The following is a 56,467-nucleotide window of genomic DNA, read 5'->3' on the forward strand; positions in this document are numbered from 1 at the left end:
CCAGCGGCGAGTTCGGTTTCGTGGCGCTGCCGGCGCAGTACACCACCGGTAGCTCGATCATGCCCAACAAGCGCAACCCGGATGTGATCGAACTGATGCGCGCCACCCACGCCAGCGTGGCCGCCGCGCGCACCGAGATCGAACAATTGCTGTCGCTGCCGTCGGGCTATCACCGCGACCTGCAGAGCAGCAAGGGCGCGATCTTCCACGGCTTCGGCCGCGGCCTGGCCGCGCTGGAGCTGCTGCCGGCGCTGCTGGCCAACCTGGAGTGGCGCGAGGACAGGCTGCGCGCGGCGATCGATTCGGGCATGTACGCCACCGACGTGGCGGTGGAAGCCGCGGTGGCCGGCGTGCCGTTCCGCGAGGCCTACCAGGCCGCCGCCGCGTCGGCCGACAGCGCGGGGCAGGGGCGTACGCCGGAAGGCAGCCTGGCGGCGCGGGTGTCGCCCGGTGCAGCCGCCGATCTGCAGTTGCAGGCGCTGCGCGCGCGCTGGGACACGCTGGGATGAGCCTGCTTGGCCATCCCACAGGCTGGCGCACGGCGATCGCATCGCCCGCGTGGCCGGGCAGGGCGGGCGGCCTGCGGACCATCGCCTTGGCGCTGCTCGCCGCGGGGCTGCTGGCGCTGCCCGCGGCCCCGGCCAGCGCGGCGGTCGGTGCGGCGCCGAAGGTGGCGGTCTACCGCGGTGCGGCCGGCTGCCGCGGCTGCTCTGAAATGGTGGTGGATGCGTTGCGCGCGACCGGGCTGCCGCTGACGATCGTCTACGTCGGCGAGCGCGAACCGCTGCACGTGACCCCCGCCACGCTGCGCGACGTCGATCTGTACATCCAGCCCGGCGGCGGCCAGGACATCCCGGCCGCGTACGCCGCCCTCGGCGACGATGGCGCCGATGCCCTGCGCGACTTCGTCAGCAGCGGCAAGGGTTTCCTGGGCCTGTGCATGGGGGCGTACCTGGCCGACCGCGACGGCATCGGCCTGGTCGATGTGGCGCTGCAGTCGGAAGTCGGGCGTCCGCGCTCGGGCATCGACGACGAAGGCGACCACACCATCGCCATCCGCTGGGACGGAACCTGGCAGCGCGTCTACTATCAGGACGGCCCGTTCCTCACCGGCAGCGCGGCGGACGGCTTCGTGCCGATCGCCCAGTACGGCAACGGCGACGTGGCGATCGCGCGTTATCGCCATGGCCGCGGCACGGTGGTGCTGGCCGGGCCGCATCCGGAGGCGGACGAGCGCTGGATGGACGAGGCCGGCGATGTCGCCCCGCAGGACAACCTGCGACGGCTGCTGCGGCTGTTTCCCGGCCTCGGCGCCCGTGCGGAGGCAGGGCCGGCGCTGCGCTGACGTAGCGCGCGGTCGTCGAACTTTTACCGGAGGCGCATGCCATGCCGCGCCTCGCATGCAGGAGAAGGCAATGACGTTGTACCTGGTGATGGCGATGCGCAAACCGGCGTTTCCGGAGTCGGTGATCCAGCCGCATCGCGACTTCCTGGCCGCGCTGCGCGAGCGCGGGCTGCTGGAGCGCAGCGGTGGCTTCGGCGACGGCAGCGGCGGTGCCTATGTGCTCAAGAACGTGGACAGCCTGGCGCAGGCGCAGGCCATCGTCGCCGAGGATCCGCTGGCGCTCCAGGCTGCGTCCGAGCTGACCGTGTACGCCTGGAACGCGCACTGAGCCGAGCGAGCGCCCGATGACCGCCCCGACCGCCACCGCCGCCACGCCCTTCGTCGAGCAAGCGCTGCCGCCCTGGCGGCGCGCGGTGCTCAAGGTCGGCAGCAGCCTGCTGGCCGCCGACGGCGGCGGCCTCACGCCACGCTTTGCACTGGGCCTGGCGCAGTTCGTCTCGGCCAACCTGGCGGCCGGGCGTGAACTGGTGATCGTGTCCTCCGGCGCGGTCGCCGCCGGCCGCGCCATCGTGCCCAAGGCCGCCGAAGCCGGCGCGGCGCTGGCTGCGCGGCAGGCGCTGGCCGCGCTCGGCCAGGCGCAGCTGATCGCGCTGTGGCAGCGCTTCTTCGAACGGCCGGTGGCGCAGGTGCTGCTGACCCACGACGACCTGCGCAACCGCCGCCGCTACCTCAACGCACGCGCCACCCTGGGCGAACTGTTGCGGCTGGGCGCACTGCCGGTAGTCAACGAGAACGACACCGTCTCGGTGGACGAACTCAAGCTCGGCGACAACGACAACCTGGCCGCGATCGTCGCCGCCCTGGTCGACGCCGATGCGCTGTTCATCGCCACCGACATCGACGGCCTGTACACCGCCGACCCGCGCCGTGACTCGCAGGCGCAGCCGCTGCACGAGGTGCAGGAACTGAGCGCGGCGGTGCTGGCGATGGCGGGCGGCAGCGGCAGCGGCGTGGGCACCGGCGGCATGCGCACCAAGCTGGAGGCCGCGGCCAAGGCCGGCGCCGCCGGCATCGAGACCTATCTGTTCAACGGCCGCAGCGCCGAGGTGGTGCGCGGCCTGGCCCAGGACCGCCTGCGCGGCACCCGCATCCATGCCGCGCGCACCCGCATCGCCGCGCGCAAGTACTGGCTGCGCCACGTGCCGGTGGAACCGGGCGCGATCCTGGTCGATGCCGGCGCCGCGGCCGCGCTGCTCGACAAGGGCGCCTCGCTGCTGCCGGGTGGCGTGGCCGGCGCCGTGGGCGAGTTCCGCCGCGGCGACATGGTCGAGGTGCGGCTGCGCGACGCGGCCGGCGAGCGCTGCCTGGCGCGCGGCGTCAGCCAGTACGCGGCGGTGGACATCCGCCGCATCGCTGGCCGCCACTCGCGCGACATCGAGGCGATCCTGGGCTACAACTACGGCGAGAACGTGATTCATCGCGACGATCTGGTGGTGGTGCGGGAATCGGGAGTCGGGAATGGGGAATCGGCGTAAGCGCGCCCGCCCCACGGTGGCCGCGACGGCGCCGCCGATCCCGCTGCAATGCGCGCGCATGCGATGTTGCGCCTCGCGCTCGCCGCCTTTCATCCGCCGGCGCAGCGCGTAGCCTTTCCGAATCCCGAGTCCCGAATCCCGAATCCTAGCCACCGGAGCCCCCAATGACCTCCATCCGCACCCAGGCCCTGCAATGCCGCGATGCCGCGCAAGCGCTGGCGCAGTTGTCCTCGTCGGCCAAGCAGGCCTTGCTGGAGGCGATGGCGGCGGCGCTGCAGGCCGATGCGGAGGCGATCCTCGTCGCCAATGCACGGGACCTGGAGGCGGCGCGGGCCAAGGACGTCGGCAGCGCGATGCTCGATCGGCTGGCGCTGGACCGCAAGCGCCTGGACGGCATCGCCGCGGCGTTGCGCGAGGTCGCGGCCTTGCCCGATCCGGTGGGGCAGGTCACCCGCGACGACGTGCGCCCCAACGGCATCCGCGTGCAGAAGATCCGCGTGCCGCTGGGTGTGGTGGCGATGATCTACGAGGCGCGCCCCAACGTCACCGCCGACGCCGCGGCGCTGTGCATCAAGGCCGGCAACGGGGTGATCCTGCGCGGCGGTTCCGAGGCGATCCACTCCAACACCGCCATCGCCGCGGCGCTGCGTCGTGCGCTGCGCGAGGCCGGCATCGGCGAGGCCGCGCTGACCCTGGTCGAAGACCTGCGCCGCGAGACCATGCTGGAACTGCTGCAGCTCAACGACATCGTCGACCTGGCGATTCCGCGCGGCGGCGAGGGCCTGATCCGCTTCGTCGCCGAACATGCGCGGGTGCCGGTGATCAAGCACTACAAGGGCGTGTGCCATCTGTTCGTGGATGCGTCGGCGAACCTGGAGCTGGCGGTGAAGCTGCTGGTCGACGGCAAGACCACGCGGCCGGCCGCCTGCAATTCCCTGGAGACGCTGCTGGTGCATGCCGACGTGGCCGCACGCTTCCTGCCGCTGGCGGCGCAGGCGCTACGCCAGCGCGGTGTCGCCCTGCGCGGTGATGCCGCCACCCGCGCACTGCTGCCGGACATCGACAGCGCCAGCGACGACGACTACGCCGCCGAATACCTGGACCTGATCCTGGCGATCGCGGTGGTGCCGGACCTGGACGCGGCGATCTCGCACATCCGCCGCTACGGCTCGGACCACACCGAGGTCATCGCCACCGAGGACGCGGCCAACGCCGAAGCCTTCGTGCAGGCGTTGCGCGCGGCCGTGGTGATGGTCAACGCCTCCTCGCGCTTCTCCGACGGCGGCGAACTCGGTCTGGGCGCGGAGATCGGCATTTCCACCACGCGCCTGCACGCCTACGGCCCGATGGGCCTGGAAGCGCTGACCGTGGAGCGCTTCGTGGTGCGCGGCGAGGGGCAGGTTCGGCACTGAGGCGCCGCCGCACATTGGTTGGGCGGGCGCCTGAGCTGCCTGGCATGTGAGGGATCGGCGTCCTGCTGGTGGCGGTGAAGCAGAGTGGCAACCTGTGCTGATCGGGATAGCGTGCCTGTGCGCTCGCACACCGCCATATCAGCGGCGAGGATCGGCGACCCAGCCTTTGTCACTTGCCGATGGCGGCGCCGTCGCCTAGCGTCGCGGATTCGCCTCCTTTCGGGATCCAACGCCCATGCGCCGCCTCGCTCCCTGCCTGCTCGCCGCTGCCGTCGCCTTCGCCACCGCCGGCGCCGCAGTCGCCCAGACCGCGCCGATGACGCCGGACATCACCGGCAAGCCGTTCGTCGCACCGACCGCGGCCAACGACTACGTCAAGCGCGAGGTGATGATCCCGATGCGCGACGGGGTCAAGCTGCACACGGTGATCGTGCTGCCCAAGGACGCGCACGGCGCGCCGATCCTGCTGACCCGCACGCCGTACGATGCCAGCGGCCGCGCCAGCCGGCTGGCCTCGCCGCACATGCGCGATCTGTTGCCGCAGGGCGACGAAGTGTTCGTCGACGGCGGCTACATCCGCGTGTTCCAGGACATCCGCGGCAAGTACGGCTCGGAGGGCGACTACGTGGTGACCCGGCCGTTGCGCGGGCCGCTCAACCCGACCAAGGTCGACCACGCCACCGACGCCTGGGACACCATCGACTGGCTGGTCAAGCACGTGCCCGAATCCAACGGCAAGGTCGGCATGATCGGCTCGTCCTACGAGGGCTTCACCGTGGTGATGGCGTTGGCCGATCCGCATCCGGCGCTGAAGGTGGCCGCGCCGGAAAGCCCGATGATCGACGGCTGGATGGGCGACGACTGGCTCAACTACGGCGCCTTCCGCCAGGTCAACCTGGACTACTTCACCGGCCAGATGACCAAGCGCGGCAAGGGCGAGGGCATCCCGCGCCACGGCTACGACGACTACAGCAACTTCCTGCGCGCCGGCTCGGCCGGCGACTACGCCAAGGCCGCCGGGCTGGAGCAGTTGCCGTGGTGGCGCAAGCTCACCGAGCACCCGGCCTACGATGCGTTCTGGCAGGAGCAGGCGCTGGACAAGGTGATGGCGCGCACCCCGCTGAAGGTGCCGACGATGTGGCTGCAGGGGCTGTGGGACCAGGAAGACATGTGGGGCGCGATCCACAGCTACGAGGCGATGGAGCCGCGCGACACCGGCAACGACAGGAACTACCTGGTGATGGGGCCGTGGCGGCATAGCCAGGTCAACTACGAGGGCGCCTCGTTGGGCGCGCTGCAGTTCGACGGCGACACCGCGCTGCAGTTCCGCCGCGACGTGCTCAAGCCGTTCTTCGACCAGTACCTGGTCGACGGCGCGCCCAAGGCCGACACGCCGCCGGTGCTGATCTACGACACCGGCGCCAATCACTGGGACCGCCTGCAGCGCTGGCCGCTGAGCTGCGCGCAGGGCTGCCCGGCGCAGAGCAAGCCGCTGTACCTGGAGGCCGGCGGCCGCGTTTCGTTCGAGGCGCCCAAGGCCGGGCAGGGAGACTACACCGAGTACGTCTCCGACCCGGCCAAGCCGGTGCCGTTCGTGCCGCGCCCGGTGGTGTTCGGCGACCGCGACATGTGGACCACCTGGCTGGTGCACGACCAGCGCTTCGTCGACGGCCGCCCGGACGTGCTGACCTTCGTCAGCGAACCGCTGCAGGCGCCGCTGCGCATCGCCGGCGCGCCGCAGGTGCACCTGCAGGCCTCCACCAGCGGCAGCGACAGCGACTGGGTGGTGAAGCTGATCGACGTGTATCCCGACCAGATGGCGTCCGAGCCGAAGCTGGGCGGCTACGAGCTGCCGGTGTCGCTGGCGATCTTCCGCGGCCGCTACCGCGAGAGCTTCGAGCATCCCGCGCCGCTGACCCCGAACCAGCCGCTGGCCTACCGCTTCGGCCTGCCCACCGCCAACCACACCTTCGAGCGCGGCCACCGGATCATGGTGCAGGTGCAGTCCACGCTGTTCCCGCTGTACGACCGCAACCCGCAGACCTACGTGCCCAACATCTACTTCGCCAAGCCGGGCGATTACCAGAAGGCGACGCAGCGGATCTGGCACACGCCGCAGCAGGCCAGCTACATCGAGCTGCCGGTGCGCTGAGCGCCGCTACCGAACGTGCGTGCGGCCACGCCGGACACGGCGCGCCACGCGCGCTGCACTCGCTGGCCGGCGCGGTTGCCGCGGCCGCGCGGCGCACTCAAAGGCGCAGTGCGTCGAGCACCAGCGAGAACGCCGGCGAGTGCTGGCGGCGGCTGGGGTAGTAGAGATGGTAGCCGGAGAATGGCGGGCACCAGTCCTCCAGCACCCGCACCAGGCGACCTTCCTCGAGATGGGGCGCGAATTCCTGCTCGGGCAGGAACGCGATGCCGAGTCCGTCGAGTGCGGCGCGCACGATCGGCGGCGAGGTGCTGAACGTCACCTGGCCTTCGACCCGCACGTTCACCTGCCGGTTGCGCCGCTCGAACTCCCACACGTAGAGGCCGCCATGGGTGGGGAAGCGGATGTTGATGCAGCGGTGTTGGGTCAGGTCGCCCGGCACCTTGGGCAGCGGGCGCTGCTGGAAGTAGGCCGGCGCCGCCGCCGCGGCCATGCGCAGCGGCGGGCCGATCGGCATCGCGATCATGTCCTTGTCCACGCTCTCGCCCAGGCGCACGCCGGCATCGAAACGGTCGGCGACAATGTCGCGGAAACCGTAGCTGACGTCGAACTCGATCTGCACGTCCGGATAGCGCTGCAGCACCGGGGTCAGCTTGGGCAGCAGGGTGGTGTGCAGGATGTGGTCGCCGCTGGTGATGCGGACCACGCCGGCGGGCTTGTCGCGCAGCGCGGTCAGCGCGTCCAGTTCCGACTCGATCTCGTCGAAGCGGTTGCCGATGGCCTGCAACAGACGCTGGCCCGCCGCGGTGGGCGAAACGCTGCGCGTTGTGCGGGTGAGCAGGCGGATCTGCAGCCGCGTTTCCAGCGCCTTGATCGCCTGGCTGAGCGCCGACTGGGTGACCCCCAACGCGGCGCCGGCGCGGGTGAAGCTGCCTTCGCGGGCGACGGTGACGAAGGCCAGCAAGTCGTTGAGATTGCGTCGTGCCATGGCCCAGTCTGACAGGTCGATTAATTAGCTAGGCTAATAGGGAAGGAAAGGATTCATCATCTTATCAGGCGGATCAGCGATGCCGACAATGGCCATCCTCCCCTCCACCGGAATCCCGCCATGTTCGTCAACGCCTATGGCGCCCAAGCCGGCGACCAGCCCCTCGAACCCATGCGGATCGTGCGCCGCACGCTCGGTCCGGACGACGTGCGCATCGACATCGCCTACTGCGGCATCTGCCATTCCGACCTGCACCAGGCCCGCGGCGAATGGGCCGGTACGCGCTTCCCGTGCGTGCCGGGACACGAGATCGTGGGCCGCGTCGCGGCGGTCGGTGCACATGTCGCCGGCATGCGTCCGGGTGACCTGGTCGGCGTCGGCTGCATCGTGGACAGCTGCAGGCACTGCGCGGAGTGCGAAGGCGGACTGGAGAACTACTGCGACGGCATGGTCGGCACCTACAACTTCCCGAGCGCCGATGCGCCCGGCCACACCCTCGGCGGCTATTCGCAGCAGATCGTGGTCCACCAGCGCTACGTGCTGAGAATCAGCCACCCGGCAGGGCAACTGGCGGCGGTGGCGCCGCTGCTGTGCGCGGGCATCACCACTTATTCGCCGCTGCGCCACTGGGGCGCCGGTCCCGGCAAGACGGTGGGCGTCGTCGGCATCGGCGGGCTCGGCCACGTCGGCGTGAAACTGGCCCATGCGATGGGCGCGCGCGTCGTCGCGTTCACCACCGCCGAGGCCAAGCGCGAGGCTGCCTTGGCACTGGGCGCCGACGCGGTGGTGGTGTCGCGCAACGCGCAGGAAATGGCGGCGCATGCCGGGAGCATCGACCTGATCGTGGACACGGTCGCCGCGCCGCACGACCTGGACGCGTTCCTGGGCCTGCTCAAGCGCGACGGCGCAATGGTGCTGGTCGGTGCGCCGGCCAGCCCGCACCCGTCGCCGGCGGTGTTCAGCCTGATCATGCGGCGTCGCACCCTGGCCGGCTCGATGATCGGCGGCATTGCCGAGACCCAGGAGATGCTGGATTTCTGCGCCGAGCACGGCATCGTCGCCGACATCGAGTTGATCCGCGCCGAGCAGATCAACGCCGCCTACGAACGGATGCTGCAAGGCGACGTGAAATACCGATTCGTCATCGACAACGCCACCTTGGCCGCCTGACCGGGAGAAGACCGATGCAACGACTGCTGCTGATCCTGGCCCTGGCGGCCGGCACCTCACCTGCGATGGGACAGGACATGGCCAATGGCGCGAACAACTTCTACAAGAGCGACGCCGTCGCCACGGAAAAGGTTTCCTTCCGCAACCAGTACCGAATGACGATCGTGGGCAACCTGTTCCTGCCCAGGCAGCGCAAGGCCGGTGTCCGCTATCCGGCCATCGTGGTCGGGCACCCGATGGGCGCGGTGAAGGAGCAGAGCTCTAACCTGTATGCGCAGAAGCTGGCCGAACAGGGCTTCGTCACCCTGGCGATCGACCAGTCGTTCTGGGGCGAGAGCGAGGGCCAGCCGCGCAATGCGGTGGCGCCGGATCTGTATGCCGAGGCGTTCAGCGCGGCGGTGGACTACCTGGGCAGCCGGGCGTTCGTGGACCGCGAGCGCATCGGCGTGCTCGGCATCTGCGGCAGCGGCAGCTTCGTCATCAGTGCGGCCAAGATCGACCCGCGCATGAAGGCCATCGCCACCGTGAGCATGTACGACATGGGGGCGGCCAACCGCGATGGGCTCAACCACGCGCAGACCGTCGAGCAGCGCAAACAGATCATCGCGGCCGCGGCGCGGCAGCGCGACGTGGAATTCGGCGGCGGCAAGACCGAGTACACCGGCGGCACGGTGCACGTGCTCGATGCGCAGACCCCGCCCATCCAGCGCGAGTTCTACGACTTCTACCGCACCGCGCGCGGCCAGTTCACCCCGGCCGGTTCCTCGCCCGCGCTCACCACGCACCCGACCTTGAGCAGCAACGTCAAGTTCATGAACTTCTATCCGTTCAACGACATCGCGACCATCGCGCCGCGGCCGATGCTGTTCATCGCCGGCGACCAGGCGCACTCGAAGGAGTTCAGCGAAGAGGCCTTCCGCCTGGCGGGCCAGCCGAAGGAGTTGTACTGGGTGAAGGGCGCGGGCCACGTGGACCTGTACGACCGGACCGACCTGATCCCATTCGACAAGCTGGCCTCGTTCTTCCGGCAAACCCTGGGGGCGCCATGAGCGTGCGCATGGGCAGGCGCGGGTGCCATCGCACGCGGCCGATCGCACACGAACACCTTGCGCGCTGCGGTCGCCACGGAGCGGGGCGGTGAGCGCGGCGCTGCCGGCGGAAGCGGGACGCGGGCAGGCCGCCGCCGCCCCACAGCGCGCCCATTGGGGCGGCGTGTACGCGATGACGCTGTGCGTGTTCGCGCTGATCGCGTCGGAGTTCATGCCGGTCAGCCTGCTGACCCCGATGGCCGCCGACCTGCACGTCAGCCAGGGGTTGGTCGGCTACGGCATCGCCATCTCCGGTGCGCTCGCGGTGCTCACCAGTGTGTCCATTCCCGCCCTGGCCGGGGCCATGGACCGCAAGCGCCTGTTGCTGGCGCTGACCGGGCTGATGGCGGTGTCCGGCGCGGTGGTCGCGTTGGCCCCGAACTATGCGGCCTACATGGCCGGGCGCGCGCTCATCGGCGTGGTGATCGGCGGCTTCTGGTCGTTGTCGGCCGCGACCGCGATGCGCCTGGTGCCGCCGGCCCAGGTGCCCCGCGCCCTGGCCATCTTCAATGGCGGTAACGCCCTGGCCACGGTGATCGCCGCGCCGCTCGGCAGCTACCTGGGCGGGGTGATCGGCTGGCGCGGCGCGTTCCTGTGCCTGGTGCCGGTGGCCGTGCTGGCGTTCGCCTGGCAGTGGGCCAGCCTGCCGGCCATGAGCGCAGCGCGCGCGGCAGGGGCCGGCAACGTGTTCGGCCTGCTCCGGCGGCGCGCGGTCGCGTTGGGCATGGCGGCCTGCGCCGCCTTCTTCATGGGCCAGTTCGCGTTGTTCACCTACGTGCGCCCGTTCCTGGAAACGGTGACGCTGGCCAAGGTGCCGGTGTTGTCGTGGCTCCTGCTGGGGATCGGCGTGGCCGGTCTGCTCGGCACTTTGCTGGTCGGCGCTGCGCTGCAGCGCAGCCTGTATCGCACCCTGATCGCGATTCCGCTGCTGATGGCGGCGGTCGCCCTGGCCTTGATTCCGTTCGGTACGCGTGTCGCCGCCGTGGCGGTCTTGCTGGCACTGTGGGGATTGCTGGCGACCGCCGCGCCGGTGGGTTGGTGGAGTTGGATCGCGCGCGCGATGCCCGGGAGCGCCGAGGCCGGTGGCGGCCTGATGGTGGCGGTGATCCAATTGGCCATCGCGCTGGGCTCGACCGTCGGCGGCATGCTGTTCGATCGCCACGGCTATGCGGCGACCTTCGTGGCGAGCGCGGCGCTGCTGCTGTTCGCGGCGGCGTTGACCGGGCTGGCATCGCGTGCGTCCGCCGCTCGACCGGCGCCATCGGCGTAGCGCTCGAGCATGCCGATGACGCCGCGACTGGACACCGGCCGCGCCATGCGCGTATCGCTGCCGTCCGCCCGCCGTGGTGGCCGCCGCCCGTGGCAGCGGTTCTTGCGCTGGCTGGTCCTGCTGGCCGGCTTGCCGATTGCCGCCGCCGGCGCGGCCGACTTGCATGCCGCGGTGGCGCCGCGCGCCGCCGCGGCGCCATCCATCGTTCCGGAGTACGCACGCATGTGGATGACCGTCGGCGATCGTCGTTTCCTCATCACCCTGGCCGACAACGCCGCCGCCCGCGCGTTCGCCGCGCAGCTGCCGCTCGCGCTGGACATGGACGAACTCAATGGCAACGAGAAGCACGCCGAGCTGCCGCAGCCGCTGCCGGCGGCGCCGCATCGGCCGGGCACGATCCGGCCCGGCGATCTGATGCTCTACCGCACGCAGACCCTGGTCGTGTTCTATGCGCGCTTCGCGTCCGCCTATTCCTACACCCGGCTCGGGTGGGTGGACGACCCGGCCGGGCTGGCCCAGGCACTGGGCGGGCGTCGGGTCCGGGTCGCGTTCTCCAGGGACTAGGGCGTGTCCGCCATCCCGAGCAAGCCGCGCCGTGATCGCGCGTGCCTGTGACGAGGAAGAGGGGGGAAGTGGACATCGCGTCCACGCCCGAGCGATGACGCGGCCACGGGCGCGCGTCTGCCAGACCCAATGCGGCGCACGCGGGAATGGATGACACGCCCTGGCGGCGCGTGCTGCCACTGGGACGCGCGCATTGCGTGGCGACTGGCGTTCGCCCGCGCTGAAGCACGATGCGGCTGCGCGCGTACGGCAAGGCGGTCCGATGGCCCTGCGCGCGCGTTCTCTGCGTCGAAAGCAGGATCGGTATGCGCAGTGGACGACGTACCCGACAGGGAGATGCTGGTGGTCGGCATGCCTCCACCCGCGTCACACCGGGCAGCGGGCGTGCACGCAACGTGCGCGGTCTGCCGGACGCCGGGCCGCGGACACAAAAAAACCCGGAAAACTGTGGTTTTCCAGGCTTCTTGTGACCTTGAAACTGGTCGGGGAGACAGGATTCGAACCTGCGACCTCTACGTCCCGAACGTAGCGCTCTACCAGACTGAGCTACACCCCGAAGGAGCCGCACATGATACGGAGGTCTTCCGCATTCGGCAAGCGCCTTTGCAAAAAAATTTCAGTCCGTCGCGTCGGCGGCATCCGCCGCGTTGCGCTCGCGCGCCTCGAACCACATGCCGTTGAGGATGGCGGCGGTGGAGGCCAGGCCGACACCGAGAATCCAGGCGAAATACCACATGATCGTTTCTCCTTGCAGCGGGGCGCGTCAGTACGCGTTGGGGTTGTCGTCCAGGGAGGCGGCGGTGACCTTGCCCTTCAGCACGCGGTACACCCAGGTGGTGTAGCCGAGGATGATCGGCAGGAACACCACGGTGGCCAGCAGCATGATCCACAGGGTCAGGTGGCTGCTGGAGGCGTCCCACACGGTCAGGCTGGAGCCCGGCTGGCTGGAGGACGGCAGCAGGAACGGGAAGAGCGCAAAGCCCACGGTCAGGATGATGCCGGCGATGGCCGCGCCGGAGGCGATGAAGGCCAGGCCGCCGCGGCGCTTGCGCAGCAGCACCGCGCTGAGCAGCAGGCCGAGCAGGCCGGCGGCCGGGGCCAGGGCGGTCAGCGGCATGCGCTGGTAGTTGTGCATCCAGCCGCCGACCTCGCCGAGCACGGCGGTTTTCAGTAGCGGGTTGGTGGCGCCGTCGGTGACCACCTGCGAGGTGACCGCGTAGCCGGGCAGGCCGGTGGCCACCCACACTCCGGCGCCGGCGAACAGCGCACAGGCCACCAGTGCGGCGACGCTGCCGTAGCGCGCCGCGCGCTCGGCCACCGGGCCGTCGGTCTTCAGCACCAGCATCGCCGCGCCGTGCGCCACCAGCATGCTCACGCTGAGCAGGCCGGCCAGCAGGGCGAACGGCATCAGCAGCCCGAAGAAGCTGCCGGTGTAGAACACCCGCAGGGTGTCGTCGAAGTGGAACGGCACGCCGAGCACGACGTTGCCCACCGCCACGCCCATGATCAGCGCCGGGATGAAGCCGCCGACGAACAGCGCCCAGTCCCAACTGTTGCGCCAGCGCTGGCTGGGCAGCTTGCCGCGGAACTTGAACCCGACCGGGCGCAGGATCAGCGCGAACAGGATCACGAACATGGCCAGGTAGAAGCCGGAGAAGCTGACCGCATACAGCGGCGGCCAGGCGGCGAAGATGGCGCCGCCGCCGAGCACCAGCCAGACCTGGTTGCCTTCCCAGACCGGGCCGATGGTGTTGACCACCAGCCGGCGTTCGGCGTCGTTCTTTGCCACGAACGGCAGCAGCGCGCCGACGCCCAGGTCGAATCCGTCCATCACCGCGAAGCCGATCAGCAGGATGCCCAGCAGCAGCCACCAGATCACGCGCAGCGTGGTGTAGTCCAATGCAATGAAGTCCATGGTGTGTCTCCTGCCGGGGTCAGAGGTGGCCGGCGGCCGCAGGTGCGGCGATCGGGGTCGCGGGGCGCGGGGTGGGTTGCAGCAAGGCGGGCAGGGCGTCCGGCCCCTTGCGGATCGCCTTGAGCATCAGCTTGATCTCGATGATCAGCAGCGTGGTGTAGATAGCCACGAAGCCGCCCAGGGTGATCAGGATGTCGTGCAGGGCCAGGCCGGAGGCGGCATAGAACGTCGGCAGCACGCCTTCCACCGCCCACGGCTGGCGGCCGTACTCGGCCACGAACCAGCCGCACTCGATCGCGATCCACGGCGCCGGCAGGGTCCACACCGCCAGCTTCAGGAACCAGCGCTTGTCCTCGAAGTTGTGCTTGCACGAGAACCACAGCGCGGCGGCGAAGAAGGCGATCAGGTAGAAACCCAGGCCGGCCATTACCCGGAACGTCCAGAACAGCGGCAGCACCCGCGGCACCGTATCCAGCGCGGCCTTGGCGATCTCCTCCGGCGTGGCGTTGAGGATGTCCTCGCGGTAGCGCTTGAGCAGCAGTCCGTGGCCCAGATCCTGCCAGTGCTTGTCGAATACCGCGCGCGCCTCGGCGTCGTTGCGGTTGGCCTTGAGCCGCTGCAGCGCGCCGTAGGCGATCTGCCCGCCGCGCACGCGATGCTCGGCGCGCTTGACCAGCTCCAGGATGCCGGGCACCGGCGTGTTCAACGAGCGCGTGGCGATCAGGCCCATCAGGTACGGCACCTTGATCGCGTAGTCGTTCCTGCCGGTGGCCTGGTTGGGGATGCCGAAGGCGGTGAAGTCGGCCGGCGCCTGCTCGGTTTCCCACATGGCCTCGATCGCGGCCAGCTTCATCTTCTGGTGTTCGTTGGCGGCGTAGCCGCTCTCGTCGCCCAGCACCACCACCGACAGCGAGGAGGCCAGGCCGAACGCGGCGGCCACCGCGAACGAGCGCCGGGCCAGGTCGCGATGCTTGCCGCGCAGCAGGTACAGCGCGCTGATCGACATCACGAACACCGCGCCGGTCACGTAGCCGGCGCTGACCGTGTGCACGAACTTGGCCTGCGCCACCGGGTTGAACACCACCGCCATGAAGTCGACCACTTCCATGCGCATGGTGTCCGGGTTGAACACCGCGCCGGTCGGGTTCTGCATCCAGCCGTTGGCGATCAGGATCCACACCGCCGACAGGTTGGTGCCCAGCGCCATCAGCCAGGTCACCATCAGGTGCTTGACCGGTGTGAGCTTGCTCCAGCCGAAGAAGAACAGGCCGATGAAGGTCGCTTCCAGGAAGAACGCCATCAGCCCTTCGATCGCCAGCGGCGCGCCGAAGATGTCGCCGACGTAGTGGCTGTAGTAGGACCAGTTCATGCCGAACTGGAACTCCATGACGATGCCGGTGGCCACGCCCATCGCGAAGTTGATGCCGAACAGCACGCCCCAGAACAGGGTCATGCGCCGCCACACCTCCTTGCGGGTCATGACGTACACGCTCTCCATGATCGCGATCATGAAGGACAGGCCCAGGGTGAGCGGAACGAACAGGAAGTGGTACATGGCGGTCATGGCGAACTGCAGCCGCGACAGCTCTACGACAGTGGTGTCGATCATGGCTGTGCTACCTCGTGGAAGATGTGCATCTGGGTGGCCGAGTGGCGGGAGATTGGAGGCGATCTTCCGCCGCGCCGGCGCGTTCGACCTTGATTCAGATCAATGTGCGCCACGGACAGGCCCGGCATCGTGGCGGCCACGGCGGTTCCAGCCCGGAAGTGCCTTCCCCGCTAAACTGATGGCTTCGTTCGCCGTGCCGAGCCCGTTTTGACCGATTCCGCCGAGCCGTCCGCCGACACACCGCAGCAGCGGCAGCAGCGCATGCGTTGGCTGGATGCCCTGGCCGCGGCCGCGCGCGGCCGCCAACGCCTGGCCGCAGCCGCCATCAGCGTGTCCGGTGCGTTGCTGATCGTGCAGGCCGGGGCCATCGCCTGGCTGGTGCAGGCGCTGCTGGTGGAGCGCCGCGAGCTGGCGCAGGCGCTGCCGGCCTTCGGCCTGCTGGCGCTGGTGTTGGTCCTGCGCGCCGGACTCGGCGCCGCCGCGCAGCGTGCCGCCGGCGATGTCGCCGATGCGGCGAAACTGGAGCTGCGCCGGCGCGTGTATCGGCAACTGCTGCAGCGCGGGCCGCTGTGGCTGCGCGGACAGCGCAACGGCGAACTGGGCGAGCTGCTGCTGGCGCATGGCGATGCGCTGGACGGCTACTACGCCGGCTACCGGCCCGCGCGCTGGGAAGTGAGCGTGGTGCCGCTGCTGATCGTGCTGGCAGTGGCGTGGAGCGACTGGGTGGTCGGCCTGATCCTGCTGTTCACCGCGCCACTGGTGCCGATCTTCATGATGCTGGTGGGCTGGGGCGCCGAAGCCGCCGGCCGCCGTCAGTTGCGCGAGCTGGCGCGGATGGGCGGGCACTTCGCCGATCGGCTCAAGGGCCTGGGCCTGTTACGCCTGTACGGACGGGGCGACGACGAGCTGCGCGGGATTGCCGCTGCCGCCGAGGGTGTGCGCGAGCGCACGCTGAAAGTGCTGCGCATCGCGTTCCTGTCGTCCACCGTGCTGGAGTTCTTCGCCTCGGTCAGCGTCGCCATCGTCGCGCTGTACCTGGGCCTGAGCTATCTCGGCATGATCGCCCTGCACGCCAGCGTGCCGACCCTGGGCACCGGTGTGTTCTGCCTGCTGCTGGCGCCGGAGTTCTACGCGCCGCTGCGGCGCCTGGCCGCGCATTACCACGACCGCGCCAATGCGCTGGCCGCTGCGGCGGAGGTGGAGCGCCTGCTGGAAGGCCTGCCGCAGGCCGTGGATGCGCCGGTCGCGCGCGACGAGGACGCCGCCGTGTCGAACGATGTCGCTGCCGTGACGTCGATCGAGACCGATACCACTGCAGCGACGTTTTCCGTGCAGGCAGCGGGCGCGATGCGTGCGGAGGAGCCATTGCTGCGCGCACGCGCGCTGTACCTGCGGCCGCTGGGTGCGCGCTGCGATGCGGTGCAGGGCCTGGATTTCGAATTGCATGCCGGCCAGCGCCTGGCGTTGGTCGGCCCCAGCGGAAGCGGCAAGAGCACGTTGCTGGAGGCGTTGGCCGGATGGCTGCCGCCGCGTGCCGGTGCCATGCAGCTGCGTGCGGGGCTGCGCATCGGCTACGCCGGCCAGCGGCCGTATCTGTTCCACGGCAGCATCGCCGACAACCTGCGCCTGGCCGATCCGCAGGCCAGCGATGCGCAACTGCATGCCGCGGCCGAGGCGGCGCAGGTGCTGCGTTTCGCCGCACGCCTGCCGCAGGGGCTGGACACGCCGATCGGCGAGCGCGGCTTCGGCCTGTCCGGCGGCGAGGCGCGGCGCATCGGCCTGGCTCGTCTGTTGCTGCGCGATCCGGAACTGCTGTTGCTGGACGAACCGACCGCGTTCCTGGACGCGGACACCGAAGCGGACCTGCTGCGCACGCTGGCGGACTTCGCCCGCGGCCGCAGCGTCATCGTCGCCACCCACAGCGAGGCGGCGATGCGCTGGGCCGATGCCGTGCTGCGGCTGCCCGCACGCAATGCGTCCGCCGCAACGCAGGAGACGCTGCCATGAGCGGCGACAGCCGCGACACCTTGCGTGGCGTGTTCGGCCGCCATCTCGGCCGCCTGCTGCTGACCGCGCTGCTGGTGCTGTGCACGATGCTGGCCGGGGTCGGGCTGCTCGGCCTGTCCGGTGGCTTCCTCACCGCCGCGGCGCTGGCTGGCGCGGTCGGCATGGGCAGCGGCTTCAACTTCTTCTCGCCGTCGGCCGGCATCCGCGCACTGACCTTCGCCCGCATCGCCTCGCGCTACGGCGAAAAGCTGGTCGGGCACGACGCCACCCTGCGTATCGCCCGAGATCTGCGCGTGTGGTTCTTCCGCCGCGCGCTGCCGCTGGCACCGGCGCGGCTCGGCGCCAGCCGCACCGGCGAACTGCTGGCGCGGCTGATGTCGGACATCGGCGAAGTCGACGGCCTGGTGGTGCGCGCGCTGGCGCCGCTGGCGGCGCTACTCGGCGTGGGCGCGATCGGCATCGCCGCGGCGGCGGCGATCCACTGGCCGGCGGCGCTGGTGCTGACCGCGCTGGCGCTGGCGATCGGGCTCGGCGTGCCGTGGGTGGTGGCGCGCGGCGGCGAGGCCCGCGAACGCGCGCGCGCGCAGCAGCGCGAAGCCTTGCGCACGCTGGCCTATGAAGGCCTGGAGGGCGCCGCCGACCTGGCCGCGCTCGAGGCGCAGGCCGCCTGGATCGCGCGCGTGGACGCCAGCGCGCAGGCCGTGCGCGCCGAGGACCGGCGCCAGCGGCAGCGGCTGATCGGCGGCAACGCCCTGCACGCGCTGTGCGCGGCGGCGGGCCTGCTGGCGATGCTGTGGGTGGCACTGGGTGCGGCCCGCGCCAATGCGATCGGCGCCGAACAGGCCGCCGGCCTGGTGTTCCTGACCGTGGCCCTGCTCGAGGTCTGGGCCGGTGCCGGCCTGGCCTGGCAGGCGCTGCAGTCCGGCCGCGTCGCCGCGCGGCGCCTGCAGGCGATCGCCGGGCAGGCGCCGCCGGTGGTCGACCCGGCGCATCCGCAGGCGCTGCCGTCCACTGGCGAGGTGCAGTTCGACGACGTCGTCTTCGCTTGGCCGGGCGAGACGCGGCGCGTGCTCGACGGTGTTTCCCTGCGCATCGCGCCGGGCGAGCGCATCGCCATCTCCGGCGACAGCGGCAGCGGCAAGACCACCCTGTCGGCGTTGCTGCTGCGCTTGTGGGACCCGCAGCAGGGCAGCATCCGCTATGCCGGCGTCGACCTGCGCGAGGTGGCCGAGGCGCAGTGGCACCGCCGTATCGCCTGGCTGCCGCAGGGCGCGCCGGTGTTTGCCGGCAGCGTGCGCGACAACTTGCGCCTGGGCGATCCCACGGCCGACGATGCGCGGCTGCAGCGCGTGCTCGCCGACGTGCGGCTCGATCCCTGGCTGCACGAAGTCGGCGGCCTCGACGCCTGGCTCGGCGAGAACGGCGCGACCATGTCCGCGGGTCAGGCGCGGCGCCTGGCCCTGGCCCGTGCACTGCTGCGCGAAGCGCCACTGCTGGTGCTGGACGAACCCACCGAAGGCCTGGACGTCGACACTGCGCAGGCGCTTCTGCGCGACCTGGCACATGCGCTGGGTCAGCGCAGCCTGCTGCTGATCAGCCACGATGCGCTGCCCGAGGGCGTGGTGCATCTGCGCTATCGGTTGCAGGACGGACGGCTGCAGGTCGAGCCATAGCGCTGCTGCGCAGCGCTCTGTAAGAGTGGTTTCAGTCGCGACGCGCGATGCGGAATCACGCGTTTGTATGGGAGCGATCCGGTCTTAGCAGGCTGATGGTTCGTGCAGTCGGGACTGAAGTCCCTCCCACAACGGGCAGGTGCCTGCCTCCATGTCGCAGGAGGCCCTTGTGGGAGCGACTTCAGTCGCGACGAGTGGGGGGCAAAACCTTCTGGATACATGCCGTCGGTCCAGCCCAGATCGACCTGGTGCGTAACCTTCGGCGAGCGGAACGGTATCCTCCTGCCCATGGCCAACAGGGCCCTCAATCGCTACAGCGCGTCCAGAAACTCCCGCACCGCCGGCCCGAACCGCGCGAAATCCACCAGGAACGCGTCGTGCCCCTGCGGCGAATCCAGCCCCAGGAACTGCGCCTGCGCGCCACCGGCGCGCAGGCCGTCGGCGATCTGTTGCTGCTGCTGCACCGGGAACAGGATGTCGGTGTTGGCGCCGATCGCCAGCGCGCGCTCGACGCGGATCGTGGCGAGACCGGCGAGCACGTCGCCGCCGGCGGGCTCGGCCAGGTCGAACCAGTCCATCGAGCGGCTCAGGTACAGATAGCAGTTCGGGTCGAAGCGGCGCACGAAGCGGCGGGCGTGGCCTTCCAGGTAGCTTTCGACCTGGAATTCCAGGCCGAACGGATCGTCGTCGGTCTGGTCCGAATCCAGGCGTACGCGGCCGAAGCGGCCGTCCCATTCCAGCGCCGAGCGATAAGTGATCACGCCGAGCTTGCGCGCCATGCGCATGCCCGACTCCGGATAGGTCGCCTCGTCGTAGTCGCCGCCGTTCCAGTTCGGATCCAGGCGGATCGCTTCGCGCTGCAGCGAGCGGATCGCGATCGAGAACGGCAGCGCCTGCGCGCTGCCGGAAATGTTGACGTGGCTGCGCGCCAGGCCGGGATGCCGGTGCAGCAGCGCCAGGGCGGTCATGCCGCCCATGGAGTTGCCGATCACGCAGGCCAGCTGCGCGATGCCCAGCGCCCGCACCACCTGCGCGGCGGCGTCGGCGCCGTCCTCGATCGACAGCTCCGGGAAGCGCAGGCGATACGGCTGGCCGTCGTCAGGATGCGGTGAAGCAGGGCCGGTCGAACCCTTGCAACTGCCCAGCGAGTTCACGCAGATCACGAACCAGCGCTGGGTGTCGATCGGCTTGCCCGGGCCGAGCATGCCTTCCCACCAGCCCGGCGTGGGATCGTCGGCGTTCGCCGCGGCATGCGCGTCTGGCGAGAGTCCGGTGACGATCAGGAGCGCATTGTCGCGCGCGGACGACAGCGTGCCCCAGGTCTCGTAGGCGACCCGCGCGCCATGCAACTGGCCGCCACGTTTCATCGGGAACGGCGAGGGCAGGGCGAGGAAGCGGCTGCCAGGCGGGACGAATTCGGTCATGCCCCGATTCTAGCCGCGCTATCGCGCATCCGGCGTATGCGTGGTGCGAGATGCAGCGTGTCGATGGCGATGACGTCTACTAGGGTGCACAGGAGGCTCGCTAAGCCGCCTGTAAATTTGTTTGTGCCGTGTGCAGCTTGACCCATCGTTGTCGTGCAGGAGTGGCTTAGGGCACTTCTAAGAGGGACGGCGTGCCACTTGTAGGAACGGCTTCAGTCGCGACGGGCGTTATCGGCAGCGCCTCGTCGCGACTGATCCCTAAAAGGGGACAAGGGTCGCTTCCACAAAATGCGCTTCACGTCGTTGCTGGCGTCTCGTTCCAGCCGCGACTGATGTTCCCCGTAAGGCGTCGTGGCCTGATCTCGAAGAGGGACACGAGCCGCTCCTCCGCGTAAGCCTCTTGTCATTGCCAGAGGTCTGCTGTCCTTGCGACCGGGTTTCCGCGGTCGGGCTGGTCGCAACCGATCCCCAAAAAGCCCAAAGCCACTCTTGCGCCATGCGGCAACGGCTACGGCTTGCCGATCACCAGCTCCACCGGCGCGGTCGCCGGCAGGGTCACCGTCACCGGTGCCGATTCCAGATCGCCCTCCTGACGCATCGCATTGCCGCTGGCCGACAGCCGCGCCACCACCTGCACCTGCTGCAACTGAGAGAGTTTCTGCGTTGGCATCGGGCTGTCCGCATCGCTCAGCGTCACCCGCAACGGCAGTGCCTGCAGCGGATGCTTCTGCACCGCCACCGGCATCGGTGGGCCGCCCGGCACGCGCGCGATCACGAAGACGCTGGTGTCGCCGCGCAGGCGTACGCGGGCGGCGAACGCCGGATCCAGCGACACCGCCACGGTCAGGCCGCTGCTGGCCGGGGCCTTCGCATCCTGCGCCGGGGCGGCCGCGCTGCCGGCGGCGGGCAGGGCCGGCAGACCGGCCGCGGTGCGGGCCGCATCGATCTGCGGCCGCAGCGCCGCGGCGGTGGCCGCATCCACGCGCGGCAACAGCGCTTCCCAGGTGGCGGCTGCGGCGGCGTCCTGGCCGCGCTGGCGCTGGGCGATGCCCAGGAACCAGGCGCCGCGTTCGCTGCCCGGCGCCAGTTGCAGGGCATGCTGCAGCCAGGCCAGCGCCTGGTCGTCGAACTGCCGTTGCGGGTTGGCCAGCGCACGCGCCTCGGCCGCTTCGATCAGCAAGGGCGCCTGCTCCGGTGCCAATTGCACGGCGCGCGCGAACGCGGCCGCGGCCTCGCTGGCGTGCCCCAGCGACAGCTGGCTGCGGCCGAGCAAGGCCCAGCCGTCGGCCCGGTTCGGATCCTTGGCCAGCGCCGCCTGCAGTTGCTTGACGCCGTCCTCCAGCGTGCGCGGCGCCTCGCGGTTCTGCGCCTGCAAGGCACGCGGAGTGCCGACCAGGGCGTACAGCGCTGCGGTCGCCACACCCAACGCCAGTACCGCCACCGCCAGCACCGCGCCCTTGCGCCCGCCGCTGCGCAGCGGCCACAGCACCACCGCGAACACCAGCGCCGCCAGCGCCACCGCCGCGGCCGACATGCCCCAACTCAGCATCGCCTCACCATTCCTGTTCGTCCTGCAGCGGCAACGCGGTCGCCGCCGGCGCGCGTCGGCGCACCATCCGGATCAGCACCACCGCGCCGCCGGCCAACAGCAGCAAGGGGCCGAACCACAGAAGCCAGGTCCGCGCTTCCAGCTGCGGCCGGTACAGCACGAACTCGCCGTAGCGATCAACCAGGAACTGCTTGATCTGCGCATCCGATTTGCCCTGGTGCATGAGCTCCAGCACTTCGCGGCGCAGGTCCATGGCGATCTGCGCGTGCGAATCGGCCAGCGACTGGTTCTGGCATTGCACGCAGCGCAGTTCCGCGGTCAGCGCGTGGAAGCGCGCTTCCTCGGCGGCGGAACGGTAGGCCAGCGGCGTCGGATCGGACACCGGTTCGGCGCCGGCCAGCGTGGACCACGCCAGCAGCGCCAGCAGGCCCAGCCGCAGCGCACGCCGGCCGTGGCTCATGGCGTGGCCTTGCCCTGCGCCCGCGTCGGCGGCGCGTCGCGCTCGGCCTGCTGCAAGGCCGGCAGCAGTTCGTCGCGGATGATCTGGTCGGTCAGCGGGCCGGCGTGCTTCCAACGCACCACGCCGCGCGCATCGACCAGGAAGGTCTCCGGTGCCGCGGCCACGCCCCAGTCGATCGCCGTGCGTCCCTCGGGATCGAACAGCACCGCCAGGAACGGATTGCCGAGCTGTTCCAGCCAGCGCAGCGCGTCCTCGCGGCTGTCCTTCCAGTCGTAGCCGATCACCCGCACGCGCTTGCTCAGCGCGAAGCGGGTCAGCACCGGGTGTTCCTCGCGGCAGGCCGGGCACCAGCTGCCCCACACGTTGAGCACGTACGGCGCGCCGCGCAACTCGCTGCTGCGCACGCGGATCGAGGCGTCGTGCAGCAGCGGCAGTTCGAACGCCGGTGCCGGCTTGCCGATCAGGGCCGACGGCAGCGCGTCGCGATCGGCGCTGCCGGAGCGCTGCACCGCATACACCATCAACGCCAGCAGGCCGAGGAAGAACAGGGCGCCCAGCAGGATGGCGGGTAACGGCAGGCGGCGTGGAGCGGGAGCGGACATCAGGGGGTCTCCGGAGAACGACGGAAGCGCCGGTCGGCGGCGGTGACGAAACCGCCCAGCGCCATCAGCGCCGCGCCAAGCCAGATCCAGCGCACGAAGGGTTTGACGTGCACGCGCATCGCCCAGGCGTTGCCGCCCAGCGGCTCGCCCAGGGCGACGTAGACGTCGCCGAACAGGCCGGGGTGGATCCCGGCCTCGGTCATGTTCTGGCCGCCGCTGGCGTACAGGCGCTTTTCCGGGTGCAGCAGCGCCAGCGGGCGATCGTCGCGCAGCACCTGCACGTGCGCGCGTTCGGCCACGTAGTTGGGGCCCTTGCGCTCGTCCAGGCCCTGCAGCTCGAAGCGGTAGCGGCCCAGGTCCAGGTGCTGTCCGGGCGCCAGCGCCACTTCGCGCTGCTGTTCCAGCGCCTCGACCAGCAGCGCGCCGGCCAGGAACACCGCGATGCCGGTGTGGGCCAGGGTCATGCCCAGCATCTCGGCGGTGAAGCGGCTGCCCTTGAGCTGTCGCCGGCTCCATACGAAGCGCGCGGTGCCCAGCAGCACCCAGGTCGCGGCGGCGACGCCGGCGGCGGTCTTCCACGCGCCCTGCGGTGCCAGGAAAAAGCCGATCGCGCCGGCCAGCAGGGCCAGGCCCGCCCACGGTGCCAGCAGTGCCAGTGGCCGCGACGCCTGTTCGCGCTGCCAGCGGGTCAGCGGGCCGAACGGCAGCAGCGCCACCAGCGGCGCCATCAGCACGATGAACAAGGTGCCGAAGTAGGGCGGTCCCACCGACAGCTTGCCCAGGTCCAGCGCATCGGCCAGCAGCGGATACAGCGTGCCCAGCAGCACCATCGCGCAGGCGCAGGTCAGCAGCAGGTTGTTGGCCAGCAGCAGGGTCTCGCGCGAGGCCGGGGCGAAGCGTTGCCGCGCCTCGTCGGCCGACGCCGCCACGCGGCCGCCGCGCAGTGCGTACAGCAGCAGCGCGCCGCCGCACAGCAGGCTCAGGAACACCAGAATGAACAGGCCGCGGGTGGGATCGGCGGCGAAGGAGTGCACGCTGGTCAGCACGCCGGAGCGGACCAGGAAGGTGCCCAGCAGCGACAGCGAGAATGCGGCGATCGCCAGCAGCAGGGTCCAGGCGCCGAAGCTGCCGCGCTTCTCGGTGACCGCCTGCGAATGCAGCAACGCCGCACCGGCCAGCCATGGCATGAAGCTGGCGTTCTCCACCGGATCCCAGAACCACCAGCCGCCCCAGCCCAGTTCGTAGTACGCCCACCAGCTGCCGAGCGCGATGCCGATGGTCAAGAAACCCCAGGCCACGTTGGTCCACGGCCGCGTCCAGCGCAGCCAGCGCGCGTCCACCTGGCCGTCCAGCAGCGCGGCAATGGCGAACGCAAACGGCACCGCGAAGCCGACGTAGCCGGCGTACAGCAGCGGCGGATGGATCACCAGGCCGGGGTCCTGCAGCAGCGGATTGAGATCGCGCCCTTCCAGCGGCGCCGGCAGCAGCCGCGCGAACGGGTTGGAGGTGAACAGCAGGAACGCCAGGAAGCCCACGCTCACCAGTGCGAGGGTGCCGATCACCCGCGCCACTACCTGCGCCGGCAGGCGCCGCGAATACAGCGCCACCGCGCCGGTCCACAGCGCCAGGATCAGCGTCCACAGCAGCAACGAACCCTCGTGCGCGCCCCACACCGCGGAGTAGCGGTATACCAGCGGCAGCAGCGAGTTGGAGTTTTCGGCGACATAGGCCACCGAGAAATCCTGGGTCACGAAGGCGTGGGTGAGGATCGCGAAGGCGCCGGCGACCAGCGCCAGCTGCGCGAACGCCGCCGGCCGCGCCACGCCCATCCAGCGCGCATCGCCGCGCTGCGCGCCGGCCAATGGCAGCGCCGCCTGCAGCACGGCAGTGAGCAGGGCGAGGATCAGCAGGAGTTGGCCGACCTCAGGCAGCATGGCGCGGCCGGGGCCCGGAACCCGGGACCCGGGACCCGGAAGAGCGTAGATGCGAGGTCTGTGGGATGGTCGGGGAGCGGTGCGGGATGCGTGCGAAGTAGGAACGGCCGGTGCCAGTTCCGATGCATGGATGCGCCGCCAAGTTGCAGAGGCCGAGCAATCGCTTTTCCCGGTCCCGGGTCCCGGGTCCCGGGTCCCGGCTTCTCCAAGCCATCACTGCGCCATCCCCACATCGTGCTTGCGATGCGCGCTGCCCATCTTGTCCGCCAGCTCCTTCGGCATGTAGGTCTCGTCGTGCTTGGCCAGCACGTCCTCGGCGACGAACACGCCGTCGTGCATGCTGCCGGTGGCCACCACCGCCTGGCCCTCGCGGAACAGGTCGGGCAGGATCCGGTCGTAACGCACGGTCAGTTGCGCATCGCCGTCGGTCACGCGGAAGTGCGACTGCAGCGAACCCGGGGCGCGCTGGAACGAGCCTTTCTCGACCATGCCGCCGAGGCGGAAGCGCGCGTGCGCGCCGGTCTTGCCGGCCAGCACTTCGGCCGGGGTGTACAGGTAGGCGGTATTGCGCTGCAGGGCCATCGCCACCAGCGTGGTGGTCAGGCCGGCGGCCAGCACCAGCAGCATCAGCCACAGCAGGCGGCGCTTGCGCTGCGGGTTCATCGGCTCAGCTCCAGCGGCGGCGCCGGTTCGGCCTTGGCCTGGCGCTTGCGTTGCGCGCGCAGCCGCGCCGCCCGCAGCGCAGCGCGCACCTGCAGCCGCGCCAGCACGAAATCCGCGAGCAGCACGCCGGCGAACACCGCATAGGCACCGACCACATACGGCAGGTAGTTCATCCGCGCGCCTCCGCCAGTTGCGTCACCCAGTCCTTGCCGGCCTCGCGGCGCAGGTTGTCGGCGCGCGCGCGCGCCAGCAGCGAGCCGGCGAACCAGAACTTGGTCGCGGCCACCATCAGCCACAGCGGCGGCAGCATGCTCGGGTCCATGCTGGACTGGCCGAACAGGCGGATGGTCTGGCCCTGGTGCAGCGAGTTCCACCACACCACCGAATAGCGGATCACCGGCAGCAGCACCACGCCGACGATGGCCAGCAGCCCGGCCGCACGCGCGGCGGTGCGCCGGTCCTCGATCGCCAGGTACAGGCCCATCACGCCGATGTACAGGAACAGCAGGATCAGCTCGGTGGTCAGGCGCGGGTCCCAGTCCCACCAGGCGCCCCACATCGGCTTGCCCCAGATGCTGCCGGTCAGCAGGGTGATCAGGGTGAAGGCGGCGCCGATCGGCGCGCAGGCCATCGCCAGGATCTCGCACAACTTGATCCGCCACACCTGGGCGATGGCCGCGTACACGGCCATCAGGCCGAACACGAACAGGCTCATCCAGGCGCTGGGCACATGGATGTAGAGGATGCGGAAGGCGTCGCTCTGCAGGCGGTCGGCCGGCACCACGAACAGCGCCTGCCAGATGCCCACGCCGGCCAGCAGCAGCGCCGCCAGGTAACACCACGGGGTCCAGCGCGCAGCGAAGCGATCGAAGGTCGGCGGCGAACCGAGTTGGTGGAACCAGCGGACGAGAGAGACCATGCGGACGATTCTAGCTGGCGGGAGGCGGGCTTCGATGCGACAACGACGGAACGGCGATGGAGCACTGCGCTTGCATGGTACGGCCGCCGCCGCGCCGGCGCTGCGCCAACGGCTCAGCTCAGCGAGATGCGGATCGCCGCAGCCGCCGCCAGTGGCGCCAGCACCAGGCCCGCCACCAGGCCCGCGGCCAGCAACAGCAGGCCGCCGGCCGGGTCCAGGCCCTGCGCCGCCGCCGCCACGCTGCCGGCGCCGAACACCAGCACCGGCACGTACAGCGGCAAGGCCAGCAGCGCGACCAGGATGCCGGCGCGCTTCATGCCCACCGTCAGCGCCGCGACCACCGCGCCGAGCAGGCTCAGCAGCGGGGTCCCCAGCGCCAACGATGCCAGCAGCACCGGCATGCGGTCATGCGGCAGGTGCAGCAATTCGCCGAGCAGCGGCGCGGCCACGATCAGCGGCAACGCGGTGGTGACCCAGTGCAGCAGCACCCGCACCAGTACCAGCCAGGCCAGCGGCACCGGCGCCAGCAGCCACTGCTCCAGCGAGCCGTCCTCGGCATCGCTGCGGAACAGGCTGTCCAGCGCCAGCAGGCCGGCCAGCAGCACCGCCAGCCACAGCGCGGCACCGGCCACCTCGCCGAGCAGGCGCGGCTGGTTGCCCAGCGCCAGCGCGAACAGCGCCACGATCAGCAGGGCGAACAGCGCCGGCTGCAGCGCGTCGCCGCGGCGGCGCCACAGCAGGCGCAGGTCGCGCACCAGCAGTGCGCGGGTGGCCTGCCACAGGGAGGGAACGGGCGTGGCCAGGCTCATGCGGCGACTCCGCTCAAGCTCAGCATGCGGGTACGCACCGGTGGCGCGGCATAGGCGCCATGGGTGGTCACCAGGGCCGCGCCGCCGCTGCGCAGGTGCGCGGCGATCATGCGGTTGACCAGGGTGATGCCGTCCAGGTCGAGGTTGGCGTAGGGCTCGTCGAGCAGCCACAGCGGCGCCGGCGACAGCCACATCCGCGCCAGCGCCAGGCGCTTCTTCTGCCCGGCCGACAACTGCCGCACCAGGGTGTCCTCGTAGCCGGCCAGGCCGACGATGGCCAGCGCGCTGCCGGGCATCTGCTTGGCCCGGCGCCCCTGCAGGCCGCACAGATAGTGCAGGTTCTCCAGGGTGCTCAGGTCGGCCTTCAGCGCGCCCAGGTGGCCCAGGTAGGCCATGAAGCGGGCGCGGTCGCCGCGCCGCACCGGGTGGCCGTCGATCTCGATGCGCCCGGCCTCGGCACGCAGCAGGCCGACCAGCACCCGCAGCAGGGTGGTCTTGCCGGCGCCGTTGTCGCCCTGCACCAGCAGCGCCTCGCCGGCATCCAGGTGGAAGTCCAGCGGACCGAACACCGCCGCGTCGTCGCGGGCGAACGTGAGCCCGTGCGCGGCCAGCAGCGGCGGCGGGGTGTACAGCGGATCGGTCATCGGCGAAGGCCGCGGCGGATGGCGCGGCGGCGGGCGGCAAGGGAAGGCGCGCATTGTATCGGCATGCGGGCGTCCGGCGGATGCCGGCGGCGGCACACGCGGCGATGCGCACATTGCCTCGTGGCGGCGGCCAGGCGATGGCGCATCGCCGGCAAGCGGCTTTGCGTACACTCGGCGTTTTCCCGCTGCCCGCAGATCCCCCGCATGCATCCGCAGACCAAGCTGCCCAAGGTGGGCACCACCATCTTCACCGTGATGTCGCAACTGGCCGCCGAGCACGGCGCGGTCAACCTGGGCCAGGGCTTTCCCGATTTCCCGGTGCCGCCGCGGCTGATCGAGGCACTCGCCCGCGCCATGCGCGACGGTCACAACCAGTACCCGCCGATGACCGGCGTGCCGGCGCTGCGCCAGGCGATCGCCGAGAAGGTGCTGCGCTGCTATGGCGCCCAGGTCGATGCCGACACCGAGGTCACCGTCACCAGCGGCGCCACCGAGGCGCTGTTCAACGCCATCCACGCCGTGGTGCGCCCGGGCGAGGAAGTGATCGTGCTGGATCCGGCCTACGACAGCTACGAGCCGGCGATCGATCTGGCCGGCGCGCGTGCGGTGCACGTGCCGCTGGATCCGCACACGTTCGCGGTGGACTGGGAGCGCGTGCGCGCGGCGATCACCCCGCGCACCCGCCTGCTGATGCTCAACAGCCCGCACAACCCGTCCGGCGCGATGTTCGGCGCCGACGACCTGCAGGCGGTGGCCGAGCTGCTGCGTGGCAGCGACATCTTCCTGATCTCCGACGAGGTCTACGAGCACATCGTGTTCGACGGCCGCCGCCACGAATCGGTGCTGCGCTGGCCGGAGCTGCGCGAGCGCGCTTTCGTCGTCTCCAGCTTCGGCAAGACCTATCACTGCACCGGCTGGAAGATCGGCTACGCGATCGCGCCGCCGGCGCTCAGCGCCGAGTTCCGCAAGGTCCACCAGTACAACACCTTCACCAGCTTCGGCCCGGCCCAGCACGCCTTCGCCGCGATGATCCGCGAGGAGCCCGAGCACGACGAACAGCTCGGCGCGTTCTACCAGGCCAAGCGCGACCGCTTCCGTGCGCAGTTGCTAGGCACCCGGCTGAAACCGCTGCCGGTGCCTGGCGGCTATTTCCAGCTGGTGGACTATTCGGCAGTCAGCGACCTGCCCGATACCGAGTTCGTGAAGTGGCTGACCATCGAGAAGGGCGTGGCGGCGATCCCGCTGTCGCCGTTCTACCAGGACCCGCCGCAAGGGCAGCGCCTGGCGCGGCTGTGCTTCGCCAAGAACGAGGCGACGCTGGATGCGGCGATCGAGCGGCTTCGCGCGCTGTAGCGCGCGTAAGCACCGGGATTCGGGAATGGGGAATCGGGATTCGTGGAAGCCGGTTACTGGGCGGGGTAGGGTATGTCGGTCGCTGGGATCTATTTCGGGGTCACGTTCGGGTTGGCGGCGGTCTGCGCGGTGGTCGACGGCGCGCTGTTCTACGGGCATGTGCTGACTGGATTGGCTGATCGTGGTCAGCGTGTCGGGATGGATTTCGGGGTGGTGCCGTTCCGGCGGCAGGCCTACGTGGACCGCTATCTCGGCCTCCTGACGCCGCAGGAGCGGGGCACGCTCGCCAACCGCCTGGTCCGCCACCTGCCATGGGTAACGCCTACACTTGGGCTGCTGTGCCTGGTCGGCACGATCTGCATCGGAGTACGTTGGGGATGACACAGGTGGCACAGGATCTGAGGATTTCATTGGTCCAGGGCGACACCCGCTGGCACGATCCGGCCGGCAACCGCGTGCATTACGCCGAATTGCTGGCGCCGCTGGCCGGCGTCACCGACCTGGTGATCCTGCCGGAGACCTTCACCAGCGGCTTCTCCAACGATGCGCTGGCGCAGGCCGAGGACATGGACGGGCCGACCGTGGCGTGGATCCGTGAGCAGGCGGCGCGACTGGGCGCTGCGGTGACCGGCAGCGTGCAGTTGCGCGTGTCCGGCGCCGACGGCGAGGCCAAGGTGTTCAACCGGCTGCTGTGGGCCACGCCGGACGGCGCGCTGCAGCACTACGACAAGCGCCACCTGTTCCGCTACGGCAAGGAACATCTGCGCTATGCCGCCGGGCGCGAACGCCTGTGCGTGGAGTGGAAAGGCTGGCGGATCAATCCGCAGGTCTGCTACGACCTGCGCTTTCCGGTGTTCTGCCGCAACCGCTACGATGTCGAGCGCCCCGGCCAGCTGGATTTCGACCTGCAGCTGTTCGTCGCCAACTGGCCGTCGGCGCGCGCCTACGCCTGGCGCACGCTGCTGCGCGCGCGCGCGATCGAGAACCTGTGCTTCGTGGCCGCGGTCAACCGCGTCGGCGTGGACGGCAACGAGTTGCACTATGCCGGCGACAGCGCGGTGATCGATTTCCTCGGCCAGCCACAGCTGGAGATCCGCGAGCGCGAGCAGGTGGCCACCACCACCATCTCCGCCGCCGCGCTGGCCGCGCACCGCGCGCGCTTCCCGGCCATGCTCGATGCGGACGCCTTCAGCCTGGACGATTAGCGGGAGAGGAGTGGCTTGGGCCGCGACTGGGTTCGCCGGAAACACTCTGGTCGTGGTTGGACGACGCCTCCGATAGCGATGAAAGTGTCCTCGTAGGAGCGGCTTCAGCCGCGACCGAGGCGTTCTCGGGAAAGCCCGTCGCGGCTGAAGCCGCTCCTACGCGACAAGCGGCCTCCGGCTTGATCGCGACGAAAGCCGGCGCTGCGAGGCGCCATGAAGCCTGGGTCGAGGGAGCGACGTCTGCTACCGAGCCACGGTCGACTCCGTCATGGGAGTTGCCCTCGCATCCGCGGCTGGCCTTGCCCGCCGCAAGTGGAAATGCCTGCTGAACGCACTCGCGGCGCCTCTGCAACCTTGTCGCGGCCGCGACAACCCCGTTGCTACTCTCGCGGCCAGTCCACCCACCGGTAATGCTCACATGATCAAGTCGCTTTCTCTGCTCGCACTGCTGGGCGCGGCCGCCCTCGCGCCGCAGGCCCAGGCCGCCGGCAACATCGATTGCAAACTCTCCTTCAACCTGTCGGGCTGGTCGGTGCTCTACAAGACCGCCAAGGGCACCGGCACCATCACCTGCAACGACGGCGCGGTGATTCCGGTCAAGATCAGCAGCAAGGGCGGTGGCCTGACGGTCGGCAAGTCCAAGATCGTCGGCGGCCGCGGCACCTTCAGCGGCGCCTACAGCCTCAACGACCTGTTCGGAACCTATGCCGCCGCCGAAGCACACGCGGGCCTGGTGAAGTCCAGCACCGCGCAGGTCGTCACCAAGGGCGATATCTCGCTGGCCCTGGCCGGCACGGGCGAAGGCGTCGATCTGGGCGTCAACGTTGGCAACTTCGTGATCGAGCGCCGCAAGTAAGGCGCCGCGTCCTGCCTGCGCTGCGGCGCAGGCGGGGCGGTTACGACGCAAACGAATCGAATCCAGGCGCAGTGCGCCTGGATTCTTTTTTTGCGTCACTGGTTTTTCGCGGCCATCCACCGCAAGTCGGCCACGCGCTGGAGATGCAAGGCGACCCGACCAAGCGCGCCCTGCGCCAGGACGCGCTTGGTGTCTGCTCTGTGCTTACTGCTGCGCGAACACCCAGGCCAGCTGGCCGCGCACCGGCTCCGGGGTCGCCAATGCCTGGCGGTACAGGGTGCGCGCGGTCCAGCAGGCGTCCTCGTCGCTGGCCTTGGCGATCTCCGGCAACACCCGCATCAGGCGCTGCTGCTGGTCGGCGGGCAGCGACTTGACCAGCGTGCCCATCGCCGCCTGGATCTGCTGCTGGGTCACCGGCTGCGCCGGGGTCTTGTTCAACTCCGCGTCGGTGGCCTTCAGCGAGACGTCGAACCAGCGGTCGATCTGCGCCTGCGGCAGCTTTTCCAGTCCCGACAGCATTGCCGCGCTCAGCGCCTGCGCATCGTTGGGATTGCCGCCGCGGGCCAGCACCGCGCACTGCGACACGTCGACCTTGTCGCTGACCTGGGAGAGGATCTGCAGGCGCTGTTCCAGCGTCGCGTGGTCCAGCCGCGCGATGCCGTTCTGCGCCAGCTGGAAGCCGGCCTGCTGCGCCTGCGGGCCGCTTTGCTTGAGCAGCGCCACGTAGCGCGGATCGTTGGCCAGCTTGCGCAGCATGCGATCGAACGGCGCGTGCAGCGGCGAACTGGCAGGGTAGGGGTTCTGCGCCGCGGCGATTTCTTCCTGGGCCTTCTGCTGCGCCTTCTGGCAGGCGGCGAGGCTCAGCACGCCGGCGATCAGCAGCGGCAGGGCGATCTTCATCTTCCGTGTCATCGGGATTCCTGGTTGGTAAAAGCGGCCATCAGCGGTGGCCGCCGGATGCGCCAGGATATCGGCTTCGTCCGCGCAGGGCGAACGGCAGAATACTGCGCGCGCTGGTGTCGCCACATGCATGTCGCTCACTAGCAAGGACGCCTTCGAGCGCCGCGTGGGCGGCAGCCGCCACGGCCATCGCCATTGAGCGTGGGGCTTCGCGCTGCCTATCATCGCGGTCCTTCCTCTGTGCGCGAGATCGTCCGCATGAATGCCGGAATGCTGGTTGGCCTGGTCGCGCTTGGGGTCGGTGCTTCGTCCCTGGCCGCCTCGCAGGAGGCAGGCGTCACGGATGCGGTCATCCAGCACCTGGACCTGACCTCTTTTCCCAACTCGGTCGGTCCCCGTCTCATGCCGGGGAAGACGACGTTCGCGGACTATGGCTTCGTGGACGTCACAAAAACCGCCAATGGCGCCCGCCTGCTCCAGACCGACAAAGGCTGGATGATGCGCTTCGAGGTGCTATCTGCCGATCCCACGTCCGTACGCCTGTGTTTCCATGACAGCGCGCTGGCCAGGCCCGGCGACACAAGCGCCCCGAGCTACAACGCAACCTCGGCGCTGCTCGTCGCGAAGTCTGCTCATGGCAACTGGACCGCCAGGCAGGTGCCCGCCGGGTTTGCGGACTGCAGGAACGATCCTGCCGATGCTTGAGCGAGCGGACGGCCGCGATGCGGGCCGTCTCACGTAGGTCACGCGGACGCCGGCGTCCAGCGGTCTGCTCCATTTCCGCTGGCGCTAGCGCCCCACGAAAAAGGGCGCCGCTTGCGCAGACGCCCTTGTCGGGAGCGGGGCAGGCCGACGCGCGCCGCGCCGGCACCGTCACTCAGCCGCCGCGCGAACCGCCGCGGTTGCCGCCGCCGCCGGGACGGCCGCCGCCGCCCGGCGGACGACCGCCAGCCGGGCGGTTGCCGCCGCCGGGGCGTCCGCCCGGACCCGGGCCGCGCTTCTGGCCGCCGGCCGGGCGCGCTGCGCGCGGCGCGGCGCCGTAGGGACTGAAGCCGGGGTTGGCGTGATCGGACGGGAAGCTCGGCGCATTGGCCGGATGCCCGTACGGGTGCGCTTTGCGCTGTCCCTGACCTTGGCCCTGACCGCGGCCCTGGCCGGCTCCGGCGCCCGCACCGGCACCGGCCGGACGCGGCTTGGCGTAAGGACGCCCCTGGCCCTGACCTTGGCCCTGGCCGCGACCACCGGGACCGGCGTTGCGGTGGCCGGTCGGGCCGGTGCTCACGCCATCGGGCACGTACCAGGTGCGGAACGCGGCCGGGTTGCCGTCCGGCAGCGGCTTGGGGCCCTTCGGCGTGCGCTGCTTGAACGGCTTCTGCGCCTGCTTGGCGGCCATTTCGCCGCTCACAGTCAGGCCGCCGTGCGGCTTCTTGCCGCCGCGGCCGCGGCCGCGGTCCTCGCGGAAATTGTCGAAGCGGCGCAGCTCGCGGCCTTCGTCGGCGGTGTTGTGGCCGTTGACGTAGGCGTTGCCGCCGCGACCGACCTGCACGGTGGCCTTGGCCGCCTTGCGCTGGCCGATCACCGGCTGCAGGGTCAGCGCCGACGGGGTGCCTTCCTCCAGCTTCAGCTCGGCGCGCAGCGCCTCGACCTTGTCCTGCGCCAGTTCCATCGAGTGCCCGCGCAGCAGCTCGCGCGGCAGCGCGATCTTGCCGTAGCGGGTGCGCTTGAGCCGGCTGACCTGGCAGCCCTGCGATTCCCACAGGCGCCGCACCTCGCGGTTGCGGCCTTCCTTGACCACCACCCGGAACCAGTCGTGCGAGTCGGTGCCGCCGATGCGTTCGATCTCGTCGAACTTGGCGCCGCCGTCCTCCAGCAGCACGCCGCGCGAGAGCCGCTCGATCATGCTGTCGGGCACGGTCTCTTCGCCTTCCGGGGCGCGCACGCGCACCACGTACTCGCGCTCGATCTCGTAGGAGGGGTGCATCATCGCGTTGGCCAGCTCGCCGTCGGTGGTGAGCAGCAGCAGGCCGGTGGTGTTGATGTCCAGGCGGCCGATCGCGATCCAGCGCGCGCCCTTCAGCGCCGGCAGCGCCTCGAAGATGGTCGGGCGGCCTTCGGGATCTTCGCGCGTGGTCACTTCGCCTTCGGGCTTGTTGTAGATCAGCACGCGCGAGGGCTCGGTCAGCGCGCTGGCGACGAAGCTGCGGCCATCCAGCTCGATCTTGTCGCCGCTGCGGATCGACATGCCGGTCTGCGCGACCTCGCCGTTGACCTTGACCAGGCCGTCGGCGATGCGCTGTTCCAGCGCCCGGCGCGACCCCAGCCCGGCCTGGGCCAGGACCTTGTGCAGGCGTTCTTCCAGTTTCGGCTGCTCGGCGGCAGCGGCATCGCGCTTGAGCGAGAGCTTGTTCAACGACAGCTTGCGGGAGGTGTCACTCATTTACTTGGCTCCGGCCGGCGCGTTGCGCGTCGGCCTGTGGTTCGGAATCGGCATCGTCAACAGCCACGGTCGTCGTCGCGACGGCGTTGTCTTCGGCTTCGTTCGCATCCGCCGCGCGCTCTCCCGGCGCGGCTTCGGGTTCGCCCGTCGGGGCGGTCGTGGGATCCGTGGCCGGCGGCGCGTCGGCGTCGTCGGTCGCGGGGGTGTGCGGTGCTGCGGTGTCGCTTGCGTTTGCTGCTACGTCGGCATCGTCATCGGCGTCTGCGGCCGCGTCTGCCTGCGCCGTCGAGCTGGGCTCGGCGGATTCGCCGGCGGCCGCGGCGTGTGCCGTGGTGTCGCCCTGCTCACCCTGATCGGCGTCGTTGCCCGGGGCGGCATCGGCCTGGGCCATGTCGCCGACCGGCAGCGCGTCGCGGTCCAGCGGCAGCTGCGGTTCCAGTTCGCCGATGTCCTTGAGTTCGGACAGCGGCGGCAGTTCGTCCAGGCGCTTGAGCCCGAAATAGTCCAGGAAGGTCTTGGTGGTGCCGAACAGCGCCGGCTTGCCCGGCACGTCGCGGTGCCCGACCACGCGGATCCATTCGCGCTCTTCCAGCGCCTGGATGATGTTGCTGCTGACCGCCACGCCGCGCACCTGCTCGATCTCGCCGCGGGTGATCGGCTGCCGGTAGGCGATCAGCGCCAGGGTCTCCAGCGTGGCGCGGGTGTAGCGGGTCTTGCGCTCGGTCCACAGCCGCGCCACCCAGGCGTGCACGTCGCTGCGCACCTGGTAGCGGAACCCGGAGGCCACTTCGACCAGTTCCACGCCGCGGCCCTCGCAGGCCTCGCGCAGCAGTTCCAGCGCGCGCTCGATGCTGCCCGGCGGCGCGGGTTCCTCCTCCGGGAACAGGCCGTGCAACTGCGCCAGCGGCAACGGCTGGTTGGCGGCGAGCAGGGCGGCCTCGACGATGCGGTTGATCAGCGCTTGATCCATGCGTGGACGGGTTCTCGGTGGACTCAGGTGGTGGCGTCGGCGGCGTCGCTGTCGTCGAACTCGCTGTTGAACTGCAGCGGTGCGTTGGTGTTGCCCAGCGCCAGCGACTTGACGTAGATCGGCGGCAGCGGCGGCCGGTCGGCGGCATCGGCGGGGACGTGCGCCAGCGGCTCCTGGACGATGTCCAGCAACTGCTCCTTGGCCAGTTCCAGCAGCGCCAGGAAGGTGACCAGCACGCCCAGCTTGCCTTCCTCGGCACTGAACAGCGATTCGAAACGGTGGAACTTGCCGTCGTCCAGACGGCCCAGCACATCGCCCATGCGCTGGCGCACGCTCAGCGCCTCGCGCTTGATGGCGTGGCCGCTGAACAGTTCGGCGCGCTTGAGCACGTCGTACAGCGCCAGCAGCATTTCCTTCAGCTCCACCGGCGGCGGCAGCTTGACCGCGGCCCGGTCCGGCACGTGGGCGTGTGCCGGGGTGGTGTCGCGGTCCTGCCGCGGCAGCGCGTCGATGTCCTCGGCGGCCTGCTTGAAACGTTCGTACTCCTGCAAGCGGCGGACCAGTTCGGCGCGCGGGTCCGTTTCCTCGCCGTCTTCGGCCGGCGGCCGCGGCAGCAGCATCCGCGACTTGATCTCGGCCAGGATCGCGGCCATCACCAGGTACTCGGCCGCCAGCTCGAAGCGCAGCTCCTGCATCACGTTGATGTAGTCCACGTACTGCCGGGTGATCTCGGCGACGGGGATGTCCAGGATGTCCAGGTTCTGCCGGCGGATCAGGTACAGCAGCAGGTCCAGCGGGCCTTCGAACGCGTCCAGGATGACTTCCAGCGCATCCGGCGGGATATACAGATCCTGCGGGATCTGCAGTACCGGTTGCCCATGCACGACCGCCAGCGGCATTTCCTGCTGCTGTGGCGGGGTCGTCTGGATTGGCGGGTTCGCGTCGAGCGCGAGTTCGGAGGTCATCGGTTGGACATCGGTGTTGCGGTAGCGAAGGGCCGGGCAGGCGCGACCCGGCGCGGCTCCTTGCCGGCAGTGCTGCGGTTCAATGGCGCGTCGTCCCCGCAACGCGCTCGGTACTTCAACAAGACACACGACGCACGCCACGCGTGTCGTGGCGGCGGGAACTACAGAGGAGGACGTCTGCGCGGGCGGTGTCAGGCAGCGAATCGGTCGTTGGAAGGGGCTTGGGGTCGCCGATCACCGACGGGCCGCTGCATCCGGCCGCGTGCAATGGAACCAAGGGTAATGCGCCGGCGGGGTCGGTGTCCAGCGCCGCCGCACCGGGCAGGTCCTACAATGGCACGTCTGTGAAGATAGAACGAGGGCGAAGACGCGATGTGGTACGTGATCGAGGGGTACGACGTGGCCGATGCGCTGCCGCGGCGGGCGGTGGCACGGCCGGCGCATCTGCAGCGGTTGACCCAGTTGCAGGAGGCCGGGCGGCTGTTGCTGGCCGGGCCGTGCCCGGCGATCGACGCCGAGGATCCGGGCCCGGCCGGCTTCAGCGGCAGCCTGGTGGTGGCTGCGTTCGACTCGCTGGCCGAGGCGCAGGCCTGGGCCGAGGCCGATCCGTATGTCGCTGCCGGGGTCTACGCCCGGGTCGAGGTGCGGCCGTTCCGCAAGGTGCTGCCATGAGCCAGGTCGGTGCCGAGCGGGTGGCGCGCATCCGCGCCGCGCTGGAGGCGACATTCGCGCCGCAGGCGCTGGAGGTCGAGGACGACAGCCATCGCCATGCCGGCCACGCCGGCGCGCGCGATGGCCGCGGGCATTTCAATGTCCACATCGTCAGTGCCGCCTTCGCCGGGATGGCGCCGCTGGCCCGGCACCGCGCCGTCTATGCCGCACTGGGCGAGATGATGCAGACCGATATCCATGCGCTGTCGATCCGCGCCGAGCTGCCGGTCACGGCCGGCTGACGCCTGTGGCCGATTGGGTGCCACCAGCCCGAATCGGGGTGCGTACCCCGCGGAAAACCGGAATCTGCAGCTGGATTATGTTGCGTTGCGGCACGATTCCGGTCGCTTTCGCATTATTCAAGTGACTGAAAAATAAGACGTTTATTGTAAAAATAACAAAAGGCTTCTGCCTCGCGCTGAAAACGATTACAGTCCGCGCCAGTTTCTCAAGGTCTCTGCCGCGGAGGGCGGCACGATGGCGAAGAGCGCGGTCACCATCAAAGATGTCGCACGTGAGGCCCGGGTTTCCGTGGCCACCGTGTCGCGTGCGCTCAACGGTCACGAGAACGTGGCCGCGCCGGTGCGGACCCTGGTCCTGGAAGTGGCCGAACGCCTGCGCTACAGCCCGCATGCGGCGGCGCGCAGCCTCAGCAGCCGCCGCACCCAGACCCTGGGCGTGGTGCTGCCCGACCTGTACGGCGAATTCTTCTCCGAACTGATCCGCGGCATCGACGGCGCCGCCCGCGCGCGCCGCCAGCACCTGCTGGTATCCAGCTACCACGGCGACCCGGAAGAGCAGGGGCGGGCGCTGCGCGCGATGCGCGGCCGCGTCGACGGCCTGCTGGTGCTGTCGCCGTATGCCGAGCGCCCGGGCTTCCTCACCGACAACCTGCCGCAGGCGTTGCCGACGGTGTTGATCAACACCCACCTGCCGGGCACCGAGTACCCGGTGCTGAGCATCGACGACCATGCCGGCGCGGTGGCGATGACCGAGCACCTGCTGGCGATGGGTCATCGCCGCATCGCCTTCATCGGCGGGCCGGAATTGAACTTCGACGCGCGCGAACGCCTGCGCGGCTTCCGCGACGCCATCGCGCGCCATTCCGGCGAGGCGCATGGCCAGGAGTTTCCGGGCGACTTCGACGAAGCCTCCGGCTACCGCGCCGGACAGGCGATGCTGCAGGCCGACGCGCTGCCCGATGCGGTGTTCGCCGCCAACGACATGACCGCGCTCGGCTGCCTCTACGCCTTCACCCAGCGCGATGTGCGCGTGCCCGACGACGTCGCGCTCGCGGGCTTCGACGACATCCCGTTGGCGCGTTTCGTTCACCCATCCCTCACCACCATGCGCGTCAGCATCGCCGGGCTTGGTGAGCAGGCGATGCATCGCCTACTGCAGCTGATCGATCGGCCCGACGCGGACGACGGACAGCGGCAGACCCTGGTTCCTACGTTGGTCGTGCGCGATTCCAGCACGGCCCGTTCCTGATGCGACGCGGTGTCCGCGCCGCATCGCTTGTTCCACTTCGTTCCATCGAAGCACCACGCACCACCCATAACGAGCATCACGTCTTCCTGGAGGGAAAACCCCACATGCAACACACCCCGCACTCCGCCCGGCCCACGCGCAAGCTGTTGACCTGCGCCCTCGCCAGTTGCCTGCTGCTGGGCGCCGCGCCGGCATTCGCACAGAGCACCGGCGCCACCATCCGCGGCCAGGTCAAGGTCGATTCGGCACCGGCCGCGTCCGCGCAGGTCACCGCCACCAACCTGGCCACCGGTCTGACCCGCAGCGTGCAGACCAGCAACGGCACCTATTCGGTCGGCGGCCTGCCGCCGGGTTCCTACCGCATCGACGTCACCGCCGACGGCAAGACCACCTCGCAGAACGTCACCGTGCAGGTTGGCCAGACCGCGACCTTGGACCTGGGCGTGGGCGGCGAAGCGGCCACCGCCAACGGGCAGGGCGCGACCACGCTCGATGCGGTGCAGGTGCAGGCGCCGCCGGTGCTGGTGGAAACCCGCACTTCGGAGAACGCCACCTACATTTCCAACGTGCAGATCGAGAAGCTGCCGCAGGCCACGCGCAACTTCCTGGAGTTGGCCGACAGCGTGCCGAGCGTGCAGTTCCAGCGTGATGCCAAGGGCAACACCACGGTGCGTTCCGGTGCGACCTCGGCCAACGGCACCAACGTCTACATCGACGGCATCAGCCAGAAGAACTACGTGCTGACCGGCGGCGTCAGCGGCCAGGATTCCAGCCGCGGCAATCCGTTCCCGCAGTCGGCGATCGGCGAGTACAAGGTCATCACCTCCAACTACAAGGCGGAGTTCGACCAGGTCAGCAGCGCGGCGATCGTCGCCTCGACCAAGTCCGGCACCAACGATTTCCACGGCAGCTTCTTCTGGGATACGACCAACGACGACTGGCGCGCCGAAAGCCCGCTGGAGCGCAAGGCCGGCCAGCGCGACGACTTCTCCGAGACCCAGTACGGCGCCACCTTCAGCGGCCCGATCCTCAAGGACCGCGCGCACTTCTTCGTTGCCTACGAGGCCAAGGAATACAACACGCCGAACACGGTGATCCCGGGCGGCATCTATGCCGATCGCGTCGACCAGTTGCCGGCGCAGTTGCAGCCCCTGGTGTCCACCTACAGCACCCCGTTCAAGGAAGACCTGTACTTCGGCAAGATCGACTGGACCCTGGGCGACAACAACCTGTTCGAGCTGACCGGCAAGTACCGCAAGGAAGACGAGCTGTCGGACATCGGCGACACCACCACCTACCAGCACGGCAGCACCAACGGGCAGAAGGAAAAGCGCGCCAACCTGCGCTGGCAGTACAGCGGTGAGGCGTTCCTCAACGATCTGAACCTGAGCTACGAGAGCGCGTTCTGGACCCAGACCCCGCTCACCGACGGCAGCGGCTACGTGCTGTCCTACGTGCCGCAGGCCGGCAACGAGACCACCATCCTCAGCGCCGGCGCCGGCAGCAGCTTCCAGAACAAGGGCCAGAAGGGCTGGACCCTGCAGGACGATTTGACCCTCAACAGCCTCGACTGGCACGGCAGCCACACCATCAAGATGGGTGTGAAGTACAAGGACATTCAGCTCGATTCGACCCAGATCAATCCGGCCAATCCGCAGTACTACTACAACATCCTCAGCGATGTCGGCACGCCGTACCGCGTGCGCTTCGGCGACACCGGCGACGGCGGTTCGGTGCAGTCGCAGAACAAGCAGTACGGCATCTACCTGCAGGACGACTGGGAGGTCAACGAGCACCTGACCCTGAACCTGGGCGTGCGCTACGACTACGAGAAGACCCCGTCGTTCCTCGACTTCGTCACCCCGGCCGACGTCGCCAGCGCGCTGCTGAACTGGCGCAACCTGGACAACGCCAACTACAACATCGCCAACTACATCAGCACCGGTAACAACCGCAAGGCGTTCAAGGATGCCTGGCAGCCGCGCCTGGGCTTCTCCTACGACCTGTTCGGCGACCAGGCGCACGTGATCTACGGCGGCGCCGGTCGCGCGTACGATCGCAACCTGTTCGACTACCTGGCGCTGGAGCAGTTGAACAACAACTTCCGTTCCTACAGCTACTACTTCAACAGCGCCAACACGCCGTGCCTCGGCCAGCCGTGCGTGGCATGGGATCCGAATTATGCCACCCAAGCCGGCCTGGCCGGGCTGGCGGCGTCCAACACCGGCGGCGCCGGCGGTGGCCGCGAGGTCTACCTGATCGACAACAACATCAAGGTGCCGTACTCCGACCAGTTCAGCCTGGGCATGCGCAACATGGTGCATTTCTGGGGCAACGACTGGTACACGGACGTGACCCTGAGCCACATCGTCAGCGAGGACGGTTTCGTGTTCCTGCGCGGCAACCGCCGTGCCGACGGCTCGTTCTTCCTGCCCGGCACCACCTCCGGTGTGCCGACCGACTCGCCCAATGGCTACAGTGCGATCGTGCTCGGCACCAACGGCCTGAAGACGCGCAACAACCAGCTGGCGCTGAAGCTGGACAAGCCCTACGACAAGGAATCCGGCTGGGGCCTGACCGTGGCCTACACCTTCTCCGATGCGAAGGAGAACCGTCAGTACGGCGAGCACTACGCGCTGGATCAGCCGTCGATGGCCGGCTACGGCTGGCGCGAGGCCGGCGGCATCCCGAAGAACCGCCTGGTGGTCACCGGCATCTACGACCTGCCGTACGACGTCACCCTGTCGGCCAAGCTGTCGCTGGCCAGTCAGACCCCGCGCTACGGCACCGACTGCCTGGCGGGCAACGACCAGTGCTATATCATTCAGTACAAGCCGGATTCCACGCTGGGCTACAAGGAATTCAGCCTGGCGGCGAACAAGGAATGGGATACCGGTTCGGGCATCAAGTTCAACGTTCGTGCCGATGTCATCAACCTGTTCAACTGGACCAATTACGCGGACTACAACACCGATACCGGCACCTACGCCGATCTGAACACGGCGTTCGGCACGCCGAACGGCGTGCTCGCCTCGCCGATGCGGACGTTCAAGCTGTCGTTTGGCTTGAACTGGTAAGCAGGGTCGCCGCGGCTCCCGTGCACCGGGGGCCGCGGCGATGCGGAAGTGGGGTATTTTTTGCGTGCATGTAAACGATTTCACGGGGGGCACGATGAAGAAGCAGCGCAGTTTCATCAGGTTTTCGTTGATGGTGATGGCAGCAGGGGTGCTGCTGACGGCGTGCAAGAAGACCGAGGAGCCGAAGGCGGTGGAGAAGAAGCCGGTCAAGGTCATCCTGGTCGAAGCCGAACTGCCACCGAAACTGCTGAAGCCGGAACTGCCACCCCTGTTCGAGGACATCGAACGCCGCACCTTCCAGTTCTTCTGGGACACCACCAACGAGCAGAACGGCATGGCGGTGGATCGCTATCCGTCGCGGCCGTTCGCGTCCATCGCGTCGGTCGGCTTCGCGCTCACCGTCTACCCCATCGGCTACGAGAACGGCTGGATCAGTCGCGAGCAGGCGGTGCAGCGCACCCTGACCACGCTGCGTTTTTTGCGCGATCTGCCGGTTGGTCCGCAACGCACCGGCCGCGCCGGCTACAAGGGTTTCTACTACCACTTCCTGGACATGCAGAAGGGGCTGCGCTACGACCAGTGGGTGGAACTGTCCAGCGTGGACACCGCGCTGCTGATGATGGGCGTGCTGTTCGCCCAGTCCTACTATGAAGGCGACACTGCCGACGAGAAGGAGATCCGCCAGATCGCCGACACGTTGTACCGGCGCGTGGACTGGCCATGGATGCAGCAGCGCAAGCCGCTGATCTCGATGGGCTGGTATCCCGAGCGCGGCTTCATCCAGCACGACTGGATGGGCTACAACGAAGGCATGATGGTGTACCTGCTGGCGCTGGGTTCGCCGACCCATCCGGTGGAGCCGGACGCGTGGCAGGAGTGGACGCGCACCTACAACAAGGACTGGGGCGTGTACTACGGCCAGGAATACCTGGCGTTCGGCCCGCTGTTCGCGCACCAGTACAACCACGTCTGGATCGATTTCCGCGACATCCAGGACCAGTACATGCGCGAGCATGGCATCGACTACTTCCTCAACAGCCGCCGCGCCACGCTGGCGCAGCGCGAGTACGCCATCGACAATCCGATGAAGTGGAAGGAGTACGGCGAGAACGTGTGGGGCCTGACCGCCAGCGACGGTCCGCAGAACACCACCCAGGACTACCGCGGCGAGCAGCGTCAGTTCTTCCACTACCGCACCCGCGGCGCCGGCCTGTTCGAGGCCTTCGACGACGGCACCATCGCGCCGACCGCGGCGGTGTCCTCGATCGTGTTCGCGCCGGAGGTGGTGATTCCGGCGACCCAGGAAATGCACAAGCGCTTCGGCGACTTCCTGTATTCGAGCTACGGTTTCCTGGATTCGTTCAACCCCAGCTTCAACTACGATATCCCGCTCAAGACCGGCCGCATGATCCCCAACCGCGGCTGGGTCGCCAGCGACTACATCGGCATCGACCAAGGCGCGATCGTCACCATGATCGCCAACTACCGCAACGAGTTCGTCTGGAACGTGATGAAGAAGAACAAGTACATCCGCACCGGACTGGAGCGCGCCGGCTTCACCGGTGGCTGGCTGACCCCGGAAGGCGAGACCCAGCCGCTGCCCAAGAAGGACGAGCAGGCGGCCAATGCGCGTGCGCTGGGCATCGCCGAGTCGCGCGCCGCCGCCGCCGAGGCGCAGTCCACCCCTCCACAGCGCCAGCCGCAGCAACCGGAATGAGCACAGCACGCATGATCGGTCGTTGGTTTTCGCTGGGTTTGGTTGTATTGGCGGTGTGCGGCTGCGCGCGCGCGCCGCAGGGCGAGGTGGTGCGGTTCTGGGCGATGGGCCGCGAGGCCGAGGTGGTGGCCGAGCTGATCCCGCAGTTCGAGAAGGAGAACCCGGGCATCCACGTGGACATCCAGAACATCCCGTGGACCGCCGCGCACGAGAAGCTGCTCACTGCGTTCGCCGCCGACGGCCTGCCGGACGTGTGCCAGCTGGGCAACACCTGGATTCCGGAATTCGCCGAGCTGGGTACGCTGCAGCCGCTGCAGCCCTACGTCGACCGCTCCAAGGTGGTCGACCCGAAGGACTACTTCCCCGGCATCTGGGACACCAGCGTCATCGATGGCCATCTCTACGGCATCCCCTGGTACGTGGACACGCGCCTGCTGTTCTACCGCAAGGACATGCTGCGCGACGCCGGCGTGACCAAGCTGCCGCAGACCTGGGCCGAGTGGGAACAGGCGATGGCGGCGGTCAAGCAGCATGTCGGGCCGAAGCGCTACGCCATCCTGATGCCGCTCAACGAGTTCGAGCAGCAGCTGTCGCTGGGCCTGCAGCTGCCCGATCCGCTGCTGCGCGACCACGACAACTACGGCAACTTCAACAGCCCCGGTTTCCGCAAGGCGCTGGCGTTCTACGCCAACATGTTCGACCAGGGCTGGGCGCCGAAGATGTCGGAGACGCAGATCTCCAACGTCTGGGACGAGTTCTTCAATGGCTTCTACGCGTTCTATATCTCCGGCCCGTGGAACATCCGCGAATTCCGCAAGGTGCAGCCGCCGGCGTTGAAGGATCAGTGGGGCACCATGCCGCTGCCCGGTCCGGACGGTCCCGGCGCCGGCATCGCCGGCGGCACCAGCCTGGTGATCTTCCGCAAGTCCGAGCACAAGGACGCGGCGTGGAAGCTGATTGAGTTCCTGTCGCGGCCGCAGATCCAGGCGCGCTTCCATGCGCTGATCGGCGACATGCCGCCACGGCGCAGCACCTGGGCGTATCCGTCGCTGGCCGACGATCCGCTGGCGCATGCGTTCCGCGACCAGTTGGAACGGGTCAAGCCGGCACCCAAGGTCCTGGAGTGGGAGCGCATCGTGCAGGAGATGCGGCTGGCCACCGAGCGTGTGGTACGCGGCGGCGAACCGCAGGAGAAGGCAATGCGGGAACTGGACAAGCGGGTCGACGAGATCCTGGAGAAACGCCGCTGGATCCACCAGCAGCATCGCGAAGGCACGGCGGCGCCGGCCGCGGGAGCCACGCCATGAAGCGCGGTTCCCTGATCGGCTGGCTGTTCGCCGGCCCGGCGCTGATCGTGATCGGCGTGTTCTTCGGCCTGCCGGTGCTGTCGGCGCTGGCGCTGAGCGTCACCGACTTCGACCTGTATTCGCTGGCCGACCGCCACAACCTGCGCTTCGTCGGCTTCGGCAACTACAGCGAGTTGCTGCAGACGCCGATGTTCTGGAAGTCGCTGTGGAACACCACCTACTTCGTGATCGTCGGCGTGCCGCTGTCCATCGCCGCCTCGCTGGGCGCGGCGCTGCTGCTGAACGCGCCGGTGGCGCGGTTCAAGGCGCTGTTCCGCACTGCCTTGTTCGCGCCGGTGGTGACCACGCTGGTGGCGGTGGCGGTGATCTGGCGCTACCTGTTCCACACCAGCTACGGCCTGGTCAATTACGGCCTGGCGCACCTGGGCATCGGCCCGATCGACTGGCTCGGCGACCCGCACTGGGCGATGCCGACGATCATGTTGTTCGCGGTGTGGAAGAACTTCGGCTACAACATGGTGATCTTCCTCGCCGGCCTGCAGGCGATCCCGCAGGACCTGTACGAGGCCGCGCGCATCGACGGCGCCTCGAAGTGGCGGCAGTTCCTGCACATCACCTTGCCGATGCTCGGGCCGGTGCTGCTGGTGGTCGGGGTGATCACCGTGTCCGGCTACTTCCAGCTGTTCGCCGAACCCTACGTGATGACCCGTGGCGATCCCCTGCAGAGCACGGTCAGCGTGCTGTATTACATGTTCGAGGAAGGCTTCAAGTGGTGGAACCTCGGCCGCGCGTCGGCGGTGGCGTTCCTGCTGTTCCTGATCATCCTGGGAGTGACGACGGTGATGCTGCGCTTCGGCCGCAAGAGGGACCTGGTATGAGCCGTGAGATCGGCGCCTCGCGCTGGAACACGCTGCTGGTCAACGGCGGGCTGCTGCTGCTCGCCGTGATCAGCCTGGCGCCGCTGTTGTGGATGGTGTCGGTGTCGTTCATGCCGGCGGGGCAGGCCAGCCGCTTCCCGCCGCCGATGCTGCCCACCGGCGCCACCCTGGCCAACTACGGCGAGCTGTTCTCGCGCACCGGCATGGCGCGCAATTTCGCCAACAGCCTGCTGGTGTCCTGCGCGATCACCTTCGGCTCGCTGCTGGTCAACACCATGGCCGGCTATGCCTTCGCCAAGCTGCGCTTCGTCGGCAAGGAACGTATCTTCCAGATCCTGCTGGCGGCACTGGTGATCCCGGCGCAGGTGGCGATGCTGCCGCTGTTCCTGCTGATGAAGCAGCTGCACTTGGTCAACAACTTCGGCGGGGTGATCGTGCCGGCGCTGGCGACGGTGTTCGGCATCTTCCTGGTGCGCCAGTACGCGCGGTCGATCCCGGACGAGCTGCTGGAGGCCGCGCGCATCGACGGCGCCGGCGAGCTGCGGATCTTCTTCCAGATCGTGCTGCCGATGCTCAAGCCGGTGCTGGTGACGCTGACCATCTTCACCTTCATGGCCGCGTGGAACGACTTCATGTGGCCGCTGATCGTGCTGACCGACCAGGAGCACTACACCTTGCCGGTGGCATTGGCGGCGCTGTCGCGCGAGCACATCATGGACGTGGAGATGATGATGGCCGGCGCGGTGGTCACGGTGATCCCGGTGCTGGCCCTGTTCCTGGCGCTGCAGCGCTACTACATTCAGGGCCTGCTGCTCGGCAGCGTGAAGGGGTGAGGCGCAACGCTTGCGCGCCACTGGCGCGCGTTGCGCCGAACGCCCGGCCATGGATGGTCATGCCGCAGATGTAGGAGCGGCTTCAGCCGCGTCAGCAGACGGGCAATGCCACTGGGGCACCGGGGGCGGACGCCCTCGCATACAAGCAGACACGCAACGACACGACAGCAACGGGGAAGGCGATGAGGGACGGGATGGCGATAACGTGCGCACGCGCGATGCTGACGATGCTGGGGCTGGCGGCCGCCCATGCCGTCGCCGCGCCGCCGACCTCCACGGTGACGCTGGACAGCTTCAACGATCTGGACAAGTGGCAGATCGTCGTCTCCAACCAGGTCACCGCCTCGACCCGGCTGGTGCAGGCGCCCAGCGGCGGCCGCGCCAAGGCGCTATGCCTGGACTACGACTTCAACGGCGTGTCCGGCTACGCCGGGATCCGCCGCAGCGTGCCGATCGACTACCCGGACAACTACCAGTTCGCGTTCCAGCTGCGCGGCGAGTCGCCGAGCAACGACCTGCAGTTCAAGCTGGCCGACGCCAGCGGCGACAACGTGTGGTGGGTCAACCGGCCACGCTATGCGTTCCCCACGCAATGGAGCACGGTCACCTTCAAGAAGCGGCAGATCGACAAGGCCTGGGGGCCGAGCCCGGAGAAGGAACTGACCCGCAGCGCGCAGATCGAGTTCACCATCTACAACCAGGTCGGTGGCGCCGGCACGGTGTGCTTCGACCAGCTGACCCTGACCCCGCTGCCGCCGCAGGACACCTCGCCGCTGACGGTCAAGGTCAACACCGATACCGCCCCAGCGCTGGAGCAGCGCATCGCCGATGGCAAGCCCGACACGGTCTGGTACAGCGGCAACGCCAAGAACCAGACGATCATGCTGGACCTGGGCAAGGTGCGCGAGTTCGGCGGCGCCAAGGTGCAGTGGGCGCCAGGCGTGTACGCCTCGCGCTACACCGTGCAGGGCTCGGCCGACGGACGCAGCTGGCGCGAGTTGCGACAGGTGACCGCCGGCAACGGCGGCACCGATTGGCTGGCGCTGCCGGACACCGAGGCACGCTATGTGCGCTTCGACCTGCAGGACGGCCCCAGCTTCCGTTACGGCATCGCCGATATCGCGCTGCAGCCGCTGGCCTTCGCCGCGACCCAGAACGACTTCATCAAGTCGGTGGCGGCACAATCGACCCGCGGCTGGTTCCCGCGCGGCTTCAGCGGCGAGCAGCCGTACTGGACCATCGTCGGCCTGGACGGCGGCCGCGAACAGGGCCTGGTCGGCGAGGATGGCGCGATCGAGGTGGGCAAGGGCGGCTTCAGCATCGAGCCGTTCCTGTTGCTGGACGGCAAGCGCCTGAGCTGGGCCGACGTCAAGACGGCGCAGAGCCTGCAGGACGACTACCTGCCGATTCCCAGCGTGGACTGGACCCACGACAACGCCGCGCTGCGCGTGACCGCCTTCGTGCAGGGCGAGCCGGAGCAGGCGCAACTGGTGGCGCGCTACCGGCTCAGCAATCCGAGCAAGCAGCCGCACGACTACACCCTGGCGCTGGCGGTGCGTCCGTTCCAGGTGAATCCGCCCAGCCAGTTCCTCAATACCGTCGGCGGCGTCAGCCAGATCCGTTCGCTGGCGATCGCCGGCACGCAGGTGCAGGTCAACGGCCAGCCGCGGGTGTTCGCGGTGCAGAAGCCGGATGCGGCCTATGCCACTGCGTTCGACGCCGGCATCGACGTCGAGCGGCTCAGCACCGACGCCAGCGGTCTGCCGCAGCAGGCGCAGGATCCCGACGGGTTGGCCTCCGGCGCGCTGCTGTACCGCGGGCGCCTGGCCCCGGGCGAGGTGCGCGAGGTGGCGCTGGTGATTCCGCAGACCGGCAACGCCGCGCTGCCGTCGGGCTTCGATGCCGCACGCGCGCAGCAGCAGGTCGCCGCGCAGTGGCACGAGAAGCTGGATCGCGTGCAGCTGCGCGTGCCGGCGCAGGGCAAGGCGGTCGCCGACACGCTGCGCACCGCGCTGGCGCACATGCTGATCTCGCGGATCGGGCCGCGCCTGCAGCCGGGCACGCGCTCGTACTCGCGCAGCTGGATCCGCGACGGCGCGATGATTTCCGAAGGCCTGCTGCGGCTGGGCCGCGCCGACGTGGTCCGCGAGTACGTGGAGTGGTACGCGCCATACCAGTTCGCCAACGGCATGGTGCCGTGCTGCGTGGACGACCGCGGCAGCGACCCGGTGCCGGAGAACGACAGCCACGGCGAACTGATCTACAGCGTCGCCGACTACTACCGCTACAGCGGCGACCGCGCCTTCCTGGAGCAGATGTGGCCGCACGTGCTCGGCGCCTACACCTACATGGAGCAGTTGCGGCTGAGCGAGCGCACCGACGAGAACCACGCGCGCAACGCGGCTTTCTACGGGATGATGCCGGTGTCGATCAGCCACGAGGGCTATTCGGCCAAGCCGATGCACTCGTACTGGGACAACTTCTGGGCGCTGCGCGGCTACAAGGACGCGGTGAGCATCGCCGCCGAACTGGGCCGCATCGACGATGCCGCGCGCTTCGCCGCCTCGCGCGATCAGTTCCGCCAGGACCTGTACGCCTCGCTGGACGCGGCCACCCAGCAACACCACATCAACTTCCTGCCGGGCTCGGCGGAACTGGGCGATTTCGATCCGACCTCGACCACCATCGCGCTGGCACCGGGCGGCGAGCAGGGCCGGCTGCCGCAGGCCCTGCTCGACAACACCTTCGAGCGCTACTGGAGCGAGTTCGTCGGCCGCCGCGACGGCACCCGCGAGTGGAAGGACTACACCCCCTACGAGTGGCGCAACGTGTCCGCGTTCGTGCGCCTGGGCTGGCGCGAGCGCGCCTGGGAGGCGACGCAGTTCTTCTTCAAGGACCGCGCCCCACAGCCCTGGAACCAGTGGGCCGAGGTGGTCTCGCGCACGCCGCGCAAGCCGTTCTTCCTCGGCGACCTGCCGCATGCCTGGGTCGCGTCCGACTTCGTGCGCTCGGTGCTGGACATGTTCGCCTACGCCCGCGACGTCGACGACAGCCTGGTGCTGGCCGCCGGCATCCCGGCCGACTGGCTCGACGGCAAGGGCGTGGCGATCGAACAGTTGCGCACCCCGCAGGGGCCGCTGAGCTACCAGCTGCGGCGGCAGAAGAACCGCTTGCTGCTGAACATCCCCGAGGGCCTGCGCATGCCCAGCGGCGGCCTGGTGCTGCCGTGGCCGTACCCGGGCGAACCGGGCCGCACACTGGTCAACGGCGAAGCGGCGCAATGGGAACACGGCGAACTGCGCATCCATGCGTTGCCGGCCGATGTGCAGATCGAGGTGCGGTGAGGCTGGGATTCGGGAGTCGGGATTGGGGATTCGTAACAGCAAAAGCAAAAGCAAAAAGCGCCGGCATGCCGGCGCTTTTTTGTGGGCGGGTGCTGGGTGCTCTTGCTTTTGCGAATCCCCAATCCCGAATGCCCAATCCCGGCGGCCGCGGCCGCGGCGCTACCGCGCCGCCGCCACGATCGCCGCCGCCTTCGCCGAACTCTCCCGCACCTTGTCCCAGGCGCCGTCGGCCAGCCAGTCCTTGGGCACCATCCACGAGCCGCCGATGCAGACCACGTTGGGCTGCGCCAGGTACTCGGCGGCGGTGCTTTCGCCGATGCCGCCGGTGGGGCACAGCTTGAGCTCGGCCAGGGGCCCGGCCAGGCCCTTGAGCATCGCCAGGCCGCCGACCGCGGAGGCGGGGAACAGCTTGCACACGCGGAAGCCGCGCTCCATCAGCGCCAGCAGTTCGCTCGGAGTGGCCGCGCCCGGCACCACCGGCAACGGCGCCTGCGCCAGCGCGTCGGCCAGGGTCGGGGTGGTGCCCGGGGTGACGATGAAGTCGGCGCCGGCGTCGATCGACTGCTGCAGCTGGGTGGCGTTGAGCACGGTGCCGGCGCCGATCACGATGTCCGGCAGCTCGCGCTTGAGCATCGCCAGCGCTTCCATCGCCACCGGCGTGCGCAGGGTCAGTTCGATCGCCGGCAGGCCGCCTTCGAGCAGCGCGGCCGACACGCGGCGCGCCTCTTCCAGGCTGTGGACGGTGACGACGGGCAGGATGCCGGCCGCGCGCAGCAGCTGCTCGGCCTTGGTCTGGTGTTCGGCGATGGTCATAAGCGTCTCGGTTGCGAGGGGGCGAGGCCCCGGCCGCGCACGGCCAGGGCAGGGTGGGGCGCGCGGCGGCAGCGCCGCCGGTCAGGCGTCCTTGGCTTCGTGCGGCGCGGTGGCGGCCTCGGCATCGCGGCCCAAGTCGTACTCGGCGTCGTAGTTCCACAGGTCGCCATCGGCGGCCGGCGGGCCGCAGGAGATCGACAGCGCGCCCTGGTCGGCGGGGCCGACCATGCGGCGGTTGAGCCCGAACAGGTTGCGGCCCATGTCGTGCGCGGCCGGCGCGGTGTTCGGCGCCAGCGGCCGTGCCGCCCACTCGGCGGCGTCCACCAGCACTTCCAGGGTGCCGGCCTCGCCGTCCAGGCGCACGATGTCGCCTTCGCGCACGCGTGCCAGGGGACCGCCGCGTGCCGCTTCCGGGGTCACGTGGATGGCCGCGGGGAACTTGCCGGAGGCGCCGGACAGGCGCCCGTCGGTGACCAGCGCCACGCGCCGCCCCTGGTTCTGCAGCAGGCCCAGCAGCGGCGCCAGCGAATGCAGCTCCGGCATGCCGTTGGCCTGCGGGCCCTGGTAGCGCAGCACCACCACGAAGTCGTGCGGCAGCGCGCCGGCGGCGTGCAGCTTGTTCAGCGCCTGCGGCGCGTCGATCACCACGGCCGGCGCTTCGATGCTGCGGAACTGCGGCTTCACCGCCGACAGCTTGATCAGCGAGCGGCCGAGGTTGCCGCGCAGCAGGCGCAGGCCGCCCTGCGCCTCGAACGGGTTGGATGCCGGACGCACCACCGCCTCGTCGGCGCTCTTGGCCGGACTCGGCACATAGGCCAGCTTGCCGTCCTGCACGCAGGGCTCGTCGCCGTAGGCGCGCATGCCGCCGGGCACGATGGTGGTCAGGTCGTCGTGCATCAGCCCGGCGTCCATCAGCTCGCGGAACACGAAGCCGATGCCGCCGGCGGCGGCGAAGTGGTTCACGTCGGCCTCGCCGTTGGGATACACCCGCGCCAGCAGCGGCACCAGCTGCGACAGCGCGTCCAGGTCGTCCCAGGTCAGCACGATGCCGGCCGCGCGCGCCACCGCCAGCCAGTGGATGGTGTGGTTGGTCGAGCCGCCGGTGGCCATCAGCGCGACCACGGCGTTGACGATGGCGCGCTCGTCGATCAGCCGGCCCAGCGGGCGGAAGTCGCTGCCCAGGGCGGTGATGCGCAGCGCGCGCTCGGTCGCCTGCTGGGTCAGCGCGTCGCGCAGCGGGGTGCCGGGGTTGACGAAGGAGGCGCCGGGCAACTGCACGCCCATCGCTTCCAGCAGCACCTGGTTGGAGTTGGCGGTGCCGTAGAAGGTACAGGTGCCGGGGGCGTGGTAGGACGCCGATTCGGCGGCCAGCAACTCCTCGCGGGTGGCCTGGCCGGCGGCGTAGCGCTCGCGCACTTCCGCCTTCTGTTTGTTGGGGATGCCCGGGGTCATCGGCCCGGCCGGCACGAACACCGCCGGCAGGTGGCCGAAGGCCAGCGCGCCGATCAGCAGGCCGGGCACGATCTTGTCGCACACGCCCAGGTACAGGCTGGTGTCGAACATGTCGTGGCTGAGGCCGATGGCGGTGGCCTGGGCGATCACGTCGCGCGAGAACAGCGACAGTTCCATGCCCGGCCGGCCCTGGGTCACGCCGTCGCACATCGCCGGCACGCCCCCGGCCACCTGCGCGGTGGCGCCGAGCGCGCGCGCGGTGTTGCGGATGATCTCCGGGTAGTGCTCGAACGGCTGGTGCGCCGAGAGCATGTCGTTATAGGCGGTGATGATGCCGAGGTTGGGAGTGATCCCGCCTTCCAGCCGGCTCTTGTCGGTGGGGCCGCAGGCGGCGAAGCCGTGGGCGAGGTTGCCGCAGCTCAGGCGGCTGCGGAACGGGCCGTCGCGCAACGCGGCGTCGATGCCGGCCAGATAGGCGCGCCGCGACGGCGCACTGCGCTGGCGGATGCGTTCGGTGATCGCGTGGAGGGTCGGATGCAGGCTCATTGGCGGAAATGGCTATGAAGTGTGGGGGGGCGTCGCGAATCGGGACTCGGGAATGGGGACTCGGGAGAGCGGGGATGCGTCAGCACGCGGCCGTTGCCAATCCCCAATCCCGACTCTCCACTCCCGGCCTCACTCGCACCAATGCACGCGCAGGCGCGCACCGGGCGTATCGAAGGCGACGCGAATCGGATACTCGTGCGGATCGGTGCCGGCCAGCGCACGTTCCAGCACCTCCAGCTTCTGCTTGCCGCGCAACAGCAGCATGCGCTGGCCGATCGGCGCCAGGCCGGCCGGGGTCAGGGTGATGCGCAGCGGCCAGGTATTGGCGCCGGGGCAGCCGGTGGCGTCGAGCGCGGCGTAGGGCAGCGGGTTGGTCAGGGCCTTGTTCAAATCGGTGGCGCCGGGGAACAGCGAGGCGGTGTGGCCGTCGCCGCCCATGCCCAGCACCGCCATGCATGCGGCCGGGGCGTGCTGCGCATGCAGGTTGGCCGCGTGCACGCAGTCCTGCAGCGGCTTGCCGACCCGCACCAGCGGCTCGAACCGCGCGTCCTCGGTGCGATCCAGCAGGCTGTGCCGGATCAGGTAGGCATTGCTGTCGCTGTCCTGCGGCGAGAGCCAGCGCTCGTCGACCAGGCCGACCTCCAGCTTGGACCAGTCCAGCGGCAGCTCGGCCAGCGCCTGGTACACCGGCGCCGGGGTGGTACCGCCGGACAGCAGCAGGCGCGCGCCGCCGCGGCGCTGGATCTCCTCGCGCAGCGCGGTGCCGATCTCGGCCGCCGCCGCGTCGATCCATTCGTCCGGATCGTCGTAGCGGATCAGCGTGATGCGGTCGGACAGCGTGGGGCTCATGCAATGGCTCCTGGGGATTGCCGCGCGGCGTCCACCGCGTAGGCGGCGGCGCCGAGCAGGCCGGGACGGGGGTGGGTCACCGCCAGCGACGGCACCCGCGCCATGATCGACGAAAACCGGCCCTTGTGCTCGAAGCGCTGGCGGAACCCGGAATGCTGGATCGCGTCGAGCATCTTCGGCACCAGCCCGCCGGTCAGGAACACGCCGTCCCAGGCGCCCTGCATCAGCACCAGATCGCCGGCGATGGCGCCGAACACGGCGCAGAACACGTCCACCGTGCGCATCGCCCGGTAGTCGCCCTGCGCGGCGCGCGCGGTGATGTCTTCCGGCTGCAGCGGGCCCGGGTCGTCGCCGGCGATCTCGCTCAGCGCGCGGTGGATGTTGACCAGGCCGGGGCCGCAGATCAGGCGCTCGTTGGAGACGCGACCGAACTGCTGCGACAGCAGTTCCAGGATGCGGATCTCCTCCGGCGTGCCCGGCGGGAAGCTGACGTGACCGCCCTCGGTTTCCAGCGGGAAGCAGCGCCCGCCGCGCACCAGCAGGCCGCCCACGCCCAGGCCGGTGCCGGGGCCGATCACGCCGTAGTTGCGCGGCACCTCGATCGGCGAGGGCGTCCAGCTGGCGCCGCCGACCTGGACCACGTCCTGCGGCCGCAGCAGGCTGATCGCCATCGCCTGCGCGGCGAAGTCGTTGATCAGGTGCAACTCGTCGAAGCCGAGCATGGCGCGGGTGCGCGCCCGCGAGATCACCCACGGATGGTTGGTGATGCGCGCCTCGTCGCCATCGACGCGGCCGGCGACCGCGAAGGTGCCGCTGCGCGCGTCCACCCCGGTCTGTTCCAGGTAGTGCCGGGCGGCGTCGCCCAGCGACGGGAACTCCACCACCGAGTAGGTCTGGGTGCTGTCGTCGAGCAGCGGCACCGAGGCGTCGAGGTCGGCGAGGGCGAAACGGGCATTGGTGCCGCCGATGTCGGCCACCAGCACCGGGCGCTGCGGCGCGCTCACGGCGTACCCCGCGGCGCGGCGCCGGACTGGTCGCAGGACACGTAGGCCTGCGCTTCCTCCGGCCCCCAGCTGCCGGCCGGGTAGGGCAGCAGCGGCAGTTGCGCCTGCGCCCAGGCGGCGCTGACGCTGTCGATCCAGGCCCAGGCGGCACGCACCTCGTCGTCGCGCACGAACAGCGCGTGGTTGCCGTTGAGCGCGTCGAGCATCAGCCGCTCGTAGGCGATGCGACGGTGCAGGCCGGTGGGCACCGACAGTTCCAGTTCCAGCGGCTGCAGTTCCAGCGCGCCCCATTCCGGGCCGGCCAGGCTGCTCATCAGCCCCAGTTCGATGTTCTCCTGCGGCTGCAGCTGGAAGGTCAGCCGGTTCGGCGCCGCCTGCTGCGCGGCCGGGCGCTCGAACAGCCAGTGGGTGACCGGCTTGAGCGTGACCACCACGCGGGTGGAGCGCTCGGCCAGGCGCTTGCCGGTGCACAGCCGGAACGGCACCCCGGCCCAGCGCCAGTTGTCGATGTAGGCGGTGACCGCGGCGAAGGTTTCCACGTCGCTGCCTTCCGGCGGCTGGTAGGCCTGCGCCGGCTGGCCGTTGATGGTGCCGGCGGTGTAGCGTCCGCGCACGCTGTCGCGGGCGGCATGCTCTGCGCTCAGCGGACGCAGCGCGCGCAGCACCTTGACCTTCTCGTCGCGGATGCGGTCGGCTTCCAACGACGCCGGCGGCTCCATCGCCACCAGGCACAGCAACTGCAGGATATGGCTCTGCACCATGTCGCGCAGCGCGCCGGAACGCGCGTAGTAGGCGTCACGGCCGTCCACGCCCTCGCTCTCGGCGACCAGGATGTCCACCGACTCGATGTAGGTGCGGTTCCACACCGCTTCCAGCAGCGTGTTGCCGAAACGCAGCGCGATCAGGTTCTGCACCGCGGCCTTGCCCAGGTAGTGGTCAAGGCGGAATACGCGGTCCTCGTCGATCAGCGCGCCGATCGCCTGCACGATTTCGCGGGCGCTGTCCGAATCGTGGCCGATCGGCTTCTCCAGCATCAGCCGGTGCGGCGCGGCCAGCGCCCCGCCCAGGGCCAGGCCCTGGCAGGTGCTGATGTACAGCCCCGGCGGGATCGCCAGGTAGCTCACGCAGCGGCGTGCGGTCAGGTCGCGCACCGCCGCGGCCACCGATTCGGCATCGCGCAGGTCCACCGAGCGGTAGTCGATGCGCGCCAGCAGCGCCTGCACGATCGATTCGCCGATCTGCGGCATCGCCGCCTGCAGGCGCGGCTTGAGGAGTTCGTGGAACTTGGCGGTGTCGTGCGGCGACAGCGCCAGCGCGCGGATGCGGAAGTCCTCCGGCAGGAAGCCGTCGTCGAGCATGCGCAGCAACGAGGGGAACAGATAGCGCTGGGCCAGATCGCCGGTGGCGCCGAACAACAGGAAGGTATCGTGCATCGACCGGGTTTCGGTTTCGGGTGACATGGTGTCGATCACCTGGGGGCTAGGAGTGACGTGGCGTGGGAAAGCGAACGGCGGGAACGGCCTGTATCCGGCCGGTTCGGGCGAAAGCGTGACGCGGAAAGGCCGCCAGACGGGAACGCACGATCCAGGAGATGAATACGACTGCCAGACCTCTGAGCATACCTCTCCCATGCCGCGTGCTGCAGGCCGGATAACGACGGCGCGCCGGATCGGCGGCTGGCGGATCGCATTGCGTGCCCTCCCAGGCTCGATGTTGCCCCGTGAAAACGGTTACATGGCAGAATACCGCATCGCGATCCATTGTTGCCTGCGCGCTGGCACGATGCGACCCGCATTCGTATGCACTGCCTTCGGGAGGGACCGGCGGCAGCCCGTTCCTCACTGCCGGAAACCGGATACCGCACCATGGCGAAAGTACAACTGGACAACATCCGCAAGGTCTACGACAACGGCCAGGTCGCCGTGCACGGGGCCAGCTTCGAAGTGGCCGACGGCGAACTGATGGTGCTGGTCGGGCCGTCGGGCTGCGGCAAGTCCACGCTGCTGCGGATGATCGCCGGCCTGGAAGAG

50 protein-coding genes and 1 tRNA gene (2 of these 51 only partly in view) are annotated in these 56,467 nt (G+C 69.5%); 27 read left to right on the plus strand and 24 right to left on the minus strand.

The genetic code is table 11. The annotated features are described in order from the left end of the window. The 6 genes from argH to FHR66_RS06380 form a co-directional block, all read left to right on the plus strand. On the plus strand, positions 1–509 hold the 3' portion of the coding sequence (argH, locus tag FHR66_RS06355; RefSeq protein ID WP_160965171.1) for an argininosuccinate lyase. The gene continues 787 nt to the left of window position 1, outside the view; the window shows 509 of its 1,296 coding nt (coding positions 788–1,296); its start codon lies beyond the left edge, outside the window; its stop codon occupies positions 507–509. Between the two features lie 86 nt (positions 510–595). Then, positions 596–1,345, plus strand: coding sequence for a BPL-N domain-containing protein (locus FHR66_RS06360; protein WP_237475231.1), 750 nt, complete (start codon positions 596–598; stop codon positions 1,343–1,345). A 70-nt stretch (positions 1,346–1,415) separates the two neighbouring features. Then, positions 1,416–1,673 carry a YciI family protein gene (locus tag FHR66_RS06365; protein WP_160965169.1) on the plus strand — a complete coding sequence of 86 codons (258 nt, stop codon included), beginning with the start codon at positions 1,416–1,418 and terminating at the stop codon, positions 1,671–1,673. Between the two features lie 16 nt (positions 1,674–1,689). Continuing rightward, positions 1,690–2,880 carry a glutamate 5-kinase gene (proB, locus tag FHR66_RS06370; protein ID WP_160965167.1) on the plus strand — a complete coding sequence of 397 codons (1,191 nt, stop codon included), beginning with the start codon at positions 1,690–1,692 and terminating at the stop codon, positions 2,878–2,880. 164 nt (positions 2,881–3,044) lie between these two features. Continuing rightward, positions 3,045–4,292, plus strand: coding sequence for a glutamate-5-semialdehyde dehydrogenase (locus FHR66_RS06375; protein ID WP_160965165.1), 1,248 nt, complete (start codon positions 3,045–3,047; stop codon positions 4,290–4,292). 235 nt (positions 4,293–4,527) lie between these two features. Then, positions 4,528–6,444, plus strand: a complete 1,917-nt coding sequence (locus tag FHR66_RS06380) for a CocE/NonD family hydrolase (protein WP_160965163.1) — start codon at positions 4,528–4,530, stop codon at positions 6,442–6,444. A gap of 97 nt (positions 6,445–6,541) precedes the next feature. Here FHR66_RS06380 and FHR66_RS06385 read toward each other — a convergent pair whose 3' ends face one another. After that, a complete protein-coding gene (locus FHR66_RS06385) occupies positions 6,542–7,429 on the minus strand; it encodes a LysR family transcriptional regulator (RefSeq protein ID WP_160965161.1) in 888 nt (295 codons plus the stop codon). Between the two features lie 120 nt (positions 7,430–7,549). Between FHR66_RS06385 and FHR66_RS06390 the strand changes: the two genes are divergently transcribed. From FHR66_RS06390 to FHR66_RS21025, 4 genes are all read left to right on the plus strand, one after another. After that, positions 7,550–8,599, plus strand: coding sequence for an NAD(P)-dependent alcohol dehydrogenase (locus FHR66_RS06390; RefSeq protein WP_160965159.1), 1,050 nt, complete (start codon positions 7,550–7,552; stop codon positions 8,597–8,599). 14 nt (positions 8,600–8,613) lie between these two features. Next, entirely contained in the window at positions 8,614–9,648 is a 1,035-nt protein-coding gene (locus FHR66_RS06395; RefSeq protein WP_160965157.1) for an alpha/beta hydrolase, read from the plus strand. A gap of 88 nt (positions 9,649–9,736) precedes the next feature. Then, entirely contained in the window at positions 9,737–10,957 is a 1,221-nt protein-coding gene (locus FHR66_RS06400) for an MFS transporter (RefSeq protein ID WP_343160661.1), read from the plus strand. A 15-nt stretch (positions 10,958–10,972) separates the two neighbouring features. Beyond that, a complete protein-coding gene (locus FHR66_RS21025) occupies positions 10,973–11,521 on the plus strand; it encodes a cyclophilin-like fold protein (RefSeq protein WP_237475230.1) in 549 nt (182 codons plus the stop codon). Positions 11,522–12,000: 479 nt separating this feature from the next. Here FHR66_RS21025 and FHR66_RS06410 read toward each other — a convergent pair. The 4 genes from FHR66_RS06410 to FHR66_RS06425 form a co-directional block, all read right to left on the minus strand. Beyond that, positions 12,001–12,077 (minus strand) — tRNA-Pro (locus FHR66_RS06410). A 60-nt stretch (positions 12,078–12,137) separates the two neighbouring features. Next, positions 12,138–12,257 carry a cytochrome bd-I oxidase subunit CydX gene (gene cydX / locus FHR66_RS06415; protein ID WP_160965155.1) on the minus strand — a complete coding sequence of 40 codons (120 nt, stop codon included), beginning with the start codon at positions 12,255–12,257 and terminating at the stop codon, positions 12,138–12,140. A 27-nt stretch (positions 12,258–12,284) separates the two neighbouring features. Then, positions 12,285–13,436, minus strand: a complete 1,152-nt coding sequence (cydB, locus tag FHR66_RS06420) for a cytochrome d ubiquinol oxidase subunit II (RefSeq protein ID WP_160965153.1) — start codon at positions 13,434–13,436, stop codon at positions 12,285–12,287. Positions 13,437–13,455: 19 nt separating this feature from the next. Next, a complete protein-coding gene (locus tag FHR66_RS06425) occupies positions 13,456–15,045 on the minus strand; it encodes a cytochrome ubiquinol oxidase subunit I (RefSeq protein ID WP_167087592.1) in 1,590 nt (529 codons plus the stop codon). A gap of 261 nt (positions 15,046–15,306) precedes the next feature. Here FHR66_RS06425 and cydD point away from each other — a divergent pair, with 261 nt between their 5' ends. Next, the gene (gene cydD / locus FHR66_RS06430) at positions 15,307–17,052 is read left to right on the plus strand and encodes a thiol reductant ABC exporter subunit CydD (protein ID WP_456361744.1); all 1,746 of its coding nucleotides are present in this window, start codon (positions 15,307–15,309) and stop codon (positions 17,050–17,052) included. Next, positions 17,049–18,725, plus strand: coding sequence for a thiol reductant ABC exporter subunit CydC (gene cydC, locus FHR66_RS06435; RefSeq protein ID WP_160965147.1), 1,677 nt, complete (start codon positions 17,049–17,051; stop codon positions 18,723–18,725). The genes cydD and cydC overlap by 4 nt, the downstream gene beginning before the upstream one ends. A 311-nt stretch (positions 18,726–19,036) precedes the next feature. Here the strand turns inward: cydC and metX are convergent, their stop codons facing one another. The 10 genes from metX to ccmA form a co-directional block, all read right to left on the minus strand. Beyond that, positions 19,037–20,149: a homoserine O-acetyltransferase MetX gene (gene metX / locus FHR66_RS06440; protein WP_160965145.1), complete on the minus strand. Its 1,113-nt coding sequence runs from the start codon at positions 20,147–20,149 to the stop codon at positions 19,037–19,039. Between the two features lie 508 nt (positions 20,150–20,657). After that, a complete protein-coding gene (locus tag FHR66_RS06445) occupies positions 20,658–21,698 on the minus strand; it encodes a tetratricopeptide repeat protein (protein ID WP_160965143.1) in 1,041 nt (346 codons plus the stop codon). 4 nt (positions 21,699–21,702) lie between these two features. Further along, positions 21,703–22,158: a cytochrome c-type biogenesis protein gene (locus FHR66_RS06450; protein ID WP_160965141.1), complete on the minus strand. Its 456-nt coding sequence runs from the start codon at positions 22,156–22,158 to the stop codon at positions 21,703–21,705. Beyond that, entirely contained in the window at positions 22,155–22,760 is a 606-nt protein-coding gene (locus FHR66_RS06455; protein WP_160965139.1) for a DsbE family thiol:disulfide interchange protein, read from the minus strand. Before FHR66_RS06455 ends, FHR66_RS06450 begins: the two co-directional genes overlap by 4 nt. Further along, on the minus strand, positions 22,760–24,694 hold the full coding sequence (locus FHR66_RS06460) for a heme lyase CcmF/NrfE family subunit (RefSeq protein WP_160965137.1): 1,935 nt from the start codon (positions 24,692–24,694) through the stop codon (positions 22,760–22,762). Before FHR66_RS06460 ends, FHR66_RS06455 begins: the two co-directional genes overlap by 1 nt. Positions 24,695–24,907: 213 nt before the next feature. Beyond that, positions 24,908–25,357 carry a cytochrome c maturation protein CcmE gene (gene ccmE / locus FHR66_RS06465; RefSeq protein WP_160965135.1) on the minus strand — a complete coding sequence of 150 codons (450 nt, stop codon included), beginning with the start codon at positions 25,355–25,357 and terminating at the stop codon, positions 24,908–24,910. Then, entirely contained in the window at positions 25,354–25,530 is a 177-nt protein-coding gene (gene ccmD, locus FHR66_RS06470) for a heme exporter protein CcmD (protein WP_017915657.1), read from the minus strand. The genes ccmE and ccmD overlap by 4 nt, the downstream gene beginning before the upstream one ends. Beyond that, on the minus strand, positions 25,527–26,276 hold the full coding sequence (gene ccmC, locus FHR66_RS06475) for a heme ABC transporter permease CcmC (protein WP_160965133.1): 750 nt from the start codon (positions 26,274–26,276) through the stop codon (positions 25,527–25,529). The genes ccmD and ccmC overlap by 4 nt, the downstream gene beginning before the upstream one ends. 113 nt (positions 26,277–26,389) lie before the next feature. Next, the gene (ccmB, locus tag FHR66_RS06480) at positions 26,390–27,085 is read right to left on the minus strand and encodes a heme exporter protein CcmB (RefSeq protein ID WP_048488885.1); all 696 of its coding nucleotides are present in this window, start codon (positions 27,083–27,085) and stop codon (positions 26,390–26,392) included. Beyond that, positions 27,082–27,939, minus strand: a complete 858-nt coding sequence (gene ccmA, locus FHR66_RS06485; RefSeq protein WP_456361731.1) for a heme ABC exporter ATP-binding protein CcmA — start codon at positions 27,937–27,939, stop codon at positions 27,082–27,084. The genes ccmB and ccmA overlap by 4 nt, the downstream gene beginning before the upstream one ends. On the opposite strand from ccmA, the gene FHR66_RS06490 reads away from it, so the two are divergent. The 4 genes from FHR66_RS06490 (at position 27,934) to FHR66_RS06505 (ending at position 31,143) form a co-directional block, all read left to right on the plus strand. Then, the gene (locus FHR66_RS06490) at positions 27,934–29,082 is read left to right on the plus strand and encodes a pyridoxal phosphate-dependent aminotransferase (RefSeq protein ID WP_160965129.1); all 1,149 of its coding nucleotides are present in this window, start codon (positions 27,934–27,936) and stop codon (positions 29,080–29,082) included. The genes ccmA and FHR66_RS06490 overlap by 6 nt on opposite strands. 72 nt (positions 29,083–29,154) lie before the next feature. Continuing rightward, entirely contained in the window at positions 29,155–29,463 is a 309-nt protein-coding gene (locus FHR66_RS06495; protein WP_160965127.1) for a hypothetical protein, read from the plus strand. Continuing rightward, on the plus strand, positions 29,460–30,287 hold the full coding sequence (locus tag FHR66_RS06500) for an amidohydrolase (protein ID WP_160965125.1): 828 nt from the start codon (positions 29,460–29,462) through the stop codon (positions 30,285–30,287). Before FHR66_RS06495 ends, FHR66_RS06500 begins: the two co-directional genes overlap by 4 nt. Positions 30,288–30,705: 418 nt before the next feature. After that, the gene (locus FHR66_RS06505) at positions 30,706–31,143 is read left to right on the plus strand and encodes a hypothetical protein (protein ID WP_160965231.1); all 438 of its coding nucleotides are present in this window, start codon (positions 30,706–30,708) and stop codon (positions 31,141–31,143) included. A gap of 204 nt (positions 31,144–31,347) precedes the next feature. Here FHR66_RS06505 and FHR66_RS06510 read toward each other — a convergent pair whose 3' ends face one another. Further along, positions 31,348–32,055, minus strand: a complete 708-nt coding sequence (locus FHR66_RS06510; RefSeq protein ID WP_237475229.1) for a hypothetical protein — start codon at positions 32,053–32,055, stop codon at positions 31,348–31,350. 228 nt (positions 32,056–32,283) lie between these two features. Here FHR66_RS06510 and FHR66_RS06515 point away from each other — a divergent pair, with 228 nt between their 5' ends. Continuing rightward, positions 32,284–32,748 carry a pesticin immunity protein gene (locus tag FHR66_RS06515; protein WP_343160660.1) on the plus strand — a complete coding sequence of 155 codons (465 nt, stop codon included), beginning with the start codon at positions 32,284–32,286 and terminating at the stop codon, positions 32,746–32,748. A gap of 172 nt (positions 32,749–32,920) precedes the next feature. Here FHR66_RS06515 and FHR66_RS06520 read toward each other — a convergent pair whose 3' ends face one another. Genes FHR66_RS06520 through FHR66_RS06530 form a run of 3 tightly spaced genes read right to left on the minus strand, consistent with a single transcriptional unit; the run spans position 32,921 to position 36,415 of the window. Then, positions 32,921–34,480 carry a pseudouridine synthase gene (locus tag FHR66_RS06520; RefSeq protein ID WP_160965123.1) on the minus strand — a complete coding sequence of 520 codons (1,560 nt, stop codon included), beginning with the start codon at positions 34,478–34,480 and terminating at the stop codon, positions 32,921–32,923. Continuing rightward, positions 34,473–35,450: an SMC-Scp complex subunit ScpB gene (gene scpB, locus FHR66_RS06525; protein ID WP_160965121.1), complete on the minus strand. Its 978-nt coding sequence runs from the start codon at positions 35,448–35,450 to the stop codon at positions 34,473–34,475. Before scpB ends, FHR66_RS06520 begins: the two co-directional genes overlap by 8 nt. Positions 35,451–35,473: 23 nt before the next feature. Beyond that, positions 35,474–36,415 carry a segregation and condensation protein A gene (locus FHR66_RS06530; RefSeq protein ID WP_167087596.1) on the minus strand — a complete coding sequence of 314 codons (942 nt, stop codon included), beginning with the start codon at positions 36,413–36,415 and terminating at the stop codon, positions 35,474–35,476. A gap of 372 nt (positions 36,416–36,787) precedes the next feature. Between FHR66_RS06530 and FHR66_RS06535 the strand changes: the two genes are divergently transcribed. The 9 genes from FHR66_RS06535 (at position 36,788) to FHR66_RS06575 (ending at position 49,773) form a co-directional block, all read left to right on the plus strand. Beyond that, positions 36,788–37,087 carry a YciI family protein gene (locus tag FHR66_RS06535; protein ID WP_160965117.1) on the plus strand — a complete coding sequence of 100 codons (300 nt, stop codon included), beginning with the start codon at positions 36,788–36,790 and terminating at the stop codon, positions 37,085–37,087. Continuing rightward, the gene (locus FHR66_RS06540; protein WP_160965115.1) at positions 37,084–37,368 is read left to right on the plus strand and encodes a BolA family protein; all 285 of its coding nucleotides are present in this window, start codon (positions 37,084–37,086) and stop codon (positions 37,366–37,368) included. The genes FHR66_RS06535 and FHR66_RS06540 overlap by 4 nt, the downstream gene beginning before the upstream one ends. A gap of 235 nt (positions 37,369–37,603) precedes the next feature. Next, positions 37,604–38,617 carry a LacI family DNA-binding transcriptional regulator gene (locus FHR66_RS06545; RefSeq protein ID WP_160965113.1) on the plus strand — a complete coding sequence of 338 codons (1,014 nt, stop codon included), beginning with the start codon at positions 37,604–37,606 and terminating at the stop codon, positions 38,615–38,617. A 104-nt stretch (positions 38,618–38,721) separates the two neighbouring features. Further along, positions 38,722–41,694 (plus strand): TonB-dependent receptor, encoded by a 2,973-nt coding sequence (locus tag FHR66_RS06550; RefSeq protein ID WP_160965111.1) that lies wholly within the window; start codon positions 38,722–38,724, stop codon positions 41,692–41,694. A 130-nt stretch (positions 41,695–41,824) separates the two neighbouring features. Next, positions 41,825–43,411 (plus strand): glucoamylase family protein, encoded by a 1,587-nt coding sequence (locus tag FHR66_RS06555; protein WP_425612957.1) that lies wholly within the window; start codon positions 41,825–41,827, stop codon positions 43,409–43,411. Between the two features lie 11 nt (positions 43,412–43,422). Next, complete coding sequence (locus FHR66_RS06560) at positions 43,423–44,718, plus strand: sugar ABC transporter substrate-binding protein (RefSeq protein WP_160965225.1); 1,296 nt, start codon at positions 43,423–43,425, stop codon at positions 44,716–44,718. Next, positions 44,715–45,596: a carbohydrate ABC transporter permease gene (locus FHR66_RS06565; RefSeq protein WP_160965107.1), complete on the plus strand. Its 882-nt coding sequence runs from the start codon at positions 44,715–44,717 to the stop codon at positions 45,594–45,596. Before FHR66_RS06560 ends, FHR66_RS06565 begins: the two co-directional genes overlap by 4 nt. Next, entirely contained in the window at positions 45,593–46,429 is an 837-nt protein-coding gene (locus FHR66_RS06570; RefSeq protein ID WP_160965105.1) for a carbohydrate ABC transporter permease, read from the plus strand. The genes FHR66_RS06565 and FHR66_RS06570 overlap by 4 nt, the downstream gene beginning before the upstream one ends. Before the next feature lie 227 nt (positions 46,430–46,656). Beyond that, positions 46,657–49,773 carry a discoidin domain-containing protein gene (locus FHR66_RS06575; protein WP_202394564.1) on the plus strand — a complete coding sequence of 1,039 codons (3,117 nt, stop codon included), beginning with the start codon at positions 46,657–46,659 and terminating at the stop codon, positions 49,771–49,773. 159 nt (positions 49,774–49,932) lie between these two features. On the opposite strand, the gene FHR66_RS06580 is transcribed toward FHR66_RS06575, so the two are convergent. From FHR66_RS06580 to zwf, 5 genes are all read right to left on the minus strand, one after another. Further along, positions 49,933–50,586, minus strand: a complete 654-nt coding sequence (locus tag FHR66_RS06580) for a bifunctional 4-hydroxy-2-oxoglutarate aldolase/2-dehydro-3-deoxy-phosphogluconate aldolase (protein WP_160965101.1) — start codon at positions 50,584–50,586, stop codon at positions 49,933–49,935. Between the two features lie 81 nt (positions 50,587–50,667). After that, the gene (edd, locus tag FHR66_RS06585; protein WP_160965099.1) at positions 50,668–52,584 is read right to left on the minus strand and encodes a phosphogluconate dehydratase; all 1,917 of its coding nucleotides are present in this window, start codon (positions 52,582–52,584) and stop codon (positions 50,668–50,670) included. Between the two features lie 129 nt (positions 52,585–52,713). Further along, a complete protein-coding gene (pgl, locus tag FHR66_RS06590) occupies positions 52,714–53,433 on the minus strand; it encodes a 6-phosphogluconolactonase (RefSeq protein ID WP_048488905.1) in 720 nt (239 codons plus the stop codon). Continuing rightward, positions 53,430–54,437: a glucokinase gene (gene glk / locus FHR66_RS06595; RefSeq protein WP_160965097.1), complete on the minus strand. Its 1,008-nt coding sequence runs from the start codon at positions 54,435–54,437 to the stop codon at positions 53,430–53,432. The genes pgl and glk overlap by 4 nt, the downstream gene beginning before the upstream one ends. Continuing rightward, positions 54,434–55,870, minus strand: a complete 1,437-nt coding sequence (gene zwf / locus FHR66_RS06600; RefSeq protein WP_160965095.1) for a glucose-6-phosphate dehydrogenase — start codon at positions 55,868–55,870, stop codon at positions 54,434–54,436. Before zwf ends, glk begins: the two co-directional genes overlap by 4 nt. A 432-nt stretch (positions 55,871–56,302) precedes the next feature. Here zwf and FHR66_RS06605 point away from each other — a divergent pair, with 432 nt between their 5' ends. Then, a protein-coding gene (locus FHR66_RS06605; RefSeq protein WP_160965093.1) for an ABC transporter ATP-binding protein crosses the window boundary here: on the plus strand, positions 56,303–56,467 show its 5' portion. The gene runs 960 nt beyond the window's last position; only the first 165 of its 1,125 coding nucleotides appear in the window; it begins with the start codon at positions 56,303–56,305; its stop codon lies beyond the right edge, outside the window.

The organism is Xanthomonas sp. F4 (assembly GCF_011761895.1).

What these genes read in the sequence shown, in the direction of transcription:
- FHR66_RS06365 (WP_160965169.1), top strand. Translation starts at nt 1,416, where the DNA reads ATGACGTTGTACCTGGTGATGGCGATGCGCAAACCGGCGTTTCCGGAG.
- proB (WP_160965167.1), top strand. Translation starts at nt 1,690, where the DNA reads ATGACCGCCCCGACCGCCACCGCCGCCACGCCCTTCGTCGAGCAAGCG.
- FHR66_RS06375 (WP_160965165.1), top strand. Translation starts at nt 3,045, where the DNA reads ATGACCTCCATCCGCACCCAGGCCCTGCAATGCCGCGATGCCGCGCAA.
- FHR66_RS06380 (WP_160965163.1), top strand. Translation starts at nt 4,528, where the DNA reads ATGCGCCGCCTCGCTCCCTGCCTGCTCGCCGCTGCCGTCGCCTTCGCC.
- FHR66_RS06385 (WP_160965161.1), bottom strand. Translation starts at nt 7,429, where the DNA reads ATGGCACGACGCAATCTCAACGACTTGCTGGCCTTCGTCACCGTCGCC.
- FHR66_RS06390 (WP_160965159.1), top strand. Translation starts at nt 7,550, where the DNA reads ATGTTCGTCAACGCCTATGGCGCCCAAGCCGGCGACCAGCCCCTCGAA.
- FHR66_RS06395 (WP_160965157.1), top strand. Translation starts at nt 8,614, where the DNA reads ATGCAACGACTGCTGCTGATCCTGGCCCTGGCGGCCGGCACCTCACCT.
- FHR66_RS21025 (WP_237475230.1), top strand. Translation starts at nt 10,973, where the DNA reads ATGACGCCGCGACTGGACACCGGCCGCGCCATGCGCGTATCGCTGCCG.
- cydX (WP_160965155.1), bottom strand. Translation starts at nt 12,257, where the DNA reads ATGTGGTATTTCGCCTGGATTCTCGGTGTCGGCCTGGCCTCCACCGCC.
- cydB (WP_160965153.1), bottom strand. Translation starts at nt 13,436, where the DNA reads ATGGACTTCATTGCATTGGACTACACCACGCTGCGCGTGATCTGGTGG.
- FHR66_RS06425 (WP_167087592.1), bottom strand. Translation starts at nt 15,045, where the DNA reads ATGATCGACACCACTGTCGTAGAGCTGTCGCGGCTGCAGTTCGCCATG.
- cydD (WP_456361744.1), top strand. Translation starts at nt 15,307, where the DNA reads ATGCGTTGGCTGGATGCCCTGGCCGCGGCCGCGCGCGGCCGCCAACGC.
- cydC (WP_160965147.1), top strand. Translation starts at nt 17,049, where the DNA reads ATGAGCGGCGACAGCCGCGACACCTTGCGTGGCGTGTTCGGCCGCCAT.
- metX (WP_160965145.1), bottom strand. Translation starts at nt 20,149, where the DNA reads ATGACCGAATTCGTCCCGCCTGGCAGCCGCTTCCTCGCCCTGCCCTCG.
- FHR66_RS06445 (WP_160965143.1), bottom strand. Translation starts at nt 21,698, where the DNA reads ATGCTGAGTTGGGGCATGTCGGCCGCGGCGGTGGCGCTGGCGGCGCTG.
- FHR66_RS06450 (WP_160965141.1), bottom strand. Translation starts at nt 22,158, where the DNA reads ATGAGCCACGGCCGGCGTGCGCTGCGGCTGGGCCTGCTGGCGCTGCTG.
- FHR66_RS06455 (WP_160965139.1), bottom strand. Translation starts at nt 22,760, where the DNA reads ATGTCCGCTCCCGCTCCACGCCGCCTGCCGTTACCCGCCATCCTGCTG.
- FHR66_RS06460 (WP_160965137.1), bottom strand. Translation starts at nt 24,694, where the DNA reads ATGCTGCCTGAGGTCGGCCAACTCCTGCTGATCCTCGCCCTGCTCACT.
- ccmE (WP_160965135.1), bottom strand. Translation starts at nt 25,357, where the DNA reads ATGAACCCGCAGCGCAAGCGCCGCCTGCTGTGGCTGATGCTGCTGGTG.
- ccmD (WP_017915657.1), bottom strand. Translation starts at nt 25,530, where the DNA reads ATGAACTACCTGCCGTATGTGGTCGGTGCCTATGCGGTGTTCGCCGGC.
- ccmC (WP_160965133.1), bottom strand. Translation starts at nt 26,276, where the DNA reads ATGGTCTCTCTCGTCCGCTGGTTCCACCAACTCGGTTCGCCGCCGACC.
- ccmB (WP_048488885.1), bottom strand. Translation starts at nt 27,085, where the DNA reads ATGAGCCTGGCCACGCCCGTTCCCTCCCTGTGGCAGGCCACCCGCGCA.
- FHR66_RS06490 (WP_160965129.1), top strand. Translation starts at nt 27,934, where the DNA reads ATGCATCCGCAGACCAAGCTGCCCAAGGTGGGCACCACCATCTTCACC.
- ccmA (WP_456361731.1), bottom strand. Translation starts at nt 27,939, where the DNA reads ATGCATGCGGGGGATCTGCGGGCAGCGGGAAAACGCCGAGTGTACGCA.
- FHR66_RS06495 (WP_160965127.1), top strand. Translation starts at nt 29,155, where the DNA reads ATGTCGGTCGCTGGGATCTATTTCGGGGTCACGTTCGGGTTGGCGGCG.
- FHR66_RS06500 (WP_160965125.1), top strand. Translation starts at nt 29,460, where the DNA reads ATGACACAGGTGGCACAGGATCTGAGGATTTCATTGGTCCAGGGCGAC.
- FHR66_RS06505 (WP_160965231.1), top strand. Translation starts at nt 30,706, where the DNA reads ATGATCAAGTCGCTTTCTCTGCTCGCACTGCTGGGCGCGGCCGCCCTC.
- FHR66_RS06510 (WP_237475229.1), bottom strand. Translation starts at nt 32,055, where the DNA reads ATGACACGGAAGATGAAGATCGCCCTGCCGCTGCTGATCGCCGGCGTG.
- FHR66_RS06520 (WP_160965123.1), bottom strand. Translation starts at nt 34,480, where the DNA reads ATGAGTGACACCTCCCGCAAGCTGTCGTTGAACAAGCTCTCGCTCAAG.
- scpB (WP_160965121.1), bottom strand. Translation starts at nt 35,450, where the DNA reads ATGGATCAAGCGCTGATCAACCGCATCGTCGAGGCCGCCCTGCTCGCC.
- FHR66_RS06530 (WP_167087596.1), bottom strand. Translation starts at nt 36,415, where the DNA reads ATGACCTCCGAACTCGCGCTCGACGCGAACCCGCCAATCCAGACGACC.
- FHR66_RS06535 (WP_160965117.1), top strand. Translation starts at nt 36,788, where the DNA reads ATGTGGTACGTGATCGAGGGGTACGACGTGGCCGATGCGCTGCCGCGG.
- FHR66_RS06540 (WP_160965115.1), top strand. Translation starts at nt 37,084, where the DNA reads ATGAGCCAGGTCGGTGCCGAGCGGGTGGCGCGCATCCGCGCCGCGCTG.
- FHR66_RS06545 (WP_160965113.1), top strand. Translation starts at nt 37,604, where the DNA reads ATGGCGAAGAGCGCGGTCACCATCAAAGATGTCGCACGTGAGGCCCGG.
- FHR66_RS06550 (WP_160965111.1), top strand. Translation starts at nt 38,722, where the DNA reads ATGCAACACACCCCGCACTCCGCCCGGCCCACGCGCAAGCTGTTGACC.
- FHR66_RS06555 (WP_425612957.1), top strand. Translation starts at nt 41,825, where the DNA reads ATGGTGATGGCAGCAGGGGTGCTGCTGACGGCGTGCAAGAAGACCGAG.
- FHR66_RS06560 (WP_160965225.1), top strand. Translation starts at nt 43,423, where the DNA reads ATGATCGGTCGTTGGTTTTCGCTGGGTTTGGTTGTATTGGCGGTGTGC.
- FHR66_RS06565 (WP_160965107.1), top strand. Translation starts at nt 44,715, where the DNA reads ATGAAGCGCGGTTCCCTGATCGGCTGGCTGTTCGCCGGCCCGGCGCTG.
- FHR66_RS06570 (WP_160965105.1), top strand. Translation starts at nt 45,593, where the DNA reads ATGAGCCGTGAGATCGGCGCCTCGCGCTGGAACACGCTGCTGGTCAAC.
- FHR66_RS06575 (WP_202394564.1), top strand. Translation starts at nt 46,657, where the DNA reads ATGCTGGGGCTGGCGGCCGCCCATGCCGTCGCCGCGCCGCCGACCTCC.
- FHR66_RS06580 (WP_160965101.1), bottom strand. Translation starts at nt 50,586, where the DNA reads ATGACCATCGCCGAACACCAGACCAAGGCCGAGCAGCTGCTGCGCGCG.
- edd (WP_160965099.1), bottom strand. Translation starts at nt 52,584, where the DNA reads ATGAGCCTGCATCCGACCCTCCACGCGATCACCGAACGCATCCGCCAG.
- pgl (WP_048488905.1), bottom strand. Translation starts at nt 53,433, where the DNA reads ATGAGCCCCACGCTGTCCGACCGCATCACGCTGATCCGCTACGACGAT.
- zwf (WP_160965095.1), bottom strand. Translation starts at nt 55,870, where the DNA reads ATGCACGATACCTTCCTGTTGTTCGGCGCCACCGGCGATCTGGCCCAG.